Below are 56275 nucleotides of genomic sequence, written 5' to 3' on the forward strand. Positions count from 1 at the left end.
CGAACTGGGGATGGAGAACTACATTGCGGCGCGGCCGGATGTGTTCTTTACCGGGCGCGACGGCTCCCTGCGTTCCAACCGGATGTTCAGCCAACTGGCCGGGCAATATGCCGTGGACCTGTTCATCGGCGCGACTTTGCAAGTCGATGGCGACGGCCATTCGTCCACCGTGACTCGCGGACGCCTGGCCGGTTTCGGCGGAGCGCCGAACATGGGTCACGACCCACGCGGTCGTCGCCATGGCACGCCGGCCTGGCTCGACATGCGCAATACCGATGTGGCCGAGCCGATGCTCGAACGCGGCAAGAAACTTGTGGTGCAGATGGTCGAGACCTTCCAGGAAGGCGGCAAACCGACCTTCGTCGAAACCCTCGATGCGGTGGATGTGGCGAAGAAAAGCGGCATGCCACTGGCGCCGATCATGGTCTACGGCGACGACGTCACCCACTTGTTGACCGAAGAAGGCATCGCCTACCTGTACAAGGCGCGCTCACTGGAAGAACGCCAGGCGATGATCGCCGCCGTCGCCGGGGTGACCGCCATCGGCCTGCGCCACAACCCCAAAGACACCGCGCGCATGCGCCGCGAAGGCCTGATCGCCTTGCCCGAAGACCTCGGCATCCGCCGCACCGACGCCACCCGCGAACTGCTCGCGGCGAAAAGCGTGGCCGATCTGGTGGAGTGGTCCGGTGGCCTCTACAACCCGCCCGCCAAGTTCAGGAGCTGGTAATGCACGCACTTAATCTGCAACCAAAAAGCCTGAGCCTGGCCGAACGGCTGGCGGACCTAGCAGTGGATGCGTTGATCGACGAGGCTGATCTGTCGCCGAAACCGGCACTGGTCGACCGTCGCGGCAATGGCGCCCACACCGATTTGCACCTGGGGCTGATGCACGCCTCGGCGCTGTCCTTGTGGCCGGCCTTTAAAGAAATGGCGGAAGTCGCCATCGAGTTCGGCGAGATCGGCTTGCCCCTGCGCGAAGCCGTGGGCCGCATCGGTCGCGAAGGTGAGCAAGCCATGCTCGACACCACCGGCGGCGTGAACACCCATCGCGGGGCGATCTGGGCCTTGGGGTTGCTGATCACTGCCGCTGCACTGGAACCTCAATCCTGCAACGCCAATAGCGTGGCGTTACGGGCGGCGCGGCTGGCCCTGCTCGACGACCGTTTTGCGCCACGTCCGCTCAGTCACGGTGCGCAAGTCGCCCAACGCTACGGCGCTCGCGGCGCCCGTGAAGAAGCGCAACTGGGTTTTCCGGCGGTGACCCAACGTGCACTGCCACAACTGCTGCGCAGCCGCGCCGCCGGTCATGGCGAGCAGAACGCCCGGCTCGACGCACTGTTGGCGATCATGACGAGTCTGGCCGACACCTGCGTGCTTTACCGCGCCGGTGAAGAAGGCCTGAACACCATGCAACAGGGCGCCCGGGCGGTGCTCGATGCGGGCGGCAGCGCCAGCCTCGGCGGACGTCGCCGCCTGCATGAGCTGGACCAACAACTCATCGCGTTGAATGCCTCGCCCGGTGGCGCTGCCGACCTGCTTGCAGCCTGCCTGTTCATCGACCGTATCGCGTCTGGCGACGGCCTTATCCAGGGAGTGTTTTGATGGAAACCTTATCCTTTGAATTCCCCGCCGGGCAGCCGCCACGCGGTCGCACCCTGGTGGGTTGTGTCGGCTCTGGCGATCTGGAAGTGCTGATCGAACCGGGTCAGGCCGGCAAGTTGACGATCAATGTGCAGACCTCGGTCAACGGCAGCGAACAACGCTGGCGGCACCTGTTTGCACGGATGTTCGACGGCCAGACGCCCCCGGCCATGGATATCGATATCCACGATTTCGGCGCGACGCCGGGCGTGGTGCGCCTGCGTCTGGAGCAAGGCTTCGAGGAGATCGGCCATGACTGACAGCGCATCTTTGCTCAACAAGCACAGCTTCGTCGAACTCGGTGCCCGGCAACGGGCCAAGACCCTGCTCGATGCCGGCACCTTCCGCGAACTGCTCGACCCCTTTCAACGGATCATGTCGCCGTGGCTGTCGCGCCAGGGCGTGGTGCCGCAAGCCGACGACGGCGTGGTGATCGCCAAGGGCAACCTCGATGGTTTGCCGGTGGTGATCGCGGCCATCGAAGGCGCGTTCCAGGGCGGCAGCCTCGGTGAAGTCGGCGGAGCAAAAATTGCCGGCGCGCTGGAACTGGCCGCCGAAGACAACCGCAACGGTATCCCGACCCGCGCCGTGCTGCTGCTGGAAACCGGCGGCGTGCGCTTGCAGGAAGCCAACCTCGGCCTGGCGGCAATTGCCGACATCCACGCGGCGATAGTCGATTTGCAGCAGTACCAGCCCGTGGTCGGTGTGGTGGCGGGCAGCGTCGGTTGCTTTGGCGGCATGTCGATTGCCGCCGGGTTGTGCAGCTATCTGTTGGTGACCCAGGAAGCGCGACTCGGCCTGAACGGCCCGCAGGTGATCGAACAGGAAGCCGGACTCGAGGAGTACGACTCCCGCGACCGGCCCTTCATCTGGAGCCTGACCGGTGGAGAGCAACGCTTCGCCAGTGGTCTGGTGGATCGCTATGTTGCCGACGACGTGGCGCAGATCCGCCAGCAGGTGGGTGAGTTACTCCAGCAAGGATTGCCAACGCAACCGCGTAGCCAACAGGCCGAGTTGTTCCTGCAACGGTTGGCGCGTCTGGATGCCGAACCGCAAATCGAGCCGTCCGTGGTTCGCGATCTGTACCAAGGAGAACGCCCATGAGTTCGTATTCCCTGCGAGGCTTGAACTGGTTCAACGCCTTGAGCGCCGGAACGAAAGCGGTCGAGGGTTTACCGGCTTCGCTGAAGGTCGCGGACGCCGTGCTGGGCGATCAGCCTGTGCGTTTCCTCGCGGTGGTGGCCGACCCGGAAAACCGCTTCGTCCGTGCACGTAACGGCGAAGTGGGTTTGCTCGAAGGCTGGGGCCTGGCCAAGGCTGTGGATGAAGTCATTGCCGCCGATCAGAACAAGGCTCGCAAACGCGCCCTGGTCGCCATCGTCGACGTGCCGAGCCAGGCTTATGGTCGACGGGAGGAAGCCCTCGGCATTCATCAGGCGCTGGCCGCTGCGGCGGGCAGTTATGCCCGTGCCCGTCTGGCCGGTCATGCGGTGATCGGTTTGCTGGTGGGCAAGGCAATGTCGGGCGCGTTTCTGGCCCACGGCTATCAGGCCAATCGCTTGATCGCCCTGTGCGATCCGGGAGTGATGGTGCACGCCATGGGCAAGGCGTCGGCCGCGCGGGTGACCTTGCGCAGCGTCGAAGAGCTCGAAGCCTTGGCTGCCAGCGTGCCGCCGATGGCCTATGACATCGACAGCTATGCCAGCCTCGGGTTGCTGTGGGAAACCTTGGCGGTGGAGAAGATAGAGCAGCCGACGGCGGCGGATCTGGCGCGGGTGACCGAGTGCCTGCATCAGGCGATTGACGATGTGGCCGCCGCTGGCCGTGATCTGAGCGGTCGGCTGGGTGCGGCCAATCGGGCGGCGTCGAGCAAGGTTCGTCAATTGCTGAGAGCGCAGTGGTGAGCACGCTACTGGCTCACGACCTGCTGTGGGGCATGACCCCGCAGCAGTTGCCGACGGATGCGCCTGCGTGGGTGATCGAGTCGATCAGTGCCGGCCAGCCGGTGGTGGTCCGTCGCGCCTTGAGCGCGGCGGGGCAGGTGGCCGTGGGCGTGCGCGGGCCGTTGCGCGAACAGCGATTTGCCGCGGTGATGGAAGTCGCCGCCATCACCCGGCGGGTGCAGCCGGAAGAGCTGTGCCATGTTCAAGGCCGGCGCGATTTCCCGGCGCTGCGGGCTTTGGCGCAACTGCGCGCGCACCTCGATGGCAGTGGCTGGGTCTGGGGTGTCAGCGGCAGCGCCGGGTTCGAGTTGGCCAGTGGGTTTGCCGCTTTGCACGAGGGCAGCGACCTCGACCTGATCCTGCGTACGCCACGTCCGTTGAGTCGTGTCGACGCCCAGGCGTTGGTGGCCGTTCTTGATACAGCCGTATGCCGCGTGGACCTGCAACTGCAGGCGCCGTCGGGTGCCGTTGCCTTGCGCGAATGGGCCGGTGCTTCGTCGCGAGTCCTGCTGAAAAATGCCATTCAAGCCACCCTGGTGACTGATCCGTGGAATCCACAGGAGCAAGCAGCATGAGCAGCTTGCTGGTGTTCCCCGGCCAGGGTGCACAACAACCCGGAATGCTGGCGCGTTTACCTCGGGAAACGTTGAACGAGGCGAGCGACCTGCTCGGTGAAGATGTGACGCAGCTGGATTCTGCCGAGGCGTTGCAGTCGACGAGGGCGGTTCAGCTTTGCCTGCTGATCGCCGGCGTCGCTGCTTCACGCCAGTTGGGCATGGCGCCGGACTACGTGGCCGGCTTGTCGATCGGCGCTTACCCGGCAGCGGTGGTGGCCGGTGCCTTGGGTTTCAGCGATGCGCTGCATCTGGTCAGCCTGCGCGGTGAGCTGATGCAGCAGGCTTATCCACAGGGCTACGGCATGACCGCGATCATCGGTCTGGACCTGGCCACGGTGGAAGGATTACTGGCCCGGGTGCACAGCGCAGAAATGCCGGTTTATCTGGCCAATATCAACGCCGATAACCAGGTGGTGATTGCCGGTAGCGACGCGGCGATGAAAGCGGTGGCCGGGTTGGCGAAAGGTTGCGGAGCGGGCTTGGCCAAGCGTCTGGCAGTGAGCGTGCCGTCCCACTGCCCATTGCTTGAGGCGCCCGCGCAACGGTTGGCCGAAGCCTTCGCCAAGGTGCCGCTGCACACCCCGAAGATGGGCTACCTGAGCGGCAGTCGCGCGCGTCCGCTGATCAAGCCTGAAGCCTTGCGTGACGACCTGGCCTTCAACATGTGCCGCATCGTCGATTGGCGCGGCACGGTACAAAGCGCCTACGAGCGCGGCGTACGTCTACAGATCGAACTGCCGCCCGGTGCGGTGCTGACCGGACTGGCGCGCCGGGTGTTCGAGCAGGGCACCGTGATTGCCTTCGACGGTGCACGGCTCGACACCTTGCAGGCGCTGATGCGTGAGGAGGGAAGCCGCCACCCTTAGATCATCTGACTTAAGGCTTCGCACAACAAAAACAACATTCGAAATGCACTTTGAGGACTACAGCAATGATTATTTACGGTGTGGCGCTGTTGGCGATCTGTACGCTGGCAGGGGTGATCATGGGGGACATGCTCGGGGTGTTGCTGGGTGTGAAGTCAAACGTCGGCGGTGTCGGGATCGCGATGATCCTGCTGATTTGCGCACGGTTGTGGATGCACAAGCGTGGCGGCATGACCAAGGATTGCGAGATGGGCGTCGGCTTCTGGGGCGCGATGTACATCCCGGTGGTGGTGGCGATGGCGGCACAACAAAACGTGGTCACGGCGCTGCATGGTGGTCCGGTGGCGGTGTTGGCAGCGATCGGTTCGGTGGTGATCTGCGGCTGCACCATTGCCCTGATCAGCCGGACCCATAGAGGCGAACCCTTGCCCGATGAACCGGCGGATGTAACGGCGGTTGGCGCACCGGCAGGAGGTCGCTGATATGTGGGATCTCATCAAGAACGGTCTTGAACACAACGGTCTGGTCACTGCATTCGCTTTCGTCGGCGTGATCATGTGGGTGTCGGTAGTGATCTCCAAACGCCTGACCTTCGGGCGTATCCACGGCTCGGCGATTGCCATCGTCATCGGCCTGGTACTGGCCTGGGTCGGCGGCACGATGACCGGCGGGCAAAAAGGCCTGGCGGACCTGACCCTGTTTTCCGGCATCGGGCTGATGGGCGGCGCCATGCTGCGGGACTTCGCCATCGTCGCCACGGCCTTCGAGGTGCAGGCCACGGAAGCGAAAAAGGCCGGCTTGATCGGCGTGATCGCGCTGCTGTTGGGCACGGTGCTGCCGTTTATTGTCGGCGCGTGCATGGCCTGGGCCTTCGGTTACCGCGATGCGGTGAGCATGACCACCATCGGTGCCGGGGCGGTGACCTACATTGTCGGGCCGGTGACCGGCGCGGCCATTGGCGCCAGTTCCGATGTGGTGGCGCTGTCGATTGCCACCGGTCTGATCAAGGCGATTCTGGTGATGGTCGGCACGCCGATGGCGGCGCGCTGGATGGGTCTGGATAACCCGCGCTCGGCGATGGTGTTTGGTGGGCTGGCCGGGACGGTCAGTGGCGTGACTGCCGGTTTGGCGGCGACGGATCGGCGCCTGGTGCCTTATGGCGCGCTGACCGCGACATTCCACACCGGGTTGGGCTGCTTGCTGGGGCCTTCGTTGTTGTACTTCATTGTTCGCGGGATTGTCGGCTAGGTTCAGGGGCTGAGTTGTCGGGTCCGACGCTTTCGCGAGCAAGCCCGCTCCCACATTTGGAATGCGGTCGAATGTGGGAGCGGGCTTGCTCGCGAAGGGCTCGACACGGTTTCAAGCCTGCCGATTGGCATACATCCGACACTCCGCCAGCAACGCCAGCAGATTCGGATCACGCTCCTTGGCTTTCAGGAACACCACGCCAATGTGCTGCTGCAACCGGTACTTTTCCTGCAACGGGATCAGCTTCACCCGGTTCTCGTACACCGCCGCAATCCGCCCCGGCAGCAACGCATAACCCACGCCCGAACTGACCATGCTCAGCAGGGTGAAAATGTCGTTGACCTGCATCGCCACCTTCGGTTCGAACCCTGCCTGCTCGAATACCCGCTTGCCGTCCTGATGGGTGGCGAAGCCCTGGGTCAGGGTGATGAAGGTTTCGTCGCGGACCTCGGCCAGGTCGACTTCGGTTCGCTGGGCAAACTTCGAGTCGGCGGGGGTGGCGAGGAAGATGTCGTCGGAAAACAGCGGGATCTGCTCGCAATCCGGGTCGTTGACACTGTCGTCCAGCGACACCAGGGCCGCATCGACTTCCATGTTCTTGAGCTTGTAGAGCAGGTCGATGTTGGAGCCCAGAATCAGGTCGATGTTGAGCTCGCTGCGGCGGATCTTCAAACCCATGATCAGTTGCGGCACGGTCTTGACCGTCAGTGAATACAGCGAGCCCAGCTTGAAACGTTCGGCGGAGAACCCGGCGGCTTCGCGGGTCAGGCGCACGCTTTCGACGACATCCTGAATCAGCTTCTGCGCCCGCTCTTCCAGCACATAAGCGCTTTCCAGCGGCGTCAGGCTGCGGCCTTCGTGCTTGAACAGGGGGCAGCGCAGGGCGCTTTCCAGGGAATGGATCGCCCGATGCACGCTGACGTTACTGGTCTGCAACTCGGCAGCGGCCCGCGCCAGGTTGCCGGTGCGCATGAAAGCCAGGAACACCTCGAGTTTTTTCAGGGTCAACTCTTCATCGATCAGCATGGGGCGGACTCTTTTTGGAATGACTCGATTGTGCCCAATTACTCCGGGCCCGTCGTACAGAAACATTGCGCTTTTACGCTTCAAGCCTGAGCCTTGCGCTCTGCGGTAACGAATTTCGAGGTGAGCAACGCATGTATCACGGGGAAAGACTGAACGCCTGGACGCATCTTGTCGGGGCCGTGGCGGCGTTTATCGGCGGGGTGTGGCTGATTGTGCTGGCCAGTCTCGACGGCAGTCCGTGGAAGATTGTCAGCATGGCGATCTACGCCTTTACCTTGCTGGTGCTCTACAGCTCTTCGACCGTGTACCACAGCGTGCGCGGGCGCAAGAAAGCGATCATGCAGAAGGTCGATCACTTTTCGATCTACCTGTTGATCGCCGGCAGCTACACGCCGTTCTGTCTGGTGACCCTGCGCGGGCCGTGGGGCTGGACGTTGTTCGGGATTGTCTGGGGACTGGCGCTGATCGGCATCCTGCAAGAGATAAAGCCGCGTTCGGAAGCGCGGATTCTGTCGATCGTGATTTATGCGGTGATGGGCTGGATTGTACTGGTGGCGGTCAAGCCGCTGCTCGCGGCGCTGGGCAGCGCCGGGTTTGCGTGGCTGGCATCGGGCGGCGTGCTGTACACCGTGGGGATTATCTTTTTTGCCCTCGATCATCGCCTGCGCCATGCCCACGGGATCTGGCATCTGTTCGTGATCGCCGGGAGTTTGCTGCACTTTGTGGCGATTTTGTTTTATGTCCTTTAAGGCTGTACCGGGACCAGGCGATCCAACTGCTCCCGGGCTCGACGGCTGAATACCTGCAACAGATCGTTCAAGGTGTGGGGCGGCGGTTCGGCGGCGCGTGTCACTGCGTACAGGGTGATGGGTAACGGCGGTGCCAGAGGGCGGATCGTTGTGGTGGCGGGAGAGGCGCCAAGGGCGGTGAACGGATCGATCACCGCCAGGCCCGCGCCAGATTCCACCATCGCCCGTGCCAGTGAGTAGGTTTGCACGGCGATGCGTACCCGGGGCGGGGGTTCGACCGCTTCCAGGTAACTGTCGAGCCGCGCGGCCAGCGGATCGGCGCTGGATAAACCGATCAGCGGCGCATCCGCCAGCGCCATCAGAGGCAACGGTTTGCCTGCATCTTCCTGAGGCCAGTAACCACTCGGCGCCAGCGCCACCAGCACGCCGGACGCCAGCGCCTGGGCCTTGAGCCCCGGGTGATCCGGGCGTTGCAGGGTCAGGGCGACATCCACTTCGCGCATCAACAGGTTCTGCACCAGTTCGCGACTGTGGGCGCTGGAGAGTTCGCAAACGATGTCCGGGTAACGCCCGGTCCATTCGTGAATGGCCGGTGGCAGCAATGACAGGGCCAGCGCCGGGGTGGCACCGATGCGCAGGCTATGGCCAGGTTCGCGGCGCAGGCTCTGCGCCAGGCGTCGTACGCCTTGCAGGCTTTCGCTGACCTTGTCCACTTCGCGCTCCAGCTCCAGCGCTTCCGGGGTTGCCTGCAACTTGCCGCGCACCCGCAGGAACAACGGGAAGCCCAATTGCTGCTCGGCGTGCTGCAACACCTTGCTCACCGCCGGCTGCGAGACATGCAGCAATTGCGCGGCGGCGCTGATTGAGCCGGTCTGGCGGATGGCCTGGAAAATCTCGATATGGCGAAGGCGCATGGCAAGTCCATAACCTTTGTTTATGGGTTTGCCATCTTTATGCATTGTTCAAGGTCTGTCACCTGGCTCTAACCTCGGTGTCGTCTTCACAACGGTTTTAAGGACGGACATGGCTCAGCGTGTGTGCATCATCGGTGGCGGCGTGATTGGCCTGGCAACGGCCTATGCGCTGGTGCGCGACGGTTTTGAGGTGACGGTGGTCGAGGCGCGGGACTCGCTGGGCAGCGAAACCAGCTTCGCCAACGGTGGCCAGTTGTCCTATCGCTATGTCGCGCCGCTGGCCGACGCCGGTGTGCCTTTGCAGGCCATCGGCTGGATGTTGCGCGGCGACTCACCGCTGAAGCTGCGCCCGCGCTTCGACCCGGCCCAGTGGCGCTGGATGGCGTCGTTCCTCGGCGCCTGCCGCCGCTCGGTCAACCGCGAGAACGCCGCGCACTTGCTGCGCCTGGCGTTGTTCAGCCAGGACACATTGAAGTCCTGGCGCGAGGATGATGGACTGGCGGGATTCCAGTGGCGGCGCAATGGCAAACTGGTGACTTTCCGCCAGAACAGCAGCTTCGAGCATGCGCGCCAAGGCTTGGCCGACCCGCAGCAACAGCAAGTGTTGTCGCCGGCCGAATGCGCGCAACTGGAACCGGCGCTGATCGATGCGCCCTTTGTCGGGGCAATCTACACCCCGGACGAAGAGGTTGGCGACTGCCACGGCTTCTGCCAGCAACTGGCCGCCCGGCTGCAAGCGTCCGGCCGTTGCGAGTTTCGACTCGGGCAAGCGGTGACCGGCATTCGCCACAGCAACGGTAGTGTCAACGCCATCGAACTGGGCGGGCAATTGCTGTCGGTCGATCAACTGGTGATCGCTGCCGGTCACCGCAGTCCGTTGTTGGCGCTACCCGGGCTGCAACTGCCGCTTTATCCGCTCAAGGGCTACAGCCTGACCGTGCCGATCGGTGCCGGTCACCGGGCACCGGACGTGAGCATCACCGACTACGACCGCAAGATCGTCTACGCCCGCATCGGTAAGCAATTGCGAGTGGCGGCGATGGTCGACATCGTCGGCTTCGACCCTGCTTTGGACCCCAAGCGTCTGGCGCTGATCAAGCGTCAGGCCCGTGACACCTTTCCAAATGCCGGCGCCTATGACGAAGCCGTCGAGTGGGCCGGCATGCGCCCGGCCACCCCCAGCGGCGTGCCGTTGCTGGGCGCGACGGCGTATCGCAACCTGTGGCTCAACCTCGGCCACGGCGCGCTGGGTTTCACCCTGGCATGCGGCAGCGGGCGCTTGCTCAGCGAGCTGATCGGCGAGCGCCGGCCTTCCATTGACCTTCAGGGTTTCAGCCACCGGGCTGCCTGAATACTGATTTTTGAAAAGGACACTGCAATGACCATTACCCGACTGCACAGCAACCCGCGCCTGTCTGGCGCCGTGACCTTTGGCGACCTGGTATTTCTCTCCGGGCAGGTGCCGGGCGATGCCCTGGATGCCACCGGCCAGACCCGCGAAGTGCTGGCGAAAATCGATACCTTGCTGGCGGAGGCGGGCAGCGACAAGGATCATCTGCTCAGCGCGACCATTTACCTGAAGAACATCACAGAGGATTTCGCCGCGATGAATGAGGTCTGGTCGGCCTGGCTATCGCCGGGGCAGGCACCGAGCCGCACCACCGTGCAGGCCGAACTGGCCCGCCCGCAGGTGCTGGTGGAAATCACAGTCATCGCTGTACGCGTCTGATAAACCAACACCCACAACGGAGAATAACAATGCAAAAAAACACGTTGCTCGCTTGTACGCTTGGCCTGTTGCTCGGCAGTCAGGTTCAGGCCAATGAAGCGCCGCTGACCGGCACCCTGAGCAAGATCGCCAGCGCCAACAGCATCACCCTGGGCTATCGCGATGCTTCGGTGCCGTTCTCCTACGTGGGTGATCACAGCGGCAAGCCGATGGGTTACTCGGTGGATCTGGCGGGCAAGATCGTCGAGCGCATCCAGCAGCAACTGGCGCTGCCGGACCTGAAGGTGAAGTACAACCTGGTGACCTCGCAGACCCGCATTCCACTGGTGCAGAACGGCACCGTGGACCTGGAGTGCGGCTCCACCGGCGTGACCGCCGAACGGCAGAAGCAGGTGGCGTTCTCCTATGGCTTCATCTATGTCAAAGGCCAGTTGCTGACCGCGAAGGACAGCGGGATCAAGAACTTCGCTGACCTGCGCGGCAAGAACGTGGTGACTACCGCCGGCACCACCAACGAGCGCTTCCTGAAAAGCTACAACGTCGATCACAAGATCGACATGTTCGTGATCAGCGCCAAGGACCACGGCGAAGCCTTCCAGATGCTGCAGTCGGGCCGGGCGGCGGCGTTCTACATGGACGACGCGCTGCTCTACGGTGAGCGCGCCAAGGCCAATGACCCGCACAAGTGGGTGGTGGTCGGGGAGGAGCAATCGCGGGAGATCTACAGCTGCATGGTGCGCAAGGACGATCCGCAGTTCCTGGCGCTGGTCAACGGCGCGTTGGCGGATCTGTACAGCTCGGGCGAGATCAATGGCATCTACAAACGCTGGTTCGAGCAGCCGATCCCGCCGAAGGGTTTGAACCTTGAGTTCCCGATGACCAGCGAACTCAAGGCGATCATTGCCAAACCGGTGAGTGATCCGGTGCAGTAGCAGCCAGATCGGCCTCTAGACCGTGTCGCGGCCATTCGCGAGCAAGCCCGCTCCCACATTGGAACGCATTCCCCTGTGGGAGCGGGCTTGCTCGCGAAGAGGCACTAGAAATCACCCCAGAGTTGCTGGGCCACCGCCAGTGCAACAACCGGCGCGGTTTCGGTGCGCAACACCCGTGGACCGAGGCGGGCGGCGTGGAAGCCGCCGGCCTTGGCCTGATCGACTTCGGCATCGGACAAACCACCCTCCGGGCCGATCAGGAATGCCAGATTTGAAGGTTTGGCGTGGCTCACCAACGGTTCGGCCACCGGGTGCAGCACCAGTTTCAAATCAGCTTGTGTCTGCTTCAACCAGTCAGTCAGCAACAGCGGCGGATGAATCACCGGCACCCTTGAACGCCCGCACTGTTCGCATGCGCTGATCGCCACCTGGCGCCAGTGCAGCAGGCGTTTGTCGGCGCGCTCGTCCTTGAGTCGGACTTCGCAGCGCTCGGTGAAGATCGGGGTGATTTCAGTGACGCCCAGTTCCGTGGCTTTCTGGATCGCCCAGTCCATGCGTTCACCCCGGGACAGGCCCTGGCCGAGATGGATTTGCAGCGGCGACTCGATCTGCCCGGCGAAGCTTTCATCGATCTGCACCACGACGCGCTTTTTGCCGACGTCGACCAGCCTGGCGCGAAACTCCTGGCCCGAACCGTCGAACAACTGCAACGCATCGCCCTCGGCCATGCGCAGCACGCGGCTGATGTAGTGGGCCTGGGCTTCGGGCAACTCGTGCTCGCCGATGCTCAGGGGGGCGTCGATGAAGAAACGGGACAGTCTCATGCTGGATCTCTGGAAAAATGTGAATCAGTGGAATCGGTGTCGCCTTCATTCGCGAGCAAGCCCGCTCCCACAGTTGACAGCGCATACCCTGTGGGAGCGGGCTTGCTCGCGAAGACGCCGGCCCGGACACCACAGAATCTCAACCGAGCGACTTAGCCCGGATCACGGAACCCCGGGTGGAAGTCCTTCGGCACCGCCACGCTAACGCTGTCACGGGTCGCGATGTCGATCCCTTCGCTGGCCACTTCGGCAAGGAAGTCGATCTGCTCCGGGGTGATCACATACGGCGGCAGGAAATACACCACGCTACCCAATGGACGCAGTAAGGCACCGCGCTCCAGGGCGTGCTGGAACACCTTCAGGCCGCGACGTTCCTGCCATGGCCAAGCCTCTTTGCTGGCCTTGTCCTTGACCATCTCGATGGCCAGCACCATGCCCGTCTGGCGCACTTCGGACACGTTCGGGTGGTCGACCAGATGCGCCGTCGACGTAGCCATGCGCTGCGCCAGGGCCTTGTTGTTCTCGATGACGTTGTCTTCTTCGAAGATGTCCAGGGTCGCCAGGGCCGCCGCGCACGCCAGCGGGTTGCCGGTGTAGCTGTGGGAGTGCAGGAAGGCGCGCAGGGTCGGGTAGTCGTCGTAGAAGGCGCTGTAGACCTCGTCGGTGGTCATGCACGCCGCCAGCGGCAGATAGCCGCCGGTCAGGGCTTTGGAAAGGCACAGGAAATCAGGGCGGATGCCGGCCTGTTCGCAGGCGAACATCGTCCCGGTGCGGCCGAAGCCGACGGCGATTTCGTCGTGGATCAGGTGCACGCCGTAGCGGTCGCAGGCTTCTCGCAGCAATTTGAGGTACACCGGGTGGTACATGCGCATGCCACCGGCGCCCTGGATCAGCGGCTCGACGATCACCGCCGCGACCGTGTCGTGGTTTTCGGCCAGGGTCTGCTCCATGGCCGCGAACATATTGCGCGAATGCTCTTCCCAGCTCATGCCCTCGGGGCGCAGGTAGCAATCCGGGCTCGGCACCTTGATGGTGTCCATCAACAGCGCTTTGTAGGTCTCGGTGAACAGCGGCACGTCACCCACCGACATCGCCGCCATGGTTTCGCCGTGGTAGCTGTTGGTCAGAGTGACGAAGCGCTTCTTGTTCGGCTGACCGCGATTGAGCCAGTAGTGAAAGCTCATTTTCAGCGCGACTTCGATGCAGGACGAGCCGTTATCGGCGTAGAAGCACCGGGTCAGGCCTTCCGGCGTCATCTTCACCAGACGCTCGGACAACTCGATCACCGGTTGATGACTGAAGCCGGCCAGGATCACATGTTCGAGCTGGTCGACCTGGTCCTTGATGCGCTGGTTGATCCGCGGGTTGGCGTGTCCGAACACATTGACCCACCAGGAGCTGACCGCATCGAGGTAGCGTTTGCCTTCGAAGTCTTCCAGCCACACGCCTTCCCCGCGCTTGATCGGGATCAGCGGCAGTTGTTCGTGATCTTTCATCTGGGTGCAGGGATGCCACAGCACGGCGAGATCGCGTTGCATCCACTGATTATTCAGGCCCATTTTCACTCTCCTGGAGGCGGTCCGTGACCAGCGCGGACAAACAATCGCGCAAGCCTATGCAATGCGTGCCACGGGGACAACCCATTGTGTCGAATCAGCTACTTTATCCAGGCCGATAGACGTTGCTGGCGGGCGTCTGAAGGCTGACGTATCCTTCGCGGCTCTTGAGCCGTCTGGCTCGCAAAAACTACTGTTTTCCTCGTGTAATTCCGGAGTTCGCTGAATGTCTGTCGGTTGGCTGCGCGCCTGTGCGCTGGTGATGTTGGGGCTGTTCAGCGTGTCTGCGCTGGCCAAGGATAAAACCGCGATCGTGATCGGCGGCGGCCTGTCGGGCCTGACTGCCGCATACGAGCTGCAGAACAAGGGCTGGCAGGTCACTCTGCTGGAAGCCAGATCTAGCCTGGGCGGTCGTTCCGGCATGGCCACCAGTGAGTGGATCGGCAATGACAAAGCTCAGCCGGTGCTGAACAAGTACGTCTCGAACTTCAAGCTGAGCACCACGCCGGCCCCTGAATTCGTGCGGACCCCAAGCTACCTGATCGATGGCGAGTATTTCTCCGCCGCCGATCTGGCGACCAAGCAGCCAGCCACCGCCGAGGCGCTCAAGCGTTTCGACAAGACCGTGGACGATCTGGCGCGCTCGATCGACGACCCGCTGAACCCGGCCGCCAACAACACCCTGCACGCGCTGGATCAGATCAACGTGTCGAGCTGGCTCGACAAGCAGAACCTGCCGGCCACCGCTCGCCAGTTGATCAACCAGCAGATTCGTACCCGCTACGATGAACCTTCGCGCCTGTCGCTGCTGTACTTCGCACAGCAGAGCCGCGTTTACCGTGGTGTCTCCGATCGTGACCTGCGTGCATCGCGCCTGGTCGGTGGCAGCCCGGTGCTGGCCCAGGCCCTGGTCAAGCAGCTGAAAACCATCAAGACCAGCTCCCCGGTCTCGGCGATCATCCAGGACAAGGATGGTGTGACCGTCAAAGTCGACAACGTCAGTTATAAGGCTGACTACGCCGTGCTGGCCGTGCCACTGCGCGCCCTGAACAAGATCCAGATGACCCCGGCGCTGGACGCCCAGCACCTGGCGGCGATCAAGGGTACCAACTACGGTTGGCGCGACCAGATCATGCTCAAGTTCAAGACGCCGGTGTGGGAAAGCAAGGCGCGCATGTCCGGCGAGATCTACAGCAACACCGGCCTGGGGATGTTGTGGGTCGAGCCTGCCCTGAAGGGCGGTGCCAACGTGGTGATCAACCTGTCCGGCGACAACGCCCGCGTCATGCAGGCGTTCGGCGACAAGCAGATGGCCGATCAGGTGCTGATTCGCCTGCACGCTTTTTATCCACAGGCCCGTGGTTCGTTCACCGGTTATGAAATCCGTCGCTATAGCACCGACCCGTCGACTGGCGGTGCCTACCTGGCCTTCGGCCCGGGCCAGATCAGCAAGTTCTGGCGCCTGTGGGAGCGCCCGATTCAGCGCGTAGCCTTCGCTGGCGAACACACCGACACCCTGTACCCAGGCACCCTGGAAGGCGCGCTGCGCACCGGTCAGCGTGCGGCCAGCCAGGTTGAAGACCTGGCAGCGGGCAAGTCGTTCGAACCGGCGAAAGTGGGTCCGGCCGCCGCAGCGGCGGGCGCTGGTGCGGTGGTGGCGAAGAAAGGCAATTTCTTCAGCAACCTGTTCGGCGGCTCGGATGACGAGAAGAAACCAGAGCCAGTCAAGGCACCTGAACCGGTAGCACCGGCAACTCCGGCACCTGCTCCAGCACCGGTTGCTGCACCGGCACCGGTCGAACCACCGAAGCCTGTGGCACCGGTGAAAACCGAGCGTGCGAAGAAGGCACCGGCCAAGGCCCCAGCCAAGACCGAAACGAAAAAAGCCCCGGCCAAGGCTCCGGTGAAGAAAGCCGAGACGGCGAAGAAGCCAGCGGCCAAACCTGCGACGGACACTGTGACCAAGGCTCAGTAACATTCAGGTGTAAAAAAAGCGCGACTCCAGGGTCGCGCTTTTTTTTGCCATCAAACATGAAGCATCCGGTTTGGCTGTGCGGTCCTACATGCTGCTGCGATGCATCAGAAGCTTCTCACAAAAAATTCGGAACTAAATGATAGCTGGCTCCAGATCTTTGGCTTTATGTTATCCAAATAACTGGAGGGCATATGAAAATACTAGCATTAATTATATTGATAGCGCTTTCCGGCTGTGTAAGCGGGCATTGGTTCCCTAAGTGGTACAGCTCTGAATTGGCCTATAAGTGCCAGATAAATCCGTATGATGCTGATTGTTTTCAGCCGCCTCCGGTTTTCCAAGGACCTAAGTAATCAAGGTGGTTACATAATTAGCGTGTGTCGAGATTCTACTGGAGATCCCAATGAAAAATTGGAATGCCACTGATTATTAACGTGGCCTTCTTTTTTGGAATACGCCCAGGGGCGAATCCAAAGCGCGCCCAGCATAGATTTGCCGTGCGTTGATCGTAAATGACTAGATTTCCGTCATCTTGCATGACCATACAAGCGTTGTACCAAAGCGATTTATCAGTGCTATGAGAGCTTTCAGCAATCCATAGACGCTTTCTGGAAGGGTCGTATAAGAAGCCATTATTGCTGATTACAAACTGCAGTCGCTGATTCATTCTTTTTTGATATAAGGTTTTACTATAAATTTGATTGGCATCCGCAACCCAAACTACAGCACCATTGTCGGTAATAACCATATTTCCGTCAGCTTGCAACACCAATCGAAATCGTCCATTTTCGGACATAAGGTACTGTCCTGCCGACATCATTTGATTGGGGGGGAGCACCTGCGAGCCGCTTGCTTGAAATGGAGTGTAAGTAATAGCCATGTTTTTTCCTTGTTCAATGAACTGTTGAGCCCACATTGAACCAAGTTCAACTACGGAAATGGCGATACATATGTATCGCTTTAATAAAAAAACCGTTGAAGGTTAGCGTGAAGCAGAAAAGGAAGCGGCAGCCATCAGGTGTCTGGATCGGGGAGGGCGGAGCCTGCCAGGACGGCACCGGTCAAAAATGTTGAATCGAAGAGCAGAGGGGCCACTGACACCAAGGCTCAGCAACGTTCAGGCGAAAAAAACGCGGCTCAAGGGCCGCGTTTTTTTTTCCTGGAGAAAAACCGGGACCAGAATCGAATAAACCTTTTGATACAGGTGTTCTCCGGTTTGTATTCACTTTTTCTCACAATTTTGCGTTTAATCTTTCCTTAACTCGCAGGCTTCAGACTCTTGATCGCATTTTTCGATATTTCAAAGCAAATTTTTCCGCTTTAATTCGATAGATAACTCGATAGTCTTGGGCCAGCACTTACAGGATCTAGGCAATGCAGCTACGTAACTCTACCTCCCGCTATGGCTGGGTCAGCATCTTCATGCACTGGGGCGTGGCCCTGGCCGTGTTCGGCTTGTTCGCCCTCGGGCTGTGGATGGTCGGGCTCGACTACTACAGCACCTGGCGCAAAGACGCGCCGGACCTGCACAAGAGCATCGGCCTGGTGTTGCTGGGTGTGATGGTGCTGCGGGTGTTTTGGCGCTTCATCAGCCCACCGCCGCCAACCTTGTCCAGCTACAGCCGCATGACGCGCCTGGGCGCCCATTTCGGCCATGGCTTTCTGTATCTCAGTCTGTTCGCTGTGATGATTGCCGGTTACCTGATTTCCACCGCAGAAGGTGTCGGTATCCCGGTGTTTGGCTGGTTTGAAGTGCCTGCGCTGGTGTCCGGACTGCCGGACCAGGCAGATACCGCCGGTGTGATTCACCTCTACCTGGCGTGGGTGCTGGTAATTTTTTCCGGCCTCCATGCGTTGGCAGCATTGAAGCACCACTTTATCGACCGTGATGTGACCCTCAAGCGAATGCTGGGTCGCAACGCCTGAAGTTCAACCTCGACTCCAAAGGAAAACAAAGCATGTTGAAAAAGACTCTGGCCGCTCTGGCAATCGGTTCCGCCCTGTTGTCCGCCGGTAACGCCATGGCCGCTGACTACGTGGTCGACAAAGAAGGCCAGCACGCCTTCGTTGACTTCAAGATCAGCCACCTGGGCTACAGCTTCATCACCGGTACTTTCAAGGACATCGACGGCAAGTTCAGCTTCGACGCTGCCAAGCCTGAAGACAGCAAGATCGAGTTCAACGTGAACACCGCCAGCGTTTTCACCAACAACGCCGAGCGTGACAAGCACATCTCCAGCAAAGACTTCCTGAACGCCAGCAAAGCCACGTTCGTTTCCACCAGCGTCAAACCCACCGGCAAAAACGCCGCTGGCAAGGACACTGCCGATGTAGCTGGTGACCTGACTATCCTCGGTGTAACCAAACCAATCGTGGTCAAGGCTACTTTCCTGGGTGAAGGCAAGGATCCATGGGGCGGCTACCGTGCAGGCTTCGAGGGTACTTTCAGCCTCAAGCGTTCCGACTTCGGCAAGCAGAAAGACCTGGGCCCATCGTCCGATGCGGTTGAGATGTACGTGACCTTTGAAGGTGTAAAAGCGAAGTAATGCTGAGACTGTAGGAGCGAGCCTGCTCGCGATAGACCTGAGAGCGCCGCGGAGCATCAGGCTTCCAGCGTTATCGTTGACGGCCATCGCGAGCAAGCTCGCTCCCACAGGTTTTTGCACTGATCAAAAAAATGCCCCGGACCTTTCGGTTCGGGGCATTTTTTTATTTCAGCGATAACTCAGCTGCTGAGACTGTAGGAGCGAGCCTGCTCGCGATAGACCTGAGAACGCCGCGGAGCATCAGGCTTCCAGCGTTATCGTTGACGACCATCGCGAGCAAGCTCGCTCCCACAGGTTTTTGCACTGATCAAAAAAATGCCCCGGCTCTTTCGAACCGGGGCATTTTTCATTGCAGCGATAACTCAGCGATTGCGGGTCAGCAGCGCTGGCTTCTCACCACGAGGACGGCTTGGCAGTTGATCCAGCTGCTCAGGTGTCGGGAAGCGATCCGCTTTCGACTCCTTGTGCATGATCTTCGGCGCCGGGCCACGCGGGTTCTGCACGGCAGGTTCCGAACGTGGCTGGTCGTCACGGGCCGGACGGCGATTGCGCGAATCTTCGCGACGGGCCTGGCCGTCGCGCGGTGCGCCACTGCGAGGGCCGTTACGCTTGGCTGGCGGAGTGCCGGTGCTGGCGCCATCGCTGTTGCGGGGACCGTTCTGGCGACCTTGTGGCTTGCCGGAACGTGGAGCCCCCGAACCCGCCGCGGTGCCTTGTGCCGGAGCACCTGGGCGACGGCCACGGCCTTGCGCGGGCTTCTGCTGCGGCACGTAGTCGACGCGGTTACCGAAGTTATCGATATCGTCGTCCAGGAACTCGTCCGGGGCGCGGTCAGCGGCGGCACGAGGAGGCTGCGACGGACGCTGTTCGCGAGCCGGAGTGCCTTCACGTGGTTTCTGCTGACGGGCCGGGCGCTCGCCGCGTTCGCCGGCCGGTTTTTCCTTGCCCTTGTCCTTGCCCTTGTCCTTGCCTTTGTCCTTGCGACCACCGCCGCCACCGCTGCCGTTCGGACCGTCGCCGCGCGGGCCACGTGGATTGCGCGGGTTGCGCATGTCCGGACGCTCGCGCACTTCAGGCTTTTCCGCCTCGATGGTGCTTGCATCGAAGCCCATCAGGTCGCCGTCGGCGATTTTCTGCTTGGTCATGCGTTCGATGCTTTTCAGCAGTTTTTCTTCGTCCGGGGCTACCAGCGAAATCGCCTCGCCCGAACGACCGGCACGGCCGGTACGGCCGATACGGTGTACGTAGTCTTCATCGACATTCGGCAGTTCGAAGTTGACCACATGTGGCAACTGGTCGATGTCCAGGCCGCGGGCGGCGATGTCGGTGGCCACCAGGATGCGCACAGTGCCGGCCTTGAAGTCGGCCAGGGCTTTGGTGCGGGCGTTCTGGCTCTTGTTGCCGTGGATCGCGACGGCGCTCAGGCCGTGCTTGTCCAGGTACTCGGCCAGGCGGTTGGCACCGTGCTTGGTGCGGGTGAACACCAGTACCTGTTCCCAGGCACCAGCGGTGATCAGGTGGGCCAGCAAGGCGCGCTTGTGGCTGGCCGGCAGGCGGAATACGCGCTGTTCGATACGCTCGACCGTGGTGTTTGGCGGCGTGACTTCGATGCGTTCCGGGTTGTGCAGCAGCTTGCCGGCGAGGTCGGTGATGTCCTTGGAGAAGGTCGCCGAGAACAGCAGGTTCTGGCGTTTGGCCGGCAGACGGGCCAGGACCTTTTTCACGTCATGGACGAAGCCCATGTCGAGCATGCGGTCGGCTTCGTCCAGCACGAGGATTTCCACGTGGGACAGATCGACGCTGCCTTGGCCGGCCAGGTCGAGCAGGCGGCCAGGGCAGGCCACCAGCACGTCTACGCCGCGGGACATGGCCTGAACCTGCGGGTTCATGCCGACACCGCCGAAGATGCAGGCGCTGACGAACTTCAGGTCACGGGCATAGACCTTGAAGCTTTCATGCACTTGCGCGGCGAGTTCGCGAGTCGGGGTCAGGACCAGTACGCGCGGTTGGCGCGGGCCGTGACGCTGGGACTTGTCCGGATGACCGTTGGGGAACAACCGCTCCAGGATCGGAAGGGCGAAACCGCCGGTTTTACCAGTACCTGTCTGTGCCGCGACCATCAGGTCGCGACCTTGCAACACGGCGGGAATGGCCCGCTGTTGCACCGGAGTAGGCTCGGTATAGCCCGCCGCCTCGATGGCGCGGACTAAAGCCTCGGAGAGACCGAGGGAAGCAAAGGACATGAGTAATCCTGTTCTAGTTAGGGCTTGGCCCAATGGGAGTCTTGCCTGGCGCGAATGGCGTTTAAGAGGACGCAATCCCGTCCGGTCCTGCTGGGTTTCGAAGGCTCGTCTGCAAGCGCTCGCGCGGGCTGAAAGCTGCGCAGTAGCGGGGTTGAGATGCCTTTAACGATTCCGAGCGTCCGGGCGTGAGCCTGGCGGGAAGGCCGGAGTATAACAGAGCTATCACTGCGCGCCGCTTTCCTGCTGCTCAACGGTTTTTTCCGCGGCGGCCGTGGCCTTTTCAGACTTCACGCTGGCTGCCGGTTCCGCGCCGTAGCGGGCGCTCAGTTCAGCGTAGGCGGGCTCGCGCTTGAAGCGCTTGAGTTCGGCGCCGAAACGCTGCACCAGCAGATCCATGCCCGCATTGCGCCGCACCGCGAGAAACTGACTTTGCTGGCTGATGACCGTGGGGTTTTCGGTGATCTTGTCGCGGATGCCCAGTTCGTCGAGCAAATGCTGGCCGACCCGGCGGTCGGTGATCAGCAGGTCAATTCGCCCGCGTACCAGTTTGCCGAAGTTGGCTTCATGGGTGGGGGCCGGCTCGCGGGTGAACAGCGTCGAATCGCTGAAGTCCTTGCTGTACAGGTAACCCGGCGAGGTGCCGATGGTCAGGCCGCGCAAGTCATCGAGGCTGCGAAACGGGTGGGGCCGGTCATTGGCGTAGAACATCACGAACTGGACTTCCGAGAGCGGTTCGCTGGGGTAGAGCAGCGTCGCTTCGCGTTCGTCGCTGTGAAAGATGTCCAGGGCGCCGTCGGCCTGGCCTGTTTCAAGCATCGACAAGCAGCGTTTCCATGGCAGGAATTGCCACTCCACTTCGATGCCCAGGCGCTTGAAGACAATGGCGGTGGTTTCGTAGTCCAGGCCCAGGGATTTGCCGTTGTCTTCGTACACATAGGGCGCCCAAGGCTCCGTGACAATGCGCAGCTTCTCGCCCCGGGCGGCGAAGCTCAGGCAAGTGAAGACAAGCACGGCGATTAACTGCGTGATCAAAGGCATAGGCTGAGATTACGACGAGAAACCGGAAAGAGCCAGAAACTGACCGCAGATGCTCTAACTCCGTGGATTGCCGCACATTAATAGTGCGTTGAAAGCAAAAAGATCGCAGCCTGCGACAGCGCCTACGGGATTTGACATTCCGTTGTAGGCGCTGCCGCAGGCTGCGATCTTTTAATCGTGCTTCAACGACTTTTTAACGCGGCAACTTCAGGTTGTTCCACACCGCCAGGCTCGCTTCAGCCTGGTTCAGCGTGTAGAAGTGCAGCCCTGGAGCGCCACCCTGCAGCAGTTGTTCGCACATCTCGGTGATGACCTGTTCGCCAAAGCGCTGAATGCTCTGGGTGTCGTCGCCATAGGCTTCCAGTTGCTTGCGGATCCAGCGCGGGATTTCCGCACCGCAGGCATCGGAGAAGCGCGCCAGCTTGCTGTAGTTGGTGATCGGCATGATGCCCGGCACGATCGGGATGTTCACGCCCAGCGCCCGCACGCGTTCGACGAAGTAGAAATAGCAGTCGGCGTTGAAGAAGTACTGGGTGATCGCACTGTCGGCGCCAGCGTTGGCCTTGCGCACGAAGTTGGCCACATCGTCTTCGAAATTGCGCGCTTGCGGATGCATTTCCGGGTAAGCGGCGACTTCGATGTGGAAATGATCACCAGTTTCTTCACGAATGAATTCAACCAGGTCATTGGCGTGGCGCAACTCACCGCTGGCCATGCCCATGCCCGAAGGCAGGTCACCGCGCAGGGCGACGATACGCTTGATGCCGGCAGCCTTGTACTGGGCCAGCAGGCCGCGCAGGTCGTCCTTGCTATCACCCACGCAGGACAGGTGCGGAGCGGCAGGGATTTTGACTTCGCTTTCGAGCTGCAGCACGGTGTTCAGCGTGCGATCGCGGGTCGAACCGCCGGCGCCGTAGGTGCAGGAGAAGAAATCGGGGTTGTAGATGGCCAACTGGCGAGCAGTGGCGAGCAGCTTTTCATGCCCAGCATCGGTCTTCGTAGGGAAGAACTCGAAGCTGTAGCGACGATCTTGGGACATGGTCATATCCTTGGAAACTCATAAGGCGGACGCTGGCCCCCTGTAGGAGCGAGCTTGCTCGCGAAAAACATCAAGGCAACGCGTTCATCCAGGCAACACGCGTTATCGTTGACGTCCATCACGAGCGAGCTCGCTCCTACACAGGAAAAGCCGGTCTATCAGTAGCGGTAGGCGTGCGGCTTGAACGGACCTTCAACGGTCACGCCGATGTAGTCGGCCTGGGTCTTGGTCAGTTGAGTCACTACGCCGCCGAAGCCACGGACCATTTCCAGGGCCACTTCTTCGTCGAGTTTTTTCGGCAGTACTTCAACGGTCAGGCGCTCGGCTTTCTGGGCTGGCGACAGGTCGGCGTACTTCTGGCCGAACAGGAAGATCTGGGCCAGAACCTGGTTGGCGAACGAACCGTCCATGATACGGCTCGGGTGGCCGGTGGCGTTACCCAGGTTAACCAGACGGCCTTCGGCCAGCAGGATCAGGTAGTCGTCGTTCTGTGGGTCGAAATCGCCAGCGCCGGTACGGTGGATCTTGTGAACCTGCGGCTTCACTTCTTCCCATGCCCAGTTCTTGCGCATGAAAGCGGTGTCGATTTCGTTGTCGAAGTGGCCGATGTTGCAGACAACGGCACGCTTCTTCAGGGCCTTGAGCATGTTCGAGTCGCAAACATTGACGTTACCGGTGGTGGTCACGATCAGGTCGATCTTGCCCAGCAATGCCTTGTCGATGCTTGCTTCAGTTCCGTTGTTGATACCGTCGATGAACGGCGAAACCACTTCGAAACCGTCCATGCAGGCTTGCATGGCGCAGATCGGGTCGACTTCGGAAACCTTGACGATCATGCCTTCCTGACGCAGGGACTGGGCCGAACCCTTGCCCACGTCGCCGTAGCCGATGACCAGCGCTTGCTTGCCGGACAGCAGGTGGTCGGTGCCGCGCTTGATCGCATCGTTCAGGCTGTGACGGCAGCCGTACTTGTTGTCGTTCTTGCTCTTGGTCACCGAGTCGTTGACGTTGATGGCCGGGATTTTCAGCTCGCCCTTGGCCAGCATGTCCAGCAGGCGGTGAACGCCGGTGGTGGTTTCTTCGGTCACGCCGTGGACGCGGTCCAGGACCTGTGGGTACTTCTTGTGCAGCAGCTCGGTCAGGTCACCGCCGTCGTCGAGGATCATGTTGGCATCCCAAGGCGCGCCATCTTTGAGGATGGTCTGCTCCAGGCACCACTCGTACTCTTGTTCGGTTTCACCTTTCCAGGCGAAAACCGGGATGCCGGCAGCGGCGATGGCAGCAGCAGCCTGGTCCTGAGTCGAGAAAATGTTGCAGGACGACCAGCGTACTTCGGCACCCAGGGCAACCAGGGTTTCAATCAGCACGGCAGTCTGAATGGTCATGTGGATGCAGCCGAGGATCTTCGCGCCCTTGAGCGGTTGCTCGGCGGAATACTTGTTGCGCAGACCCATCAGGGCTGGCATTTCGGACTCGGCGATGATGGTTTCGCGGCGGCCCCAGGCAGCCAGGGACATGTCGGCAACTTTGTAATCGTTAAAATCTGCAGGCGTGATAACAGCGCTCATGAAGAGCCTCCATTCGTAATGTATGCGAATGGGCGCCGTTGTGCGTTTAGTGTCCAGCCAGTGAAGGCCAGGCAACGCCCCATCCGAGCCTGACAGGTCAAACCTGCTGCAGCGCCCCTCGGACAGGTGGCGGGAAACGGTAGCAATTGAAGATGACCGTTTTGAAACGGTGGCGATTATAGCGGGCTATGCCGATCTTCCAAAGCGTTTCTGTCGGTCAATGTCCGAACGGTAATCGAGACCATAGACGATGCTCAATAGAGCTCTAGGTCGGGCTCTGCCATGATGGTAGGCATCATTCGGCAAGACGCTCAGGAGTGAACATGAATTTCCACACCCGCAAATGGGTAAAACCCGAAGACCTCAACCCTAACGGTACGCTGTTCGGCGGTAGCCTGCTGCGCTGGATCGACGAAGAGGCGGCGATCTACGCCATCGTTCAGTTGGGCAACCAGCGTGTGGTCACCAAGTACATTTCAGAAATCAATTTCGTCAGCGCCTCGCGCCAGGGTGACATCATCGAACTGGGCATCACGGCGACCGAGTTCGGTCGCACTTCGATCACCCTGACGTGCGAGGTGCGCAACAAGATCACCCGCAAGAGCATCCTCACCGTTGAAAAAATGGTGTTCGTGAACCTCGGTGAAGACGGCTTGCCGGCGCCTCACGGCCGGACCGAGATCAGGTACGTCAAGGACCAGTTCAAGGACGACGCCAGCGTGTAGGAGCGAGCCTGCTCGCGATGGTCGTTAACGATAACACTGGGTACCTGACACCCAGTGGTGCTCTCAAGTCCATCGCGAGCATGCGCGCTCCTACAGAACGGAATCCCCGCTGCACATGTCATAGCTGAATAGCCCGCCACCGGTTGCGCATCCCATGAACTCGGCACAAGACGGCAAGACCCCGAACCTTTCGGCGCAAGAAGAGCACGAAGTCGAAAAGAGCCAGCCACCCCGTGCCGCGGTGCTGCACGAGATCATCCGTACCCAGGGCGACCAGGAACTGGAGCGCAGCATTGCCGCGTTGTGGTGGTCGGCGCTTGCGGCGGGGTTGACCATGGGTCTGTCGCTGATGGGCATGGGCTTGCTCAATTCACGTCTTCCGGATGGCGAAGGATTCAAGGTGATCGCGAGTTTCGGTTATTGCGCCGGTTTCCTCGCGGTGATCCTCGCTCGTCAGCAACTGTTCACCGAAAACACCCTGACTGCCGTGTTGCCGGTAATGACCAAACCGACGCTGGCCAACTTCGGCCGGCTGCTACGGCTGTGGACGGTGGTGCTGATCGGCAACCTCTGTGGCACCTTGCTGGTGGCGTACGTGATGCTGGAACTGCCGATTTTCGACAGCAAGACCGATGTCGCCTTCCTCGATATCGGCCGCAAGGTCATGGAAAACCACGCCAGCCAGATGTTCGCCAAGGGCATCATTTCCGGATGGATGATCGCCACCATGGTCTGGATGATCCCGTCCATGGAGAGCGCCAAGATGTGGATCATCATCCTCATCACCTACCTCATGGCGCTGGGGGATTTCACCCACATCGTGGTCGGTTCGCTGGAGGTTTCGTATCTGGTATTTGCCGGCGAGTTACCGTGGAGTGATTTCTGGCTGGTGTTCGCCGGGCCGACGCTGGCGGGGAACATCATCGGTGGCAGTTTTATTTTCGCGCTGATCAGCCATGCGCAGATTCGCAGCGAAAGCGGGCCGCCGAAAAAATCTACGGATCAGAGCGAAGCGCCTGATCCGCAGAAAATCAAAAAACCATCAAGCTGATCCTCAGCCCACCGCATCAAGCGCAGCCGCACCGCGACGCTGGCGATAGATGAAGAACAGTGCGGTCAACACGGTCAGACCGCTGACCAGTGCACCGGTCCAGGGCAGGTCCGCCAGATCGGCGCCGCTGGCCACAACCAGCCCGCCAATCCATGCCCCGGCGGCGTTGCCGAGGTTGAAGGCGCTCTGGTTCAAGGTCGAACCCAGGTTTGGTGCCTCAAAGGCTTGATCGATGATCAGCAGTTGCAGGATCGGGCACAAGGCAAAGGCAAACGTCCCCCACAACACCAGTGTGATGGCCGCCGGGATGACCGAGTGACTGGTTTGCGTGAATGCCGCCAGTACCACCAGCACCGCCAGCGCCATGCCCACCAGCGAAGGCAGCAAGCGGCTGTCCGCCAGGCGACCACCGAGCATGCTGCCGGCGGTCAAGCCCACGCCGAACAACAGCAGCATGATGGTGACGCCGTGGGGGCTGACACCGGTGATGTCCTGCAGGATCGGCGCAATGTAAGTGAACACACTGAACAGGCTGGTCGAGGACAGTACACTCATGCCCAGGGCCAGCAGTACGTTGGCCTTGCCCAGTACCTTGAACTCGCTGGCCAGGTTGGCTTTATCCATCGCGATGTTTTTCGGCAGCCAGACCCATTGCGCAATCGCCGCCAGCACCCCGATCACCGACACCGCCCAGAAGGTCGAGCGCCAGCCTGCGTATTGCCCGAGTGCGGTACCCAGTGGCACGCCGAGCACGTTGGCCAGGGTCAGGCCGGTGAACATCATGGCAATCGCCTGAGCCCTTTTGTTGGGGGCCACCAGCCCGGCGGCCACCACCGAACCAATGCCGAAAAATGCGCCGTGGCACAGTGCCGTGATCACGCGCGCGGCCATCAGCGTGGCGTAGTTTGGCGCCAGCGCGCAGAGCATGTTACCGAGGATGAACATCAGCGTCATGCCCAACAGCGTGGCCTTGCGCGGCATATTGGCGGTGCCGACCGCGAGGATCGGTGCACCGAACACCACGCCCAGGGCGTAGCCGGTGATCAGTAATCCGGCGTCGGGAATGCTCACGCCGAGGTCGCGGGCGACATCGGGCAAAAGACCCATGATGACGAATTCGGTGGTGCCGATGCCGAAGGCGGCAACGGCGAGGGCAAGCAAAGCGAGTGGCATGCGCAAGGTCTCTGTCGGTAGTCTTGACGCTGTGATCAGGCATACGCAGGCCGACGACCGTTCTCGACGAGAGCGGGCCGGGCAGGATTTTTATTGGAATTAGTGTGTGCGCAACTGAGTGCGGCGTGGTCGCTTGCAGTATAAACAGACACTGAAATATGGCGAATCAATTCTCTACCTGGCCCCTGTAGGAGCGAGCTCGCTCGCGATGGACGTGAACGATGACGGGTGCTCTCTGATTGAGCGCGTTGTCCTCACGTTTTTCGCGAGCAAGCTCGCTCCTACAGGGATTGTGGAGACAACAAAAGGAGTAGGCCGTGCTTGCGACGGCGTTGGTGTTGGTGGCGGCGCTGTTGCATGCGGCGTGGAATACCCTGATCAAGTTCAGTGCGGAGCGGCTGTTGGTGGTGGCCTGCATGGACAGCGTGGCGCTGCTCTTTGTCGTGCTGATGCTGCCGTTCCTAAGCATGCCGCCACTGGAGATCTGGCCGTGGATCCTGGCGTCGGCGGCGTTCGAGTTGCTCTATCGCTATTTGCTGATCCAGGCCTATCGGGTCGGCGACCTCGGGCTGGTCTATCCATTGATGCGCGGCCTGTCACCGTTGGTGGTGCTGGCGCTGACGCTGATCTTTGCCGGGGAAGTGCTGACCCATCAGCAGATTTTCGGAATCCTGCTGATCCCGTTCGGCATGCTGTGCCTGCTCTGGCAGGGCGGTGGCGGTGCGCGTTTGCCCTGGTCGATGTTACCGGTGGTGGCGCTGATCGGCCTGTGCATCGGTTGCTACACCTACATTGACGGGCAGGCATTGCGGCGCTGGTCCCATCCACTGGACTATCTGGTCTGGGTCACCTTGCTCAGTGCCTGGCCGTTTCCGCTGTTGGCGTTGGTGCGCAAACGACCCGCGTTCATGTTGTTCTGGCGCGAGCAGTGGCGACTGGGCCTGGCCGTCGGGTTCTGCGTGCTGTTCAGCTACGCTCTGGTGCTGTGGGCGATGCAGCTGGGCTCGATTGCAGAAGCGGCGGCGTTGCGCGAGATCAGCGTAATTCTGGTGGTGCTGTTTGGCATGCGTTACCTGAAAGAGCCTTTTGGCGGGCCGCGCCTCTTGGCCTGTGGGCTGGTGCTGATTGGTATATTGGTCATGAAATTTTGACTGTTCTGAAACGTGAAGAAGGGACTGCTTTATGACGGTTGCTCTGTGGTGCATTTTGATCGCTATTTTCCTGCCGTATGTGTGTGTGGGCGTGGCCAAGATCAGTGGCGGGTTCAGGTTGAGAGACAACCATGATCCCCGGGACTTTCTCGATTCGCTGGAAGGCTTGGGCAGGCGCGCGAATGCGGCGCAACTGAACAGCTTTGAAGTGACCCCGGCGTTCGCTGCGGCGGTGATCGTGGCGCATCTGGCCGGCAATGCCGAACTGGTGACGATCAATGTGCTGGCCGTGCTGTTCATTACCAGCCGGCTGCTCTACATCATTTGCTATCTGGCGGACTGGGCGACGCTGCGGTCGTTGATGTGGTTCGTGGGGATGGGGTTGATCGTGAGTTTCTTTGTGGTGTCAGCCTGAGTCTTCATCGCCTGTGAGGACCTCTTCGCGAGCAAGCCCGCTCCCACATTTGATCCTCAGTGGACACAGATTCTGTGTTCGATGGTGATCTCATGTGGGAGCGGGCTTGCTCGCGAAAGCTATCTAACAGGCGAAACAGCATTTAAGGGGTGGTCTTCTGCGCATCCGCCACCTGCGGCACTTGCGGCAACGTCGCGCCTTTGGGCCAGAGCATCCAGATCTGCCCCTGCTGTTTCATGTCCCCGGCCAGTTGCCCGGCCGCATCCCCGGTGCCCCAGAACAGATCCGCCCGAACCTCGCCGGCAATGGCGCCGCCGGTGTCCTGTGCTGCAACGGGGCGAACCAGGGCCGTGCCGTCCGGTCTGGTGGTGGACAGCCACAACAGGCTGCCCAGCGGAATCACCTTGCGATCCACTGCCGCGCTGTAACCGGCGGTCAACGGTACGTTCAGCGAGCCGCGCGGACCTTCGTTGCTGTCCGGGTTGCGGGTGAAGAACACATAGCTGGGGTTGCTGCCGAGCAGTTCGGGAATCCGCGATGGATTGGCCTTGGCCCAGGTGCTGATGGCGCCCATGGTCACGTCTTCTTTTTTCAGTTCGCCCTGTTCCACCAGCCAGCGACCGATCGGTCGATACGGGTGGCCGTTCTGATCGGCGTAAGCGATGCGCAACTGGCGACCATTGTCGAGCTGGATACGACCCGAACCCTGGATTTGCAGGAACTGCAGGTTCATCGGATCGGTCAGCCAGGCCACGACCGGCGCATTGACCCCTTTGCTTTCGATGGCTGCCGCATCGTCGTATGGCTTGAGCACGCGACCTTCGAGTCGACCGCGCAGGCGCTTGCCCTTGAGTTCCGGGTAAATGCTGTCGAGGGCGACGATGATCATGTCCTCGGGGACGCCATAGACCGGGACATTGGCAGCGCTGGTCTGGGTCAGGCTCCCGGGATAGACCGGTTCGTAGTAGCCGGTTATCAGGCCGTTGGGGTTGTCGTTGGCGGCGCGCAGGCCATAGACATCGAGGTTCTGTTTGAGAAAACCGCGAATGTCGCTGGCGGTTTGCGGCACGTTGACAGCCGCTGCGCAGGTGCCACCCCAGACCGGATCGGTCTTGAGTCGGGTACAGGCGCTGCGCCAGGAACCGAAACCGGCGACCAGGTCGCTGTCGGACACCGCCGGCAGCGCTTCCCATGTGGCGCTGGAGTAGGTGGCCAGGGCGTGGGTTTTCGGTTGTTGGTTGTCGCCACCGGTGCAGCCTGCGAGCAGGGCCACCATCGGCAGGGTCCAGGCCAGGCGGTGACGCCACGCGTTGAAACGGCTGTTCATGGAGTGATTCCTTTGCCGGTTGCCTGAGCGCTCCATGCGTTCAAGCAACCCTTGTTGATAATAGGGCTATTGGTCTTTGCCGATGACGCGAGGATACTGGCCGCCGTTTCCCGTGACCTGAAGCCACCATGACTCTTAAAAGACTTTCTGTTGTATTGCTGGCCTGCCTGACGCTGTCCGCTTGTGGCGGTATCGACCCCAACTCGCCGCTCGGCCAGCGCAAGGCCATTTTCAAGCAGATGCTCAAGACTGGCGAAGACCTGGGCGGCATGTTGCGTGGGCGCATTGCCTTCGATGGCCCGAAGTTCGCCGAAGGTGCGGTGAAACTCGATGCGTTGTCCCGTGAGCCGTGGCAGCATTTTCCGCAAGTGCGCGAGGAGGATCACACCAGCGCCAAGAGCGATGTCTGGGAGCAACAGACACGCTTTCAGGCAATGGCCCGCGACCTTGAAAGCGCCACCGGTGAATTGGTGATCGCCAGCCAGGTCCAACCCTACAAGGCCAGCAACCTGGGGCCGGCGGTACAGAAAGTCGAAGATGCTTGCAGTGCGTGTCATAAGGCGTTTCGGGATCATTGATTGGCGTTGCCCGGACTGACGTCTTCGCGAGCAAGCCCGCTCCCACAGGGGATTTGTGGTGTGGCACAAAAAGTGTTCACAACACCGATCCAATGTGGGAGCGGGCTTGCTCGCGAAGGCTGCTTCGGCAACACCGAAGATCTCTGTTCGTTACCAGTGATTACTTATCCAGTTCATCCAATGCGTTCTGCAATTCCTTGCGGGCATCGGCGAGTTTGTCTTTGCGCTTGTTGATCTTGTCGGGATCGCCTTTGCTCATGGCCTTGTCGAGGTCTGCCTGACGCTTGCTGACTTCGTGCTTGGCGTCGAGCACCTTGTTTTCCCGTTCCTTCTTCAGCGAGGCGTCGGTGCAGTTCGCTTCGACTTCGCTCAAAGCCTTTTCCAGGCCTGCCTGCTGGTCGGCGTTGCCGTGGACCTTGGCCAATTCGATCTGGTTGACGATGCCTTGCTTCTTGGCGGCGCAACCGGTCAGCCCCGGCGCTTCCTCGTCCGCCATCAACGGGGTGGCCAGCACGCTGCAAAGGGTCAACAGGGCGAGCGGTGAAAGAAATTTCATAAAAGCTCCATGTAGGAAAGCAAGCAGACCACTGTGGCAATGGCTTGTTGGAGCCCAGCGGTCCCTTGGGGTTCCCGGTGGGCGCAGGGCCGGCAGCTAAAAGCCGTCAATCCCCGCATCACGTAACGTTTCACTCAAGCCCAGTACCTGCGGATCGCGGAAAAAAGCGCTCAGTTGCGCCGCGCGCCCTGGCCCGATATCGGCCTCGGCCCGCCATTGTTCGATGTCTCGCTGCGCCAGTACCAGCCATGAATCGCCGAGATGCGCCTGACCTGTCGGCGGCAATCCCAAGGCTTTCAGCCAGTGCGCGAACGGGCGTTGCCGGGCTCGGTTGAAGCTGTCCGCAAGACGAGCCGCGCTGCGCTCGCCGAAACCGTCAATGGTAGCAAGCTCTTGGGCATCGAGGGTCAACCAATCCAACAGGCCGTTCAGCCGACCTGTTGCAAGAAGTTTTTCCCAGGTGCCCGGACCCACATTGGGCAGCGCCAGGCCTTGTTTGCTGCTGAGCCAGGTCAGGCGCGCGAGAAACTGGCTCTCACAGCCCGGAGTCGGTTGCCAGCAACTCAATGAATGAAAGTCCTCTGCCCGCGGCGCGTTCAATTCGGCGCGTTCGCTGCTGCGCAATACAACCCTATCGAGCCTGGGAATGGTCAGCCCGGCCAGGCTGATGGCGACCTGGTCACCCGGGCGGATGTCCAGCGTCTGCCAGCGTTGCAACGAACCGACGCTGACGTGCTTGATCTGCCGGTCATCGAGCTTTACCGGGGTCAGTTCAAGAACCGGAGTGATCCGCCCGGTCCGGCCGATTTTGAAGTGAACCTGGCGGACTTCGGCCAGTGCCTGGGCGAAGGGGTATTTCCAGGCGATGGCCCAGTAGGGTGACCTGGCTTGCCAGCGTTCGGCGGCTGGGCGCTGATTCTGGCGCAGGACGATGCCGTCGCTGGCAAAGGGCAAGGGGGAACGATACCAGTGCTCGCGCCAGCGTTCGGCATCAATGACGGAGGCGATGGGCTGGCTGTATGCAGTGGTACTCGGGAAGCCCAGCGCAGTCAGCGCCGCGGCACGCTCGGGTACGCTCGCCGGTCCTTGGGGCCAGTCCCAGACAAACAGGTCGATGCCGACGGCCTGTTCGGCGCTCAAGACCTTGCGTGCCATCAGACCGGCCACCGAGCCACGAGCATTGAGGCTACCGGCCCGGGCCTGCACGTGATCGGTCAGGCGCCAATACAGTTCGCCTTGCACGATCAAGTCCCAGGCCTGAGATAGCCGTTGCGGGATGGCCGGAATCTGCCGTGCAGGAACCGTCCAGTCCTGGCCGCTTTGGCCGTCGCCGCGGCTGATTGCCTGGGCCAACAGGCCGCTGCGGTAAACCAGGGTCACCGCCACGCCATCGATTTTAGGCTGGACCCAGACGTCGACCCGGTCACGCAGCCATTTTTCCACGGCGGGCTGATCGTGCAGTTTGTCCAGGCCGGTGTGGGCGATGGGGTGGGGCAGCGTACCGCGCGCAGTGCGCAAGGGGTCTGCGGGCGGGCTCAGGTTAAAGCAGTGGCGCCATTGGGTGAGTCGCGCACGGGACTGGTCGTAGAGTTCATCGGCGACCAGTGAGCGTCCCAGGCGGTGATAGCTGTCGTCCCAGAGGTCGATTTGTTGTTGCAGTTTGCCGACTTCGTTCCGGGCGCGTTCTGGTGGCCAGTCCGGGCACTCGGCGGCGCTGGCGGTCAGGTAGGCAAGGGTCAGTAGAGCGGCGAAAAACAGGCGCAGGTCGGGAAGCATCTTGAGCGTCCTTGCTCGGTGAGGTGCGTGAAGGCTAGGTCAGTATCAGTTGGCGCAGCGAGAGGGTGTTTTGCCGGGTATTTCTGGTGGTTGTGCTGGCCTCATCGCGAGCAAGCTCGCTCCCACAGGGAATTGCGTTTGCCCATGGATCTTTGTCACACCAAAGATCAACTGTGGGAGCGGGCTTGCTCGCGAAGGCCTCGATACGGTGTAAAGCGAATGCCAATAAAAAGCCCCGCAGGGCGCGAACCGTGCGGGGCTTCGGGTGTTGCGGGGGAATCTTACAGGCCGGCAGCAGAACGCAGGGCGTCGGCGCGGTCGGTTTTTTCCCAGGTGAACGTGGTGAAGGTGTCGTCACCAACGGTCTTGGTCGCCGGGGTGCGACCGAAGTGGCCGTACGCAGCGGTTTCCTGATACATCGGGTGCAGCAGGTCGAGCATGGTGGTGATCGCGTATGGACGCAGGTCGAACACTTCGCGGACCAGTTTGACGATCTTGTCATCGCTGATCTTGCCGGTACCGAAGGTGTTCAGCGAGATCGAAGTCGGCTGGGCAACGCCGATGGCGTAGGACACCTGAATCTCGCAACGCTCGGCCAGGCCGGCGGCAACGATGTTCTTGGCCACGTAACGACCGGCGTAGGCCGCCGAACGGTCAACCTTCGATGGATCTTTACCGGAGAACGCGCCACCGCCGTGACGGGCCATGCCGCCGTAGCTGTCGACAATGATCTTGCGACCGGTCAGACCGCAGTCACCCACTGGGCCGCCGATGATGAACTGGCCGGTCGGGTTGATGTGGAACTGGGTGTCCTTGCTCAGCAGTTCGGCAGGCAGCACGTGCTTGACGATCAGCTCCATCACGCCTTCGCGCAGGTCGTTGTACGACACTTCCGGGTTGTGCTGGGTCGACAGAACGACGGCATCGATACCGACAACCTTGCCGTTTTCGTAACGGCAGGTCACTTGCGACTTGGCGTCCGGGCGCAGCCAAGGCAGCAGGCCGGATTTACGGGCTTCGGCCTGGCGCTGTACCAGCTGGTGCGAGAAGGTGATCGGTGCAGGCATCAGCACGTCGGTTTCATTGCTGGCGTAGCCGAACATCAGGCCCTGGTCGCCGGCGCCCTGATCTTCAGGCTTGGCACGGTCGACACCCTGGTTGATGTCAGGGGACTGCTTGCCGATGATGTTCATCACGCCGCAGGTCGCGCCGTCGAAGCCGACGTCGGAGCTGGTGTAGCCGATGTTGGTGATCACGTCACGAACGATCTGCTCCAGGTCAACCCAGGCGGAAGTGGTGACTTCGCCGGCGATGATCGCCACGCCCGTTTTCACCAGAGTCTCGCACGCCACACGGGCGAACTTGTCTTCAGCAATGATGGCGTCCAGCACCGCATCAGAAATCTGGTCGGCGATTTTGTCCGGATGCCCTTCAGACACGGACTCGGAGGTGAAAAGGGAGTATTCGCTCATCTCGATGTTTTCCTGAAATTACCGATGGTGAGTGTCGCCAGCCGGTCGCTGAAAATGGCGGACCTGGATCTGGAAACCATTACGTAAGCCTACATAGAGGCTTTCCCCGGGAACGAGTCCCGCAGCGGTGGCCCAACGGGCCAGATCGTCCTGTTCAAACCCCAGCCAGAGATCACCGCAGGCCTCCTTGGCCCAACTCTGGTTGTGGCTACATAACTCTGTCACTAACAGGCTACCGCCTGGTTGCAGCAAATGGGCCATGTGCTTGAGCGCATCGGCCGGTGCGGCAAAATGGTGCAGCACCATGTTCAGTACCACGCAATCGGCCTTGAGGCTGACGCCGTTCAAAGCATCGGCCAGTTGCAGGCTAACGTTAGTCAGCTTGTCGCGTTCGCAGACCTGGCGCGCCAGTTCGAGCATCGCGCTGCTGTTATCCAGCGCCGTGACTTGCGCGAAGCGGCGCGCCAGGTCCGGCAGGAATGCGCCATCGCCGGGGCCGACTTCAATGGCCGTGGCGTCTTTGTCGAAGCTCAGCTTGTCGAGCAGGGCCACCACGCTTTCGCGGTATTGCGGCAGGCCGGCGATCAAGTCTTGCTGGGCGCGAAACTTCTCCGCAACCCTTGAGAAAAAATCCTGGCTGGCCGCCGCACGTTGCCCATGGACCTGGGTGATGCGCGACTGTACGTCGGTCGGCAGCGTCAGGTTGTCCACTTCTTCGAGCAATGCTGCGTGCAGTTTGCCGCCCAGCAGTTCGGTGTGGGGTAGCGCGCGACGGTAGAAAATCGCGTTGCCCTCGCGGCGCGTTGCCACCAGGTCGGCCTGTGCCAGTACCTTGAGGTGGTGGCTCATGCCTGACTGGCCGATGCCGAAGATCTGCGCCAGTTCCAGTACGCCGAACGAGTCATTGGCCAGTGCGCGCAAGACATTCAACCGCAGGGGATCGCCGCCAGCCTTGCACAAGGCCGCCAGCTCATCGCAATCGTCATGTTGAATGGAGGGCACGCGTAAATTCATAAGGCCGGCAGTCTAGTCACGGGTCGAAGGTATCGCAAGAGCAATATCAAAAAGTTTTGATATTGCTCGATAGATGGCACTTCTCGACGTTAGCTTTTGTCAACAATCGGACCGCGGAAAGGTTTCACCAGGCGAATACGTCGTTATCCATTGGAAAAACGCCTTCAGATGACTATCTGTCATTGCCCCGAGGCGGCCCGGTGAGGGAAAATGCTCGCCTTTTTTCCGTTTCGTTTTAATCAAGCCCCCAGGAGAACAGCGATGCCTAGCCGTCGTGAGCGTGCCAACGCCATTCGTGCCCTCAGCATGGATGCCGTGCAAAAAGCCAACAGCGGCCATCCCGGTGCCCCTATGGGTATGGCAGATATCGCCGAAGTACTTTGGCGCGACTACCTCAAGCACAACCCGAGCAATCCATCGTTTGCCGACCGTGACCGCTTCGTGCTGTCCAACGGCCACGGCTCGATGCTGATCTACTCGCTGCTGCACCTGACCGGCTACGACCTGTCGATCGATGACCTCAAGCAGTTCCGTCAACTGCACAGCCGCACCCCGGGCCACCCGGAACTCGGCTACACCCCGGGCGTAGAAACCACCACCGGTCCACTGGGCCAGGGCCTGGCCAACGCCGTGGGTTTTGCCCTGGCTGAAAAAGTCATGGCGGCGCAGTTCAACCGTCCTGGCCACAACATCGTCGATCACCACACCTATGTGTTCCTGGGTGATGGCTGCATGATGGAAGGCATTTCCCACGAAGTCGCTTCCCTGGCCGGTACCCTGGGCCTGGGCAAGCTGATCGCCTTCTACGATGACAACGGCATCTCCATCGATGGCGAAGTCGAAGGCTGGTTCACCGACGACACCCCGAAGCGTTTTGAGTCCTACAACTGGCAAGTGATCCGCAATGTCGATGGTCACGACCCGGAAGAGATCAAGACGGCGATCGACACTGCACGTAAAAGCGAGCAGCCAACCCTGATCTGCTGCAAGACCACCATCGGTTTCGGTTCTCCGAACAAGCAAGGCAAGGAAGATTGCCATGGCGCCCCGCTGGGTGACGCGGAAATCGCCCTGACCCGTGCGGCGCTGAAATGGAATCACGGCCCATTCGAAATCCCGGCCGATATCTATGCCGAGTGGGACGCCAAGGAAGCCGGTCGCGCTGTTGAAGCCGAGTGGGACCAGCGTTTCTCTGCTTACTCCGCCGCGTTCCCGACTGAAGCCAACGAACTGGTGCGTCGTCTGAGCGGTGACCTGCCAGCTGACTTCAGCGAAAAAGCCTCGGCCTATATCGCCGAAGTGGCGGCCAAGGGCGAAACCATCGCCAGCCGTAAAGCCAGTCAGAACGCCCTGAATGCGTTCGGCCCGTTGCTGCCTGAGTTCCTCGGCGGTTCGGCTGACCTGGCCGGTTCCAACCTGACCCTGTGGAAAGGTTGCAAAGGTGTTACCGCCGAAGATGCCAGCGGCAACTACATGTACTACGGCGTGCGCGAGTTCGGCATGACCGCGATCATGAACGGCGTTGCCCTGCACGGCGGCCTGGTGCCTTACGGCGCGACCTTCCTGATGTTCATGGAATACGCGCGTAACGCGGTGCGCATGTCGGCCCTGATGAAGCAGCGGGTGATCCACGTCTACACCCACGACTCCATCGGTCTGGGCGAAGACGGCCCGACTCACCAGCCAATCGAGCAACTGGCCAGCCTGCGCTGCACGCCGAACCTCGATACCTGGCGCCCAGCCGACGCCGTTGAGTCGGCGGTGAGCTGGAAGTGCGCATTGGAGCGCAAGGACGGTCCTTCAGCCCTGATCTTCTCGCGTCAGAACCTGCAGCACCAAACCCGCAATGCGATTCAGATCGAAGAGATCGCGCGTGGCGGTTACGTGTTGAAGGACTGCGCAGGCGAGCCTGAGCTGATCCTGATCGCCACCGGCTCGGAAGTCGGCCTGGCCGTTCAGGCCTTCGACAAACTGACCGAGCAGGGCCGCAAGGTGCGTGTGGTTTCCATGCCGTGCACCAGCGTGTTCGATGCCCAGGACGCCGGCTACAAGCAATCGGTCCTGCCGTTGCAGGTCAGCGCCCGTATCGCCATCGAAGCTTCCCACGCCGACTACTGGTACAAGTACGTGGGCCTGGAAGGCCGCGTGATCGGCATGACCACCTACGGCGAGTCGGCGCCTGCGCCGGCCTTGTTCGAAGAGTTCGGCTTCACCCTGGAAAACATCCTGGGTCAGGCTGAAGAGCTGCTGGAAGACTGATCCAGAAGTTGCGTCATCCGGACTGCCGCCTTCGCGAGCAAGCCCGCTCCCACATTGGAATGCATTTCCCTGTGGGAGCGGGCTTGCTCGCGAAGACGGTGGTTCGGTCAACGCTGCGATGACAGATTCACCACGGTAATCGAGAATCCCATGCCTCAACCGCGTCCCTACAAAGTTGCACTCAACGGCTACGGCCGGATTGGTCGTTGCGTCTTGCGTGCGTTGTTCGAGCGAGGCGACAAGGCCGGGTTCGAGATTGTCGCGATCAACGATCTGGCGGACATGGCCAGTATCGAATACCTGACACGCTTTGACTCCACCCATGGCCGGTTCCCCGGCGAAGTGAAGGTCGAGGGCGATTGTCTGCATATTAATGGCGACTGCGTGAAGGTCCTGCGCAGTGCCACCCCCGAAGGCATCGATTGGGCGTCCCTGGGCGTCGATCTGGTGCTGGAGTGCTCCGGCGCTTATCACACTCGCGAAGACGGCCAGCGTTTCCTCGACGCCGGCGCCCCGCGTGTGTTGTTTTCCCAGCCGATGGCCAGCGAGACGGACGTTGACGCGACCATCGTCTACGGCGTGAACCAGGACTGCCTGACCGGCGACGAATTGCTGGTGTCCAACGCGTCCTGCACCACCAACTGCGGCGTGCCGCTGTTGCGCCTGCTGAATCAGGCCATTGGTCTGGACTACGTGTCGATCACCACCATTCACTCGGCGATGAACGATCAGCCGGTCATCGATGCCTATCACCACGAAGACCTGCGCCGTACCCGTTCGGCGTTCCAGTCGGTGATTCCGGTGTCCACCGGTCTGGCGCGAGGTATCGAGCGCCTGCTGCCGGAACTTGCCGGACGAATTCAGGCCAAAGCCGTGCGGGTGCCGACGGTCAACGTGTCCTGCCTCGATATCACGATGCAGACCGCCACCGCGACCGACGCCACCGAGGTCAACCGGATCCTGCGCGAAGCCGCCACCAGCGGCCCGCTCAAAGGCCTGCTGGCCTACACCGAGCTACCCCACGCAAGCTGTGATTTCAACCATGACCCACATTCGGCGATCGTCGATGCCAGTCAGACCCGCGTTTCCGGCCCTCGGCTGGTGAACATCCTGGCCTGGTTCGACAATGAATGGGGTTTTGCCAACCGAATGCTGGACGTTGCAGAACACTATCTGCAAACAGCAACTTCAAAAAAACCGTAGGAAGTGCGACCCATGACCGTGTTGAAGATGTCCGACCTCGATCTGCAAGGTAAGCGCGTATTGATCCGCGAAGACCTCAACGTTCCAGTCAAGGACGGTGTTGTCACCAGCGATGCGCGTATCCTGGCCTCGCTGCCGACCATCAAGCTGGCCCTGGAAAAAGGCGCGGCCGTGATGGTCTGCTCGCACCTTGGCCGTCCGACCGAAGGCGAGTTCTCGGCCGAGAACAGCCTCAAGCCAGTCGCCGACTACCTGAGCCGTGCTCTGGGTCGTGAAGTGCCGCTGGTGGCCGATTACCTGGGCGGTGTTGACGTGAAAGCGGGCGACATCGTGCTGTTCGAAAACGTGCGCTTCAACAAAGGCGAGAAAAAGAACGCTGACGAACTGGCCCAGCAATACGCCGCCCTGTGCGACGTGTTCGTGATGGACGCCTTCGGCACTGCTCACCGTGCCGAGGGTTCGACCCACGGCGTGGCCAAGTTCGCCAAAGTCGCTGCTGCCGGCCCGCTGCTGGCCGCTGAACTGGACGCTCTGGGCAAAGCCCTGGGTGCCCCGGCCCAGCCGATGGCGGCTATTGTTGCCGGCTCCAAGGTGTCGACCAAACTCGACGTGCTGAACAGCCTGAGCCAGATCTGCAACCAGTTGATCGTTGGTGGCGGCATTGCCAACACTTTCCTGGCCGCTGCCGGTCACCCGGTCGGTAAATCCCTGTACGAGCCGGACCTGCTGGACACCGCTCGCGCCATCGCCGCCAAGGTCAGCGTACCGCTGCCAGTGGACGTAGTGGTTGCCAAGGAATTCGCGGAAAGCGCCGCTGCGACCGTCAAGCTGATCGCTGACGTCGCTGCCGACGACATGATCCTGGACATCGGTCCGCAGACCGCGGCGAATTTCGCCGAGCTGCTGAAGTCGTCCAAGACTATCCTGTGGAACGGTCCGGTCGGCGTGTTCGAATTCGATCAGTTCGGCAATGGCACCAAGGTGCTGGCCCAGGCCATCGCGGACAGCGCGGCGTTCTCCATTGCCGGCGGTGGCGACACCCTGGCGGCCATCGACAAGTATGGCGTGGCAGAGCAGATCTCCTACATTTCTACCGGTGGCGGTGCGTTCCTCGAATTCGTCGAAGGCAAGGTCCTGCCAGCCGTTGAAGTCCTGGAAAGCCGGGCCAAGGCCTGAGGGTCGCCCGTTTGACCAGGCAAGGGAGTGTTGACATGGTCAAGACGTTAGCGCTGTTGATCGTCGCGGGTTCACTGGCGGCTTGCGGGAGCAGCCCGAAAGCCACGCCGGAACCCGAGGCGCCCGCGTCGCGCAACGGCTGTTATCAGGCCGACTGGCAGGCGGAAACCAACCCGGTGCTCAACAAGCGCTCCGGGCCCGAGGGCCTGGACAAATACGAGACCCGGGCACCCGCCAAGGAACATGGCTGCCCTTGACGGGTCTGACTCTTTACTCAGGGCTGGCGGCGTGTGCCGTCAGTCGAGGGACATGGATGAAAGGTTTTATCGCCGTTACGGCGCTGGCGCTGTTGGCTGGTTGTGCTCAGTTGAACCCGTTCCAGTCGTCCGCGCCTGTGGATAACTGGACCACCTGGACCTGCGACAGCCAGGCCAAAGTGTTGTGGCGCTACACCGACGACAGCCTTAGGGAAGTCGACGTGCGTCTGGGCGGTGCCGATCAGGTCTACCGCTTGAAACAGGAGCCGGGTGCATCGGGTTCGCTGTACAGCAACGACATGCTGGCGTTTCACATAAAAGGTGAGGAAGGCCTGGTTTACTGGGTCGCCACCAATGATTTGATTGGCCGCGGTTGTAAGGCGCAATAACTGAAACACCACGGACCCAATGTGGGAGCGGGCTTGCTCGCGAAAGCGGTAGATCAGCTTGCATAAATGTTGAATGTTAAATCGCATTCGCGAGCAAGCCCGCTCCCACAGTTGTTTTGTGTCGTGATTGAGATTGATGCAACACCGAATTCGCAGCCCGGGCTCAACCCCCGATCTGCAATAACTTGAATAGCCGCCGCCGCTACGGCAGGCTGGCACGATTAACGACCCTCAACCGGGAGAGATATACACAATGGCACTTATCAGCATGCGCCAGATGCTGGACCACGCAGCCGAGTTCGGCTACGGCGTTCCAGCCTTCAACGTCAACAACCTTGAGCAGATGCGCGCCATCATGGAAGCCGCTGACAAGACTGACTCCCCGGTGATCGTCCAGGCTTCGGCCGGTGCTCGCAAATACGCCGGTGCACCGTTCCTGCGTCACCTGATCCTGGCAGCCATCGAAGAATTCCCGCACATCCCGGTGTGCATGCACCAGGACCACGGCACCAGCCCGGACGTCTGCCAGCGCTCCATCCAGCTGGGCTTCAGCTCGGTGATGATGGACGGCTCCCTGGGTGAAGACGGCAAGACCCCGACCGACTACGACTACAACGTCCGTGTGACCCAACAAACCGTAGCCATGGCTCACGCCTGTGGCGTTTCGGTAGAAGGCGAGCTGGGCTGCCTGGGTTCGCTGGAAACCGGCATGGCCGGTGAAGAAGACGGCATCGGCGCCGAAGGCGTCCTGGATCACAGCCAGATGCTGACCGACCCGGAAGAAGCCGCTGACTTCGTAAAACGCACTCAGGTGGATGCCCTGGCCATCGCCATCGGCACCAGCCACGGCGCCTACAAGTTCACCAAGCCGCCTACCGGCGACGTGCTGGCCATCGACCGTATCAAAGAAATCCACAAGCGCATTCCGAACACTCACCTGGTGATGCACGGTTCGTCTTCGGTTCCGCAAGAGTGGCTGGCGATCATCAACCAGTACGGCGGCGACATCAAGGAAACCTACGGCGTACCGGTTGAAGAAATCGTCGAAGGCATCAAGCACGGCGTGCGCAAAGTCAACATCGACACCGACCTGCGCCTGGCGTCCACTGGCGCAATGCGTCGCCTGATGGCCACCAACCCGAGCGAGTTCGACCCACGTAAATTCTTCGGCGCCACCGTCACCGCCATGCGCGACGTGTGTATCGCTCGCTACGAAGCCTTCGGTACTGCCGGCAACGCTTCGAAAATCAAGGCGATCTCGCTGGAAGGCATGTATCAGCGTTACCTGAAAGGTGAGTTGAACGCCAAGGTCAACTAAGCCTTTCGCGTTTGAGCCCCATAAAAAACCCGCCGAGACAGGCGGGTTTTTTATGGGCGATGATCCAGGATCGACGCGGTCAGTGTGGGAGCGGGCTTGCTCGCGAAAGCGGTGTGTCATTCAACATTAATTTCGTCTGACACTACGCCTTCGCGAGCAAGCCCGCTCCCACCAGATCAACAGTGCCTCGATATCAATTGTTGTGATCGATATCCAGCTTGCTGAAGGTCACTTTGCCGCCTTCAGTGGTGTACCCGGTGTTGTCCTGTACATAGACCCCGGCCTTGAAATACAGCGGTTTGTCACGCCAGGTTGTGCTGATTTGCGTATCCCATTGATAACCTGCCGCGCTGATGCCCAAGGCGCCACCGGGGCTGAGGTGAATGAGGTAGTTGAACTCCTGGTCGAGTTTCACCCCCGTCGCAACGATGATCACCCGGCCTGTATCGTCATCGGGATGCATCCGGACCTTGGCGACGATATTGCCGGTGCCTGTGCTGGTCTTGTATTGGTATTCAACCTTCACCAGAGGTTTCTGGCTTTGATAGGCATGGATCTGGCCGATGACGATTTTCCCGGAACTCGGCACCTGGTTCACTGCCAGAGTGGCATACAACAAATTGTCGGCTTCCGGGTAGTACCAGTTTTTCAACGTGCCGTTGCTGTAGGTTTCACGCAATTCGGTACGTGGGTAAATTGCGTTTTCGGTACGGGAGCCGGTCACGGGCGACCAGAAAAACAGTGTGCCGGTGTCGGAATGGAAGTATTGATCCTTGAAACCGTCCACCAGTTTGGCGGTTTCGACGGTGTACGGCGGGCTGCCAACGGGGACGCTGAGGTTCCAGGTTGCAAGATCGATCATGTCGGTTCTTCCACTTGATTCATGCTGCACGGACGTGCCAGAAGCTCTAGCCCGCACCTTCGGGGGCGGCCTTTATAAGCGTAGCGGGAGATTTTGTTAATGCCCGTCTGACGGGTGGCTGACGTCAACATCCTGTCGAAGCGACATCTTTCCAGGTTTCCATCGCCTGAACCATCGACCGTTAGTCGGTAAAAAGACACTATGATTAAATGATGGCTTACTGACACCTTCTGCTTTTGCAGAACCGGGTCTAGAGTGAAGGCGCAGTATGTGTCCGGTTTTCACGAGAAACCGGCCTGACACCCCGCAATTAGAGAAGCAGCATGGAATGCGCGCAACCCACGCCAGTAGAAGGCGGCTCAACCCTTTTAGTCGTCGACGATTACCCCGAAAACCTGATCAGCATGCGCGCGTTGTTACAGCGCCAGGGCTGGCGGGTCATTACTGCCACCTCGGGTTTCGAGGCCCTCGGCTTGTTACTTGAGCACGATATCGACCTGGTGCTGCTGGACGTGCAGATGCCGGACATGGACGGGTATGAAGTGGCGCGCCTGATGCGCGGTAGCCAGCGGACCCGTCTGACGCCGATCATTTTCCTGACCGCCAACGAACAGTCCCAGGATGCCGTGATCAAGGGCTATGCCAGTGGTGCGGTGGATTATCTGTTCAAGCCGTTCGACCCACAGGTCTTTACGCCCAAGGTCCAGGCGTTGCTCGAGCACCAGCGTAACCGCAGGGCCTTGCAGCGCCTGAGTCATGATCTGGAAGCGGCTCGTGCCTTTAATGCGTCGGTGCTGGAAAACGCAGCCGAAGGCATTCTGGTATTGGGTGAGGACGGTCTGATTCGTTTTGCCAATCCGGCGATGTCACGGTTGCTCAATGCCACGGTGCAGGAACTGCAAGGCAAGGAGTTTCTGGACTACCTGCAAAAACCGCATATCCCGATCTGGGCCGATTCCGAGTTGCTGGCCGGATACAAACGCGGCGAAACCCTGCGCCTGCACGATGCCCTGCTACGTACGGCGCCCGGGCAGCAAGTGCCGGTGGCCTTGTCCTGCGCGCCATTGCCCGCCGAGCAACATGCGATGGTCGTGACCGTGCTGGACATGTCGGTGGTGCGCCATCTGCATCAGCAACTGGAGTTTCAGGCGGTCACCGATCCGCTGAGCGGATTGCTCAACCGCCGGGGTTTCTACCAGACCGTAGAGAACCTGCTGTTGCGCGGTGAGCGTTCCGACCGCTCCTGGGTTTTGATGTATCTGGACCTCGACGGCTTCAAGCGAGTCAATGATTCGCTCGGGCACGATGCCGGCGATCGGGTGCTGCGCTGGGTCTCCGAACAGTTGAAGGCTTGCCTGCGGCCCTTCGACACTCTGGCGCGGATGGGCGGCGACGAGTTCACCGCGCTGCTGGATCTGGAGTTCCCCGAGCAGGCGGCGAAGATTGCCGAGAAGCTCATCGAGCGAGTGTCGATCTGTCAGCAGATCGACGGCCTCGATATCGCTCTGGGTGCCAGCATCGGCATTGCCACGTTCCCTGATTGTGGCGCCAATCTCGACGGGATGATGCGGGCGGCCGACATTGCCATGTACGAGGCCAAGCGTGCCGGCCGCCAGCAATATCGCTTCTACGATCATGAAATGAACGGCCGGGCGCGCACGCGGCTGATGCTGGAAGAAAGTGTGCGCACGGCCATCGAGAACCGGGATTTCAATCTGGTGTATCAGCCTCAGGTTGCGATTGCCGACGGGCGGATTCGTGGCTTCGAGGCCTTGTTGCGCTGGCAGCATCCGAGCGTTGGCGATGTCCCCCCGGGGCTGTTTTTGCCATTGCTGGAGGAGGCGCGACTGATCAGTCGCCTGGGCAGCTGGATTTACAATCGCGGCGCCGGGCAACGCAAAGCCTGGGAGTCCCTGTTTGCCGAGGACCTGGTGCTCGGCGTCAGCTTGAGCAGTACGCAGTTCGGCATGCCCAACCTGGTCACCGAGTTGCGCCAGGTGCTGGAGCGTCATGGCCTGCAACCGCGTCACCTGGAAGTCGAGGTCACGGAAGAGGCCTTGATGCACAACCCCGAAGAAACCCGCAAGCAGTTGCGCCTGCTGCACAACCTGGGCGTACGAGTGGCATTGGATGACTTCGGGGCCGGACTCTGCTCCCTGACGCACTTGCGCGACTTGGCGCTGGATACTCTGAAGATCGACCGCCATTTGATCGCCCGGTTGCCGGATTCGGCAAGGGATGCGGCGCTGGTGCGCAGTGTGATCGACCTGTGCAAGCAGTTCGGGATGTTGGTGATTGCCGAAGGGGTGGAAACCATCGCTCAGTATGAATGGCTGCAAGCCAACAGCTGTGAATATGTGCAAGGTTTTCTGGTAGCCCGGCCCATGATGGCCGAAGACGCCGGGGTCTTTGTCCAGCCGTTCGACTGGAGCGCGCTGCCCCGCTGAATTCGCTACACTGGCGACCTTTTAGTGACCTGTATTGCCGCCCCGATGACCGTGTTGAAATATCTCCAGGCCTATCCCGCCACCTTGCAGGATCAGGTGCGCCAGCTGATCGCCGACGGTCGGCTGGGCGATTACCTGAACCAGCGTTACCCGCAAAAGCACGGGGTGCAGAGCGACAAGGCGCTGTACACCTATGCTCTGGACCTCAAGCAGGAGTACTTGCGTAACGCTCCGGCCATCGACAAGGTGCTGTTCGACAACCGTCTGGACCTGACCCACCGTGCCCTTGGCCTGCACACCACGATTTCACGGGTGCAGGGTGGCAAGCTCAAGGCCAAGAAGGAAATCCGCATCGCTTCGCTGTTCAAGGAAGCGCCTTGCGAGTTCCTGAAAATGATCGTGGTGCATGAGCTGGCGCACTTCAAGGAATCGGACCACAACAAGGCATTCTACAAACTGTGCGAACACATGCTGCCGGGTTATCACCAGGTGGAATTTGATGTGCGGGTGTACCTGACGTGGCGGGATCTGTAGGAGCTGCCGCAGGCTGCGACCTTTTAAGGAGCATTGGATGGACGTGAGCAAGACCAAGAGCAGCTTCTATCGCCGGTTGTACGTGGCGTACTTGATCGACAGCGGGCTGGCCAGCAGCGTCCCGGCGCTGACCGAAGTCACCGGTATGCCCCGGCGCACGGCACAGGACACCATCGCGGCGTTGGCGGATCTGGATATCATTTGTGAGTTCGAGCAGGAAGAGGGCGCGCGCAACCATGCAGGGCGCTATCGGATTCGCGAGTGGGGTGCGATCGATCGCGGGTGGATCGAGCGCAATCTGCGGCAGATCAAGGCGGTGCTGGAGTATCCCTGAAATCTTTCAGTGATTTAACCGACGCCTTCGCGAGCAAGCCCGCTCCCACATTAGATCAGCAGTGAACACAGGTTTCGTGTGCGATAGATATCAAATGTGGGAGCGGGCTTGCTCGCGAAGAGGCCCTTAAGGGCGGCGCATCCCGATGTGTGGAATGCCATCCTCGACATATTCCTCACCCGCCACGACAAACCCGTACCGCCCGTAATACCCCTGCAAATGCGCCTGGGCCGAGAGGTAGACCGGCAGACCGGGCCAGTATTTTTCGATCTGTTTGAGTGCCTGTTCCATCAGCTCATGCCCCAGCCCGGCACCGCGTGCCTGGGGTGCAATGATCACCCGCCCGATCACCACATCGCCGCCCTGTGATTGCGGGTCAAGCAGGCGCAAGTAGGCCACCAGCCGGTTACCGTCCCAGGCCATCACGTGGAGGGTGTCACCTTCCAGATCCTGGCCATCGATATCCTGGTAAACGCATTTCTGTTCTACGACGAACACTTCTGCACGCAGCTGCAAAATGGCGTACAGCTGCTCCTTGCCCAGGTCGCTGTGGTGTTTGCAGATCCAGTCGACTGTCATGTTTTGATTCCCTGAAAACGTCGTTCCGATACTAAGCGCACTCACGCCAGAAGTCTTTATGGCGGAAGAATCTGTGACAAAGGCCAAAATGCCATCATTCATTTTTCGCGCGGATGTCTTCTTTGTGTAATCTGGATCGAAGCGCTGTGCTATGGCTTCGATGAGCGAATGTTGAGTACCCGGGCCTTGCCGGTACAGGGGCCTTGGGGTTTTGGCTGAAAACACGTCGGGCAAGCCGCCCGCTAAGGATTTTCTGGCATGCCGCGATTGCATCGAGCTTTGGCCTTGATTGGATTGCTGTTGCTGGTTCAGGGAGCGGCGGCAGAAAAACTGCGGCTGGTCGCTGATGCCTGGCCCCCCTTTACCGATTCCACGCTCGTCAACGGTGGTCTGGCGACGGATATTGTCAGTACCGCGCTCGCCAGGGCTGGCTACGCCAGTGATTTCGAACAGGTGCCCTGGGCACGGGCCTTGATGGGATTGGGCGAGGGTCGATACGACGTGCTGGTCAACGCCTGGTACTCGGAGGAGCGGACCAGGCTTGGCCAGTTCTCCGGCGAGTACCTGCTCAATCGCGTGCGCTTTCTCAAGCGCAAGGACGCGCCCATTGAATTCAATAACCTGCAGCAATTGCACACCTATCCGATTGCCGTGGTGCGTGGATACGCCTATTCGCCCCCGTTCGACAACGACGAGTCGTTGCAGAAAGTCCCTGTGCACAGTTTCGCCATGGCGGTGCGCATGCTCGCGGCGGACCGGGTCAAGCTGACGCTGGAAGATGAATTCGTCGCCCGCTACTACCTGGCCCGTGAGTCACCCAAGGTGCGGAACGCCGTGGAGTTCCTGCCCAAGGCATTGAGCGAGAACAGCTTGCACATCATCGTCAGCCTGAAGAATCCCGAGCATGCACGGATCGTCGCCGGTTTCGACCGCGAGATCGCGGCCATGAAAGCAGACGGGAGTTATGACAAGTTGATGAAACGGCATGGGATGTGAGTGGGTTGAGCCAGTTTCTGTGTTGTTGCTGATGGCCTCATCGCGAGCAAGCTCGCTCCCACAGTAGATCTTCAGTCGACACAAGTTTTGTGAACACCAGAGCCCCCTGTGGGAGCGGGCTTGCTCGCGATGAGGCCCGCCCAGACACCACAGATCTCAATCCTCACTGGTGTCCTTGATCAGATGTGCCGCCAACGTCCTCAGCGGCCCCAACTGCCGGCAGATCAGCGCCAGTTGCGTCTGCACCAACCGCTGCCCCTCATCGATTTCATCAGGCATCTGTTCCAGTTCATTGGCCAGTGCTTCTTCTTCATCGCTCTGAATTTCAATCGAAGACTTGCTCGCCAGCCCTTGGGCGATCTCGTCGATGCTGGCGGCCAGTTTCACTCCGGCCCCTTCGATCAAATGTTCACGCACGTCCGTCGGCAGTTGGGTTTCCCGGTGCGCGCCCAGACCCGACAGGTAACTGAGTAGCGTGTGTGACAGCACCAGGAAGCGGAAGCCCACATCCGCCTCCTTACGGAAATGCCCCGGCTCCATCAGCATGTTGGCCAGTGTGGTCGACAGTGCCGCGTCGGCGTTGTGCGCGTTGCGGCGGGCCAGGCGGTAAGCCAGGTCGTCGCTTTTACCCGCAGCGTATTGCTGCATGATCTGGCGCAGGTAGATGCTGTTGCAGGCCAGGGTGTTGGCCAGCACTTTGTTCAGGCGTCGGCCCTGCCAGTCCGGCAGGAACAGGAACACCGCCAGCCCGGCAATCAGGCTGCCGAGCAAGGTATCGAACAACCGTGGCAGGAACAGTCCATAACCGTCACCTACCTGATTGAAGCAGAACAGCACCATCAGGGTGATTGCCGCCGTCGCCAGGGTGTAGCGGGTGGTGCGGTTGGTAAAGAACACCACCCCGGCGGCGATGGCGAAGCATGACTGGATCAGCGGGTTCGGGAACAGGTCGAACAGCGCCCAGGCCAATGTCAGGCCAATGGCGGTGCCGATGATCCGTTGACCGAGTTTGCGGCGAGTGGCGCCGTAGTTCGGTTGGCAGACGAACAGCGTAGTGAGGATGATCCAGTAGCCTTGGGACGGGTGAATCAAATGCACCATGGCGTAGCCGATGCTCAAGGCCAGGGGCAATCGCAGGGCATGGCGGAACAGCAGCGAGGTCGGCGTCAGCTGCGTGCGCAAGCGAAGCCACACGTCCTTGAGGCTGCGCGGCGAACGGTCGAGCAGGCTGCTGTCGGTGGCGTCGGCCAGGGCGTCGGGGTTACTGGCATCGCTGAGCAGGCGGTCGAGGGTGCCGAGGTTGGCCGCCAGTGCCCGCAGTGAACGCAGCAAACCGCGCCAGGCCGGGTTGCTCTGGATGCGCAGGTGTTCGAGAGAGGCATCCAGGTCGCTCAGGGCCTCGGCGAAACTGGCGTCATAGGTGAACGGCTGGCGCATCTGGATCGATTCGGCCAAGGCCCGGCAGGCCTTGCCTTGCTGGCGCAACAGGCGCTGGCAGCGGAACAGCACGTCGCTGTGGAAGAAGGCGTCGGCCAGGGCGTTGTACGGGTAGTGCGACGAACTGGCACGCTCGTGGATGTCCTGGGCGAGGAAGTACAGTTTGAGGTAGCGGCTGACTTTCGACCCCGGGCGCCCGTTGCCGACCCGGTGCAGGATGATCTCCTTGGCGGCGTTCAGTGCCGCCACCACGCGGCCGTTCTGTTGGGCCAACTCCAGGCGCCGCGCCTCCACGTCCATCTGCCGGATCGGCTCGAACAGCGAGGATTTGAGCTTCAGGTAAAAGCCCAGCTCGCGAAACAGTCGCGCCAGGCTCTGCTGCACCGGCTGATTGGAAAACAGCGCCTGCCACAACACCGACAGCAAGCCGTACCAGGCAGCACCGGCCACCAGCAGCATCGGCTCGTGCCAGACGTCGGTGACCGCACCGCCACGCTGGTCCACGCCGATCATGGTGTAGACCGAAAGGATCAACGTCGCCGAGGCAATCGCGCCATAGCGCTCGCCGAGGGCGCCGAGCATGGTCAGGCAGAACGCGGCCAGGGCGAAGGCGATGATAAACAGTGGGGGGTAGGGGAAGAGCAGTTCGACGGAGAGGGCGGCGACCGCGAAACACACCAGCGTCACCGCCAGTGCGTTGAGACGGCCCTGCCAGCTGTCGTCGGTCTCGGCCAGGGCACTGGCGATGATCCCCAGGAACAACGGGATCAGAAGGCCCATTTCATCCTGATACCAACACAGCGCCATGGTGCCGGTCAGGGCAATGAATACCCGCACGCTGTAGCTGAACTTATCCAGCGCCCAAAGGCGACGCAGAGACTGGCGGAACGAAGTCGATGACATGAAATGCGAAGGCCTTCCGAGGCAATGACGCTAAATTGAGCCACTAATGACGCCGACGCAATGGCGTCGATCACATCAGACAGCAAAATCTGTTCCTTCCTTGTGTGAATACAATCTGCAAATCATCACGGATCCAATGTGGGAGCGGGCTTGCTCGCGAAAGCGTCCTTTCAGTCAACATTGATGTTGAATGTTATGGCCCCTTCGCGAGCAAGCCCGCTCCCACATTTTGATTTGTGTGCGATCAGACGTACTGCGCAGCCGCGTAGCCCGATGCCCACGCCCACTGGAAGTTGAACCCACCCAGATGCCCGGTCACGTCGAGCACTTCGCCGACGAAGTACAGCCCCGGGCTCTTCAGCGATTCCATGGTCTTGGACGACACTTCATTGGTGTTGACGCCGCCCAGGGTCACCTCGGCGGTGCGATAGCCTTCGGTGCCCGCCGGCACGACTTTCCAGCTCGCCAGTTTTTCCGCGATATCGGCCAGTTCCGCGTGGGTGTACTGCTTCATCGGTTTGGAGACGAACCAGTTGTCCGCCAGCAGGTTGGCCATCTTCTTGGTGAAGATTTCACCGAGCAGGGTTTTCAGCTCGCTGTTGGGGCGTTCGGCCTGTTGCTGTTGCAGCCAGCTCGGTACGTCGTGATCCGGCAGAAGGTTGATCTCGACGGTATCGCCGGATTCCCAGAACGACGAGATCTGCAAAATCGCCGGGCCGCTGAGGCCGCGGTGGGTGAACAGGATGTTCTCGCGAAAGCTCTGGTCGTTGCAGCTCACCAGGCAATCCACCGACGTACCGGACAACTCGGTGCACAAGGCTTTGAGCTGATCGGTAATGGTGAACGGCACCAGGCCGGCGCGGGTCGGCAGCAGTTCGTGGCCGAACTGCTTGGCCACTTGATAGCCGAAACCGGTGGCGCCCAGGGTCGGGATCGACAGGCCGCCGGTGGCGATCACCAGGGATTCGCAGGTGATTTGGTCAAGCGTCGTGTCCAGCAAGTAGCCCTTCTCAAGCCTCTCGATGGTCTGGATCGAGGTGTCCAGGTGCAGGCTGACGCCGACCTGATCGCACTCGTTGAGCAGCATTTCGAGAATGTCACTGGATTTGTTATCGCAGAACAACTGGCCGAGTTTTTTCTCGTGGTACGGCACGCCGTGCTTGGCCACCATGCCGATGAAATCCCACTGGGTATAACGGGCCAGGGCGGATTTGCAGAAGTGCGCGTTCTGCGAGAGGAAATTGCTCGGTTCAGTGTACATGTTGGTGAAATTGCAGCGGCCACCGCCCGACATCAGGATTTTCTTGCCGGCCTTGTTGGCATGGTCGAGCAGCAACACCTTGCGCCCGCGCCCGGCGGCGGTCAGTGCACACATCAACCCTGCGGCGCCAGCGCCAATGATCACGACTTCGGTAGAGCGCAAAACGGTGTCCTCTTGATGTATCACCACAAAACCAATGTGGGAGCGGGCTTGCTCGCGAAAGCGGTGTATCAGTCACCTGATAGATCGACTGACAGATTGCATTCGCGAGCAAGCCCGCTCCCACAGGGGATCTTCGTTGGGTCGAAGATCGTTTTACAAAATGCGCACGCGCAACGAACGGCCCTTGATCTTGCCGTCGTTCAGGCGCTGCAAGGCCTGCTTGGCGACGCCGCGCTCCACGGCCACATAGGCCTGGAAGTCGAAAATCGCGATCTTGCCGACCTGGGCACCGGGGATGCCGGCGTCACCGGTCAGTGCGCCAAGAATGTCGCCCGGACGAACCTTGTCCTTACGGCCGCCAGCGATGCACAGGGTGCTCATCTGCGGCAACAGCGGACCACCACCCTTGGAGGTGAGGTTGTCCACCTGATCCCAGGTCAATGGTGTCTTCTGCAATTGCTCGATAGCCTGGGCGCGCTGTGCTTCGGACGGCGCCACCAGGCTGATCGCGAGGCCTTTCTCACCGGCGCGGCCAGTACGGCCGACGCGGTGAATGTGGATTTCCGAATCACGGGCCAGCTCGACGTTGATCACCATGTCCAGGGAATCGATGTCGAGGCCGCGGGCGGCGACGTCGGTAGCCACCAGTACCGAAGTACTGCGGTTGGCGAACATCGCCAGCACCTGGTCGCGGTCACGTTGATCCAGATCGCCGTGCAGGCCGACGGCGGAGATGCCCTTGGCGGTCAGGTGATCGACGGTTTCCTGAACTTGCTGCTTGGTGAAGCAGAAAGCCACGCAGGAGGCCGGACGGAAGTGGCCAAGCACCTTGGTCACTGCACTCATGCGGTCATCCGGGGAAATCTCGTAGAAGCGCTGCTCGATCTGCGTGTCGTCGTGGAACGCCTCGGCCTTGACCTGCTGCGGGTTGCGCATGAACTTCGAGGCCAGCTGCTTGATGCCTACCGGGTAGGTAGCGGAGAACAGCAAGGTCTGGCGACGTTCCGGAGCCTGCATGATGATTTCTTCGATGGAATCGTAGAAACCCATGTCGAGCATGCGGTCGGCTTCGTCGAGGATCAGGGTGTTCAGGCCGTGGAGCACCAGAGAGCCCTTGCGCAGGTGCTGCTGGATGCGCCCCGGCGTGCCGACGATGATGTGCGCGCCGTGTTCCAGCGAAGCGATCTGCGGGCCGAGGGACACGCCGCCGCACAGGGTCAGGACCTTGATGTTGTCTTCGGCACGGGCCAGGCGACGGATTTCCTTGGCGACCTGGTCGGCCAGCTCGCGGGTCGGGCACAGGATCAGCGCCTGGCAACCGAAGTAACGCGGATTGATCGGGTTCAGCAGGCCGATGCCGAACGCGGCGGTCTTGCCGCTGCCGGTCTTGGCCTGGGCGATCAGGTCCATCCCCTTGAGGATCACCGGCAAGCTTTGCGCCTGGATCGGCGTCATCTGGGCATAACCGAGGGAGTCGAGGTTAGCCAGCATGGCGGCGGACAGCGGCAAAGTATTAAATTCGGTGGCGATGGTGGTCACGGGACTGGCCTGCAAAACAAAATGTCGCGCAGTGTACCAGTCCGGTGGCCATTCGCCCTAAGGCTCTATGTGTTCTTCCGGACGTTTGACTCGCCGTCCGTCATTCCGTGACAGCTGGGAAAAGATCGTCGCGGCCAGCATTGCCATGATTCCAACCGTCACAAACGTCAGTTGAAAGGCGCCCAAAACCGTGTCCACGCCGTCATTTCCGATCTCGGCCGTGAACCCGCCGAGCAATGCACCGGCGCAGGCTACCCCCAGACTCAGTGACAATTGCGCGACCACCGACAGCAGGCTGTTGCCGCTGCTGGCGCTGGCATCGTCGAGGTCGATCAGGGTCACGGTGTTCATCGCGGTGAACTGCAAGGAGTTGATCGCGCCAAGGATCGCCAGCTGGCACAGCAGCAGCCAGTACGGCGTCTGCTCGCTGACCAGGCCCATGCTCGCCAGCATGATCCCCAGCGCCAGGGTGTTGCCGGTGAGCACGATGCGGTAACCCAGATGTTCGATCAGCGGCCGCGCCACCCACTTGGCGATCATCGCCGCTGCCGCCAGCGGCAGCATGCTCATCCCGGCCTGGGACGGCGAATAGCCCAGCGCCACTTGCAGCAGCAACGGCACCAGAAAGGGCAGGGCGCCGCTGCCGAGGCGGGCGAACAGGTTGCCGAGAATGCCCACGGCAAAGGTCCGGGTCTTGAACAACGACGGCGCGAACAGCGGGTTTTCGATATGCCCGGCACGCAGCCAGTACGCCGCCAGGCACGCCATGCCGCCGAACAGCAGCAACATCACCCGCAGGTGCGGCAGGTGCAATTCGCCCAGGCCTTCCATGGCGATGGTGATCAGAATCATCGCCGCGCCGAACAGCACAAAGCCCAGGCTATCGAAACGGGTGCGCTCGGTGCCGCGCAGGTCCGGGATGAACTTCCACACGGCGTAGCAACCGACCAGCCCCACCGGCAGGTTGATCAGGAATATCCAGTGCCACGTCAGGTATTGCACCATCCAGCCGCCCATGGTCGGGCCGATCAACGGGCCGAGCAGCCCGGGAATGGTGATGAAGCCCATGATCCGCACCAGCTCCGAGCGCGGGTAGGCGCGCAACACCACCAGCCGCCCGACCGGCAACATCAGAGCACCGCCCAACCCTTGAATCACCCGCGCGCCGATCAGCATGCTCAGGCTGCTCGACAGGGCGCAGAGCAGTGAGCCAAGGCTGAACAGCAGGATTGCGCTGAAGAAGATCTTCTTGGTGCCAAAACGGTCGGCGATCCAGCCCGAAGCGGGAATCAGCAAGGCGACCGTGAGCATGTAGGCGATGATCACACCCTGCATGCGCAATGGGTCTTCGGCCAGGTCGCGGGCCATGGCCGGCAGGGCAGTGTTGAGAATCGTCCCGTCGAGGGACTGCATGAAAAAAGCGATGGCTACGACCCACGGCACCCAGCGGGCTGTGACGGCGTCGAGAGGCGGGCGGTTGGGCATGGGACCTCTTGTGGTGGTCATGTAACCGGACCCTGTGGGAGCGGGCTTGCCCGCGAAGGCGGTGGGGCAGTCAACATCAATGTTGAAGCTGATGGCCTCTTCGCGGGCAAGCCCGCTCCCACAGGTATTGCGTTTACAGTGTCAGGGTCAGTCGGCTCACGAGCGCTCCCGGCAACAACGCCGACGCCGTCGCCCGTTGGCTATAGGTGCTAGCCGACAGCAACAACTCCCGCTCTGCGGTCAGCGCTTCCAGCTGCGAACCGAGCAGGCTGAAGGCGCTGTCATCAAAGCGCATGGTGTTGACCGGCGCCTGAATCTCGCCGTTTTCGACCCAGAACGTGGCAAACCGGGTCATACCGGTCAGGCGGGCGGCCGGTTGATCCGAGAAGTTCAGGTACCACAGGTTGCTGATGTACAACCCGGTGCCCAGTTGCTTGAGGATGTCCGCGTCAGGCAATGCCCCGGCTTTCATGTTCAGCGCGCTCGGTGATTCACCGCCGCTGGCACCATTGGCGGTCAAGCCGTATTCCGCGGCGCTGCGCGAGCTGACCAGTTGTGCCCCGGCCTTGCCGTCGACGATCAAGCCCAGGTCGCTGCGTGGATAACCTTCATCGGAAAACGCCGGGCTCAGCGAGCCGCTGACTTTTTCATCCAGCGAGACCAGCGGGCTGAACGCGCTGTCGCCTCCGTAGAGCTTTTGCAGCGGGCTGCTTTTGCTGGCAATCGACTGTGCAGAGAATCCCCCCCAGCACAGCATGCCCATGATTTCTTCCAGCGCCGCCGGTGCCAGGTAGGCGCGGTATTGGCCGGGCGCCAAAGTGCGCAGCGGCCGGCCCAGAAACTCAAGCTGCTCGCGGGCTTGCTGGAAGCGTCTGGCAAAGCCTTCGCTGTTCCAGTCATGCCCGGCGTAGCTGGCTTTCACGGCCTGGCCATTCTCGTGGAACAGGCTGAAGTCGAAATTGAAGCTGTTGGCCTGATGCCAGCCGAAGGCACCCGAAGAACTGGCAAAGCCGCGACTGATCGGTCCGGCAGCGTAGAAACCGACAAGATCCAGGCCGTCGGCAGCCTGGGTGATTTGCGCGACCACCTGTTCGGTGTCCGGCAGTGGATGCGACTGCACGTTGTTGCTCTGCCAACCATTGTGGTTGAGCAGTAAGTAAGGATCCGGAGGCAGCAGCGGCAAGGTTTCCCGCAGCTGTTGCAGGCCTTCGGTCAACCGTCGCAGATCAACCTGGGGATCGCCGGCCAGGGTGATGTTCAGGTCGGCATGGCGGCCTTCGTTGATCAGCTTCAAGCCGATACTCGCCTGCTGCACCTGACCGGCCTGACGCACCTTGGCGTGGTTGAAACGCACGAAGGCCGACGACTCGGCGGCGTAGCTGAGGGTGAACTGCTCGGGCTCTTGCAGGGCTGCACGCAGGCTGTTGACCAGCGCCTTG

General features: G+C 60.9%; 53 protein-coding genes and 1 riboswitch (2 of these 54 only partly in view). Of the genes, 31 read left to right on the top strand and 22 right to left on the bottom strand.

The genetic code is table 11. The annotated features are described in order from the left end of the window. From mdcA to madM, 9 genes are all read left to right on the top strand, one after another. Positions 1 to 730: the 3' end of a malonate decarboxylase subunit alpha gene (gene mdcA, locus KGB29_RS09345; protein WP_150815083.1), read on the top strand. 941 nt of this gene lie to the left of the window's left edge; 730 of the gene's 1671 nt are visible here — the last part of the coding sequence; its start codon lies off the left edge, out of view; it ends in the stop codon at positions 728 to 730. Further along, the gene (locus KGB29_RS09350) at positions 730 to 1605 is read left to right on the top strand and encodes a triphosphoribosyl-dephospho-CoA synthase (protein ID WP_150815082.1); all 876 of its coding nucleotides are present in this window, start codon (positions 730 to 732) and stop codon (positions 1603 to 1605) included. The genes mdcA and KGB29_RS09350 overlap by 1 nt, the downstream gene beginning before the upstream one ends. Continuing rightward, entirely contained in the window at positions 1605 to 1904 is a 300-nt protein-coding gene (locus KGB29_RS09355) for a malonate decarboxylase subunit delta (RefSeq protein ID WP_057712932.1), read from the top strand. Before KGB29_RS09350 ends, KGB29_RS09355 begins: the two co-directional genes overlap by 1 nt. Next, a complete protein-coding gene (locus tag KGB29_RS09360; RefSeq protein WP_150815081.1) occupies positions 1897 to 2748 on the top strand; it encodes a biotin-independent malonate decarboxylase subunit beta in 852 nt (283 codons plus the stop codon). The genes KGB29_RS09355 and KGB29_RS09360 overlap by 8 nt, the downstream gene beginning before the upstream one ends. After that, positions 2745 to 3548 carry a biotin-independent malonate decarboxylase subunit gamma gene (mdcE, locus tag KGB29_RS09365; protein WP_150815080.1) on the top strand — a complete coding sequence of 268 codons (804 nt, stop codon included), beginning with the start codon at positions 2745 to 2747 and terminating at the stop codon, positions 3546 to 3548. Before KGB29_RS09360 ends, mdcE begins: the two co-directional genes overlap by 4 nt. Then, on the top strand, positions 3542 to 4162 hold the full coding sequence (locus KGB29_RS09370; RefSeq protein ID WP_150815079.1) for a malonate decarboxylase holo-ACP synthase: 621 nt from the start codon (positions 3542 to 3544) through the stop codon (positions 4160 to 4162). Before mdcE ends, KGB29_RS09370 begins: the two co-directional genes overlap by 7 nt. Then, a complete protein-coding gene (gene mdcH / locus KGB29_RS09375) occupies positions 4159 to 5070 on the top strand; it encodes a malonate decarboxylase subunit epsilon (protein WP_150815078.1) in 912 nt (303 codons plus the stop codon). The genes KGB29_RS09370 and mdcH overlap by 4 nt, the downstream gene beginning before the upstream one ends. A gap of 65 nt (positions 5071 to 5135) precedes the next feature. Beyond that, positions 5136 to 5552, top strand: a complete 417-nt coding sequence (gene madL / locus KGB29_RS09380) for a malonate transporter subunit MadL (RefSeq protein WP_150815077.1) — start codon at positions 5136 to 5138, stop codon at positions 5550 to 5552. 1 nt (position 5553) lies between these two features. Next, positions 5554 to 6318: a malonate transporter subunit MadM gene (madM, locus tag KGB29_RS09385; RefSeq protein ID WP_085716398.1), complete on the top strand. Its 765-nt coding sequence runs from the start codon at positions 5554 to 5556 to the stop codon at positions 6316 to 6318. A 111-nt stretch (positions 6319 to 6429) separates the two neighbouring features. Here madM and KGB29_RS09390 read toward each other — a convergent pair whose 3' ends face one another. Continuing rightward, complete coding sequence (locus KGB29_RS09390) at positions 6430 to 7344, bottom strand: LysR substrate-binding domain-containing protein (RefSeq protein ID WP_057712939.1); 915 nt, start codon at positions 7342 to 7344, stop codon at positions 6430 to 6432. Between the two features lie 131 nt (positions 7345 to 7475). Here KGB29_RS09390 and trhA point away from each other — a divergent pair, with 131 nt between their 5' ends. Beyond that, positions 7476 to 8093, top strand: coding sequence for a PAQR family membrane homeostasis protein TrhA (trhA, locus tag KGB29_RS09395; protein WP_150815076.1), 618 nt, complete (start codon positions 7476 to 7478; stop codon positions 8091 to 8093). On the opposite strand, the gene KGB29_RS09400 is transcribed toward trhA, so the two are convergent. Next, complete coding sequence (locus tag KGB29_RS09400; RefSeq protein WP_102672868.1) at positions 8090 to 9007, bottom strand: LysR family transcriptional regulator; 918 nt, start codon at positions 9005 to 9007, stop codon at positions 8090 to 8092. The genes trhA and KGB29_RS09400 overlap by 4 nt on opposite strands. A 109-nt stretch (positions 9008 to 9116) precedes the next feature. Between KGB29_RS09400 and KGB29_RS09405 the strand changes: the two genes are divergently transcribed. From KGB29_RS09405 to KGB29_RS09415, 3 genes are read left to right on the top strand one after another with little or no spacing between them, the layout of a single operon-like run. Then, a complete protein-coding gene (locus tag KGB29_RS09405) occupies positions 9117 to 10358 on the top strand; it encodes a D-amino acid dehydrogenase (protein WP_150815075.1) in 1242 nt (413 codons plus the stop codon). Between the two features lie 27 nt (positions 10359 to 10385). Next, positions 10386 to 10736: a RidA family protein gene (locus KGB29_RS09410; protein ID WP_150815074.1), complete on the top strand. Its 351-nt coding sequence runs from the start codon at positions 10386 to 10388 to the stop codon at positions 10734 to 10736. 29 nt (positions 10737 to 10765) lie between these two features. Further along, complete coding sequence (locus KGB29_RS09415; protein ID WP_057712944.1) at positions 10766 to 11668, top strand: transporter substrate-binding domain-containing protein; 903 nt, start codon at positions 10766 to 10768, stop codon at positions 11666 to 11668. 104 nt (positions 11669 to 11772) lie between these two features. On the opposite strand, the gene KGB29_RS09420 is transcribed toward KGB29_RS09415, so the two are convergent. Then, positions 11773 to 12492 (bottom strand): 16S rRNA (uracil(1498)-N(3))-methyltransferase, encoded by a 720-nt coding sequence (locus KGB29_RS09420; RefSeq protein ID WP_150815073.1) that lies wholly within the window; start codon positions 12490 to 12492, stop codon positions 11773 to 11775. 152 nt (positions 12493 to 12644) lie between these two features. After that, entirely contained in the window at positions 12645 to 14051 is a 1407-nt protein-coding gene (locus tag KGB29_RS09425; protein WP_057712946.1) for an adenosylmethionine--8-amino-7-oxononanoate transaminase, read from the bottom strand. Positions 14052 to 14274: 223 nt separating this feature from the next. Here KGB29_RS09425 and KGB29_RS09430 point away from each other — a divergent pair, with 223 nt between their 5' ends. After that, positions 14275 to 16023: a flavin monoamine oxidase family protein gene (locus tag KGB29_RS09430; protein ID WP_150815202.1), complete on the top strand. Its 1749-nt coding sequence runs from the start codon at positions 14275 to 14277 to the stop codon at positions 16021 to 16023. Between the two features lie 388 nt (positions 16024 to 16411). Here KGB29_RS09430 and KGB29_RS09435 read toward each other — a convergent pair whose 3' ends face one another. Beyond that, entirely contained in the window at positions 16412 to 16903 is a 492-nt protein-coding gene (locus KGB29_RS09435; RefSeq protein ID WP_150815201.1) for a hypothetical protein, read from the bottom strand. A gap of 494 nt (positions 16904 to 17397) precedes the next feature. Here KGB29_RS09435 and KGB29_RS09440 point away from each other — a divergent pair, with 494 nt between their 5' ends. Continuing rightward, positions 17398 to 17949, top strand: coding sequence for a cytochrome b (locus KGB29_RS09440; protein WP_150815200.1), 552 nt, complete (start codon positions 17398 to 17400; stop codon positions 17947 to 17949). A gap of 32 nt (positions 17950 to 17981) precedes the next feature. Next, positions 17982 to 18569, top strand: a complete 588-nt coding sequence (locus KGB29_RS09445) for a YceI family protein (protein WP_150815199.1) — start codon at positions 17982 to 17984, stop codon at positions 18567 to 18569. Positions 18570 to 18931: 362 nt separating this feature from the next. On the opposite strand, the gene KGB29_RS09450 is transcribed toward KGB29_RS09445, so the two are convergent. From KGB29_RS09450 to ahcY, 4 genes are all read right to left on the bottom strand, one after another. Beyond that, positions 18932 to 20812, bottom strand: coding sequence for a DEAD/DEAH box helicase (locus tag KGB29_RS09450; protein WP_223616398.1), 1881 nt, complete (start codon positions 20810 to 20812; stop codon positions 18932 to 18934). 222 nt (positions 20813 to 21034) lie between these two features. Beyond that, a complete protein-coding gene (locus KGB29_RS09455; protein ID WP_150815198.1) occupies positions 21035 to 21850 on the bottom strand; it encodes a substrate-binding periplasmic protein in 816 nt (271 codons plus the stop codon). A 193-nt stretch (positions 21851 to 22043) separates the two neighbouring features. Beyond that, positions 22044 to 22889, bottom strand: coding sequence for a methylenetetrahydrofolate reductase [NAD(P)H] (metF, locus tag KGB29_RS09460; protein WP_150815197.1), 846 nt, complete (start codon positions 22887 to 22889; stop codon positions 22044 to 22046). 158 nt (positions 22890 to 23047) lie between these two features. Further along, positions 23048 to 24457 (bottom strand): adenosylhomocysteinase, encoded by a 1410-nt coding sequence (gene ahcY, locus KGB29_RS09465; RefSeq protein WP_090451894.1) that lies wholly within the window; start codon positions 24455 to 24457, stop codon positions 23048 to 23050. Between the two features lie 23 nt (positions 24458 to 24480). Continuing rightward, a riboswitch (S-adenosyl-L-homocysteine riboswitch) is annotated at positions 24481 to 24583 on the bottom strand. 197 nt (positions 24584 to 24780) lie between these two features. Between ahcY and KGB29_RS09470 the strand changes: the two genes are divergently transcribed. Further along, positions 24781 to 25182 (top strand): acyl-CoA thioesterase, encoded by a 402-nt coding sequence (locus KGB29_RS09470; RefSeq protein ID WP_150815196.1) that lies wholly within the window; start codon positions 24781 to 24783, stop codon positions 25180 to 25182. Positions 25183 to 25336: 154 nt separating this feature from the next. Further along, positions 25337 to 26233: a formate/nitrite transporter family protein gene (locus KGB29_RS09475; protein ID WP_150815195.1), complete on the top strand. Its 897-nt coding sequence runs from the start codon at positions 25337 to 25339 to the stop codon at positions 26231 to 26233. Between the two features lie 3 nt (positions 26234 to 26236). On the opposite strand, the gene KGB29_RS09480 is transcribed toward KGB29_RS09475, so the two are convergent. Then, positions 26237 to 27406, bottom strand: coding sequence for an MFS transporter (locus tag KGB29_RS09480; RefSeq protein ID WP_150815194.1), 1170 nt, complete (start codon positions 27404 to 27406; stop codon positions 26237 to 26239). Between the two features lie 317 nt (positions 27407 to 27723). On the opposite strand from KGB29_RS09480, the gene KGB29_RS09485 reads away from it, so the two are divergent. Next, positions 27724 to 28557, top strand: coding sequence for an EamA family transporter (locus KGB29_RS09485; RefSeq protein ID WP_090451887.1), 834 nt, complete (start codon positions 27724 to 27726; stop codon positions 28555 to 28557). A 31-nt stretch (positions 28558 to 28588) separates the two neighbouring features. Further along, the gene (locus tag KGB29_RS09490; RefSeq protein WP_057712957.1) at positions 28589 to 28972 is read left to right on the top strand and encodes an MAPEG family protein; all 384 of its coding nucleotides are present in this window, start codon (positions 28589 to 28591) and stop codon (positions 28970 to 28972) included. 142 nt (positions 28973 to 29114) lie between these two features. Here KGB29_RS09490 and KGB29_RS09495 read toward each other — a convergent pair whose 3' ends face one another. Next, complete coding sequence (locus KGB29_RS09495) at positions 29115 to 30299, bottom strand: murein transglycosylase A (protein WP_150815193.1); 1185 nt, start codon at positions 30297 to 30299, stop codon at positions 29115 to 29117. Between the two features lie 128 nt (positions 30300 to 30427). Here KGB29_RS09495 and KGB29_RS09500 point away from each other — a divergent pair, with 128 nt between their 5' ends. Further along, positions 30428 to 30877, top strand: a complete 450-nt coding sequence (locus tag KGB29_RS09500; RefSeq protein WP_057712959.1) for a c-type cytochrome — start codon at positions 30428 to 30430, stop codon at positions 30875 to 30877. Between the two features lie 160 nt (positions 30878 to 31037). Here the strand turns inward: KGB29_RS09500 and KGB29_RS09505 are convergent, their stop codons facing one another. The 4 genes from KGB29_RS09505 to KGB29_RS09520 form a co-directional block, all read right to left on the bottom strand. Continuing rightward, positions 31038 to 31433, bottom strand: a complete 396-nt coding sequence (locus tag KGB29_RS09505; RefSeq protein ID WP_057712960.1) for a DUF1090 domain-containing protein — start codon at positions 31431 to 31433, stop codon at positions 31038 to 31040. Between the two features lie 96 nt (positions 31434 to 31529). Beyond that, positions 31530 to 33209, bottom strand: a complete 1680-nt coding sequence (ligB, locus tag KGB29_RS09510; protein WP_150815192.1) for an NAD-dependent DNA ligase LigB — start codon at positions 33207 to 33209, stop codon at positions 31530 to 31532. A 281-nt stretch (positions 33210 to 33490) separates the two neighbouring features. Next, entirely contained in the window at positions 33491 to 34681 is a 1191-nt protein-coding gene (gene metK, locus KGB29_RS09515) for a methionine adenosyltransferase (RefSeq protein WP_008050251.1), read from the bottom strand. A gap of 18 nt (positions 34682 to 34699) precedes the next feature. Next, on the bottom strand, positions 34700 to 35695 hold the full coding sequence (locus tag KGB29_RS09520) for an ArsR/SmtB family transcription factor (RefSeq protein WP_057712962.1): 996 nt from the start codon (positions 35693 to 35695) through the stop codon (positions 34700 to 34702). Between the two features lie 261 nt (positions 35696 to 35956). Between KGB29_RS09520 and tkt the strand changes: the two genes are divergently transcribed. The 6 genes from tkt to fba all read left to right on the top strand — a co-directional run bounded on the left by tkt (position 35957) and on the right by fba (position 42297). Next, on the top strand, positions 35957 to 37954 hold the full coding sequence (gene tkt, locus KGB29_RS09525) for a transketolase (RefSeq protein WP_057712963.1): 1998 nt from the start codon (positions 35957 to 35959) through the stop codon (positions 37952 to 37954). Positions 37955 to 38104: 150 nt separating this feature from the next. Then, positions 38105 to 39157, top strand: coding sequence for an erythrose-4-phosphate dehydrogenase (epd, locus tag KGB29_RS09530; protein WP_150813771.1), 1053 nt, complete (start codon positions 38105 to 38107; stop codon positions 39155 to 39157). A gap of 12 nt (positions 39158 to 39169) precedes the next feature. Next, the gene (locus KGB29_RS09535; protein WP_057712964.1) at positions 39170 to 40333 is read left to right on the top strand and encodes a phosphoglycerate kinase; all 1164 of its coding nucleotides are present in this window, start codon (positions 39170 to 39172) and stop codon (positions 40331 to 40333) included. Positions 40334 to 40368: 35 nt separating this feature from the next. After that, positions 40369 to 40590, top strand: coding sequence for a hypothetical protein (locus KGB29_RS09540; RefSeq protein WP_150813772.1), 222 nt, complete (start codon positions 40369 to 40371; stop codon positions 40588 to 40590). 56 nt (positions 40591 to 40646) lie between these two features. Then, the gene (locus tag KGB29_RS09545; protein ID WP_150813773.1) at positions 40647 to 40979 is read left to right on the top strand and encodes an MliC family protein; all 333 of its coding nucleotides are present in this window, start codon (positions 40647 to 40649) and stop codon (positions 40977 to 40979) included. Positions 40980 to 41232: 253 nt separating this feature from the next. Beyond that, complete coding sequence (gene fba / locus KGB29_RS09550) at positions 41233 to 42297, top strand: class II fructose-bisphosphate aldolase (protein ID WP_007981624.1); 1065 nt, start codon at positions 41233 to 41235, stop codon at positions 42295 to 42297. 193 nt (positions 42298 to 42490) lie between these two features. On the opposite strand, the gene KGB29_RS09555 is transcribed toward fba, so the two are convergent. Further along, on the bottom strand, positions 42491 to 43159 hold the full coding sequence (locus KGB29_RS09555) for a polysaccharide lyase family 7 protein (protein ID WP_150813775.1): 669 nt from the start codon (positions 43157 to 43159) through the stop codon (positions 42491 to 42493). A 323-nt stretch (positions 43160 to 43482) separates the two neighbouring features. Between KGB29_RS09555 and KGB29_RS09560 the strand changes: the two genes are divergently transcribed. From KGB29_RS09560 to KGB29_RS09570, 3 genes are read left to right on the top strand one after another with little or no spacing between them, the layout of a single operon-like run. After that, positions 43483 to 45606 carry a putative bifunctional diguanylate cyclase/phosphodiesterase gene (locus KGB29_RS09560; RefSeq protein ID WP_150813776.1) on the top strand — a complete coding sequence of 708 codons (2124 nt, stop codon included), beginning with the start codon at positions 43483 to 43485 and terminating at the stop codon, positions 45604 to 45606. A 45-nt stretch (positions 45607 to 45651) separates the two neighbouring features. Next, the gene (locus KGB29_RS09565; RefSeq protein WP_057712969.1) at positions 45652 to 46140 is read left to right on the top strand and encodes a YgjP-like metallopeptidase domain-containing protein; all 489 of its coding nucleotides are present in this window, start codon (positions 45652 to 45654) and stop codon (positions 46138 to 46140) included. A 37-nt stretch (positions 46141 to 46177) separates the two neighbouring features. After that, positions 46178 to 46474: a helix-turn-helix domain-containing protein gene (locus KGB29_RS09570; protein ID WP_090178776.1), complete on the top strand. Its 297-nt coding sequence runs from the start codon at positions 46178 to 46180 to the stop codon at positions 46472 to 46474. A gap of 126 nt (positions 46475 to 46600) precedes the next feature. Here KGB29_RS09570 and KGB29_RS09575 read toward each other — a convergent pair whose 3' ends face one another. After that, the gene (locus tag KGB29_RS09575; RefSeq protein WP_057712970.1) at positions 46601 to 47053 is read right to left on the bottom strand and encodes a GNAT family N-acetyltransferase; all 453 of its coding nucleotides are present in this window, start codon (positions 47051 to 47053) and stop codon (positions 46601 to 46603) included. A gap of 258 nt (positions 47054 to 47311) precedes the next feature. On the opposite strand from KGB29_RS09575, the gene KGB29_RS09580 reads away from it, so the two are divergent. Then, complete coding sequence (locus KGB29_RS09580; protein ID WP_150813777.1) at positions 47312 to 48049, top strand: substrate-binding periplasmic protein; 738 nt, start codon at positions 47312 to 47314, stop codon at positions 48047 to 48049. A 156-nt stretch (positions 48050 to 48205) separates the two neighbouring features. Here the strand turns inward: KGB29_RS09580 and yccS are convergent, their stop codons facing one another. The 5 genes from yccS to KGB29_RS09605 form a co-directional block, all read right to left on the bottom strand. Beyond that, positions 48206 to 50389: a YccS family putative transporter gene (yccS, locus tag KGB29_RS09585; RefSeq protein WP_090451867.1), complete on the bottom strand. Its 2184-nt coding sequence runs from the start codon at positions 50387 to 50389 to the stop codon at positions 48206 to 48208. 244 nt (positions 50390 to 50633) lie between these two features. Next, positions 50634 to 51812, bottom strand: coding sequence for an NAD(P)/FAD-dependent oxidoreductase (locus KGB29_RS09590; protein ID WP_090451865.1), 1179 nt, complete (start codon positions 51810 to 51812; stop codon positions 50634 to 50636). A 153-nt stretch (positions 51813 to 51965) separates the two neighbouring features. Continuing rightward, positions 51966 to 53303, bottom strand: a complete 1338-nt coding sequence (gene dbpA / locus KGB29_RS09595; RefSeq protein WP_263290324.1) for an ATP-dependent RNA helicase DbpA — start codon at positions 53301 to 53303, stop codon at positions 51966 to 51968. Positions 53304 to 53408: 105 nt separating this feature from the next. Beyond that, positions 53409 to 54857 (bottom strand): multidrug transporter subunit MdtD, encoded by a 1449-nt coding sequence (gene mdtD, locus KGB29_RS09600; protein WP_223532187.1) that lies wholly within the window; start codon positions 54855 to 54857, stop codon positions 53409 to 53411. A 112-nt stretch (positions 54858 to 54969) separates the two neighbouring features. After that, positions 54970 to 56275, bottom strand: partial view of a TldD/PmbA family protein gene (locus tag KGB29_RS09605; protein WP_150813781.1) — the 3' portion only. Its footprint extends 32 nt past the window's final position; 1306 of the gene's 1338 nt are visible here — the last part of the coding sequence; its start codon lies beyond the right edge, outside the window; the stop codon is at positions 54970 to 54972.

Origin of the sequence: Pseudomonas sp. BF-B-30, assembly GCF_019956305.1 — a bacterium.
In the GTDB taxonomy this organism is placed as follows: domain Bacteria; phylum Pseudomonadota; class Gammaproteobacteria; order Pseudomonadales; family Pseudomonadaceae; genus Aquipseudomonas; species Aquipseudomonas jessenii.

Bases quoted from the DNA above. Each gene is read 5' to 3' on its own strand.
- KGB29_RS09455 (WP_150815198.1), bottom strand. From the start codon at position 21,850: ATGCCTTTGATCACGCAGTTAATCGCCGTGCTTGTCTTCACTTGCCTG.
- KGB29_RS09435 (WP_150815201.1), bottom strand. From the start codon at position 16,903: ATGGCTATTACTTACACTCCATTTCAAGCAAGCGGCTCGCAGGTGCTC.
- KGB29_RS09450 (WP_223616398.1), bottom strand. From the start codon at position 20,812: ATGTCCTTTGCTTCCCTCGGTCTCTCCGAGGCTTTAGTCCGCGCCATC.
- mdcH (WP_150815078.1), top strand. From the start codon at position 4,159: ATGAGCAGCTTGCTGGTGTTCCCCGGCCAGGGTGCACAACAACCCGGA.
- ahcY (WP_090451894.1), bottom strand. From the start codon at position 24,457: ATGAGCGCTGTTATCACGCCTGCAGATTTTAACGATTACAAAGTTGCC.
- KGB29_RS09400 (WP_102672868.1), bottom strand. From the start codon at position 9,007: ATGCGCCTTCGCCATATCGAGATTTTCCAGGCCATCCGCCAGACCGGC.
- KGB29_RS09470 (WP_150815196.1), top strand. From the start codon at position 24,781: ATGAATTTCCACACCCGCAAATGGGTAAAACCCGAAGACCTCAACCCT.
- KGB29_RS09495 (WP_150815193.1), bottom strand. From the start codon at position 30,299: ATGAACAGCCGTTTCAACGCGTGGCGTCACCGCCTGGCCTGGACCCTG.
- mdcE (WP_150815080.1), top strand. From the start codon at position 2,745: ATGAGTTCGTATTCCCTGCGAGGCTTGAACTGGTTCAACGCCTTGAGC.
- KGB29_RS09430 (WP_150815202.1), top strand. From the start codon at position 14,275: ATGTCTGTCGGTTGGCTGCGCGCCTGTGCGCTGGTGATGTTGGGGCTG.
- metF (WP_150815197.1), bottom strand. From the start codon at position 22,889: ATGTCCCAAGATCGTCGCTACAGCTTCGAGTTCTTCCCTACGAAGACC.
- KGB29_RS09415 (WP_057712944.1), top strand. From the start codon at position 10,766: ATGCAAAAAAACACGTTGCTCGCTTGTACGCTTGGCCTGTTGCTCGGC.
- KGB29_RS09410 (WP_150815074.1), top strand. From the start codon at position 10,386: ATGACCATTACCCGACTGCACAGCAACCCGCGCCTGTCTGGCGCCGTG.
- trhA (WP_150815076.1), top strand. From the start codon at position 7,476: ATGTATCACGGGGAAAGACTGAACGCCTGGACGCATCTTGTCGGGGCC.
- KGB29_RS09425 (WP_057712946.1), bottom strand. From the start codon at position 14,051: ATGGGCCTGAATAATCAGTGGATGCAACGCGATCTCGCCGTGCTGTGG.
- KGB29_RS09565 (WP_057712969.1), top strand. From the start codon at position 45,652: ATGACCGTGTTGAAATATCTCCAGGCCTATCCCGCCACCTTGCAGGAT.
- KGB29_RS09350 (WP_150815082.1), top strand. From the start codon at position 730: ATGCACGCACTTAATCTGCAACCAAAAAGCCTGAGCCTGGCCGAACGG.
- ligB (WP_150815192.1), bottom strand. From the start codon at position 33,209: ATGCTTCCCGACCTGCGCCTGTTTTTCGCCGCTCTACTGACCCTTGCC.
- KGB29_RS09480 (WP_150815194.1), bottom strand. From the start codon at position 27,406: ATGCCACTCGCTTTGCTTGCCCTCGCCGTTGCCGCCTTCGGCATCGGC.
- KGB29_RS09540 (WP_150813772.1), top strand. From the start codon at position 40,369: ATGGTCAAGACGTTAGCGCTGTTGATCGTCGCGGGTTCACTGGCGGCT.
- dbpA (WP_263290324.1), bottom strand. From the start codon at position 53,303: ATGCTGGCTAACCTCGACTCCCTCGGTTATGCCCAGATGACGCCGATC.
- yccS (WP_090451867.1), bottom strand. From the start codon at position 50,389: ATGTCATCGACTTCGTTCCGCCAGTCTCTGCGTCGCCTTTGGGCGCTG.
- KGB29_RS09440 (WP_150815200.1), top strand. From the start codon at position 17,398: ATGCAGCTACGTAACTCTACCTCCCGCTATGGCTGGGTCAGCATCTTC.
- KGB29_RS09420 (WP_150815073.1), bottom strand. From the start codon at position 12,492: ATGAGACTGTCCCGTTTCTTCATCGACGCCCCCCTGAGCATCGGCGAG.
- madM (WP_085716398.1), top strand. From the start codon at position 5,554: ATGTGGGATCTCATCAAGAACGGTCTTGAACACAACGGTCTGGTCACT.
- KGB29_RS09355 (WP_057712932.1), top strand. From the start codon at position 1,605: ATGGAAACCTTATCCTTTGAATTCCCCGCCGGGCAGCCGCCACGCGGT.
- KGB29_RS09570 (WP_090178776.1), top strand. From the start codon at position 46,178: ATGGACGTGAGCAAGACCAAGAGCAGCTTCTATCGCCGGTTGTACGTG.
- KGB29_RS09575 (WP_057712970.1), bottom strand. From the start codon at position 47,053: ATGACAGTCGACTGGATCTGCAAACACCACAGCGACCTGGGCAAGGAG.
- fba (WP_007981624.1), top strand. From the start codon at position 41,233: ATGGCACTTATCAGCATGCGCCAGATGCTGGACCACGCAGCCGAGTTC.
- KGB29_RS09555 (WP_150813775.1), bottom strand. From the start codon at position 43,159: ATGATCGATCTTGCAACCTGGAACCTCAGCGTCCCCGTTGGCAGCCCG.
- KGB29_RS09580 (WP_150813777.1), top strand. From the start codon at position 47,312: ATGCCGCGATTGCATCGAGCTTTGGCCTTGATTGGATTGCTGTTGCTG.
- KGB29_RS09535 (WP_057712964.1), top strand. From the start codon at position 39,170: ATGACCGTGTTGAAGATGTCCGACCTCGATCTGCAAGGTAAGCGCGTA.
- KGB29_RS09390 (WP_057712939.1), bottom strand. From the start codon at position 7,344: ATGCTGATCGATGAAGAGTTGACCCTGAAAAAACTCGAGGTGTTCCTG.
- madL (WP_150815077.1), top strand. From the start codon at position 5,136: ATGATTATTTACGGTGTGGCGCTGTTGGCGATCTGTACGCTGGCAGGG.
- metK (WP_008050251.1), bottom strand. From the start codon at position 34,681: ATGAGCGAATACTCCCTTTTCACCTCCGAGTCCGTGTCTGAAGGGCAT.
- tkt (WP_057712963.1), top strand. From the start codon at position 35,957: ATGCCTAGCCGTCGTGAGCGTGCCAACGCCATTCGTGCCCTCAGCATG.
- KGB29_RS09520 (WP_057712962.1), bottom strand. From the start codon at position 35,695: ATGAATTTACGCGTGCCCTCCATTCAACATGACGATTGCGATGAGCTG.
- KGB29_RS09500 (WP_057712959.1), top strand. From the start codon at position 30,428: ATGACTCTTAAAAGACTTTCTGTTGTATTGCTGGCCTGCCTGACGCTG.
- epd (WP_150813771.1), top strand. From the start codon at position 38,105: ATGCCTCAACCGCGTCCCTACAAAGTTGCACTCAACGGCTACGGCCGG.
- KGB29_RS09490 (WP_057712957.1), top strand. From the start codon at position 28,589: ATGACGGTTGCTCTGTGGTGCATTTTGATCGCTATTTTCCTGCCGTAT.
- mdtD (WP_223532187.1), bottom strand. From the start codon at position 54,857: ATGACCACCACAAGAGGTCCCATGCCCAACCGCCCGCCTCTCGACGCC.
- KGB29_RS09475 (WP_150815195.1), top strand. From the start codon at position 25,337: ATGAACTCGGCACAAGACGGCAAGACCCCGAACCTTTCGGCGCAAGAA.
- KGB29_RS09560 (WP_150813776.1), top strand. From the start codon at position 43,483: ATGGAATGCGCGCAACCCACGCCAGTAGAAGGCGGCTCAACCCTTTTA.
- KGB29_RS09505 (WP_057712960.1), bottom strand. From the start codon at position 31,433: ATGAAATTTCTTTCACCGCTCGCCCTGTTGACCCTTTGCAGCGTGCTG.
- KGB29_RS09360 (WP_150815081.1), top strand. From the start codon at position 1,897: ATGACTGACAGCGCATCTTTGCTCAACAAGCACAGCTTCGTCGAACTC.
- KGB29_RS09405 (WP_150815075.1), top strand. From the start codon at position 9,117: ATGGCTCAGCGTGTGTGCATCATCGGTGGCGGCGTGATTGGCCTGGCA.
- KGB29_RS09445 (WP_150815199.1), top strand. From the start codon at position 17,982: ATGTTGAAAAAGACTCTGGCCGCTCTGGCAATCGGTTCCGCCCTGTTG.
- KGB29_RS09545 (WP_150813773.1), top strand. From the start codon at position 40,647: ATGAAAGGTTTTATCGCCGTTACGGCGCTGGCGCTGTTGGCTGGTTGT.